53 protein-coding genes and 2 pseudogenes (1 of these 55 running past the window's edge) are annotated in these 56822 nt (G+C 69.0%); 34 read left to right on the top strand and 21 right to left on the bottom strand.

Going from position 1 to position 56822, the window contains the following annotated elements; translation table 11 throughout:
- Positions 1 to 233, top strand: partial view of an L-threonylcarbamoyladenylate synthase gene (locus ACFYNP_RS24715; protein ID WP_388788198.1) — the end only. The gene continues 784 nt to the left of window position 1, outside the view; 233 of the gene's 1017 nt are visible here — the last part of the coding sequence; its start codon lies beyond the left edge, outside the window; its stop codon occupies positions 231 to 233.
- Between the two features lie 205 nt (positions 234 to 438).
- On the opposite strand, the gene ACFYNP_RS24710 is transcribed toward ACFYNP_RS24715, so the two are convergent.
- Both ACFYNP_RS24710 and ACFYNP_RS24705 read right to left on the bottom strand, forming a co-directional pair.
- Complete coding sequence (locus ACFYNP_RS24710; protein ID WP_388788196.1) at positions 439 to 1629, bottom strand: VanZ family protein; 1191 nt, start codon at positions 1627 to 1629, stop codon at positions 439 to 441.
- Positions 1630 to 1992: 363 nt separating this feature from the next.
- Complete coding sequence (locus ACFYNP_RS24705; RefSeq protein WP_388788193.1) at positions 1993 to 2874, bottom strand: SDR family oxidoreductase; 882 nt, start codon at positions 2872 to 2874, stop codon at positions 1993 to 1995.
- 87 nt (positions 2875 to 2961) lie between these two features.
- Here ACFYNP_RS24705 and ACFYNP_RS24700 point away from each other — a divergent pair, with 87 nt between their 5' ends.
- Positions 2962 to 3540: a TetR/AcrR family transcriptional regulator gene (locus ACFYNP_RS24700; protein ID WP_388788190.1), complete on the top strand. Its 579-nt coding sequence runs from the start codon at positions 2962 to 2964 to the stop codon at positions 3538 to 3540.
- 95 nt (positions 3541 to 3635) lie between these two features.
- Here the strand turns inward: ACFYNP_RS24700 and ACFYNP_RS24695 are convergent, their stop codons facing one another.
- On the bottom strand, positions 3636 to 4076 hold the full coding sequence (locus ACFYNP_RS24695; protein ID WP_388408670.1) for a MarR family winged helix-turn-helix transcriptional regulator: 441 nt from the start codon (positions 4074 to 4076) through the stop codon (positions 3636 to 3638).
- A 69-nt stretch (positions 4077 to 4145) separates the two neighbouring features.
- On the opposite strand from ACFYNP_RS24695, the gene ACFYNP_RS24690 reads away from it, so the two are divergent.
- Complete coding sequence (locus ACFYNP_RS24690) at positions 4146 to 4520, top strand: cupin domain-containing protein (protein WP_388788188.1); 375 nt, start codon at positions 4146 to 4148, stop codon at positions 4518 to 4520.
- 125 nt (positions 4521 to 4645) lie between these two features.
- Here the strand turns inward: ACFYNP_RS24690 and ACFYNP_RS24685 are convergent, their stop codons facing one another.
- Positions 4646 to 5122: a hypothetical protein gene (locus ACFYNP_RS24685; protein WP_388408664.1), complete on the bottom strand. Its 477-nt coding sequence runs from the start codon at positions 5120 to 5122 to the stop codon at positions 4646 to 4648.
- Between the two features lie 514 nt (positions 5123 to 5636).
- Between ACFYNP_RS24685 and ACFYNP_RS24680 the strand changes: the two genes are divergently transcribed.
- The 5 genes from ACFYNP_RS24680 to ACFYNP_RS24660 all read left to right on the top strand — a co-directional run bounded on the left by ACFYNP_RS24680 (position 5637) and on the right by ACFYNP_RS24660 (position 9388).
- Positions 5637 to 6200, top strand: coding sequence for a YbaK/EbsC family protein (locus ACFYNP_RS24680; protein ID WP_388788185.1), 564 nt, complete (start codon positions 5637 to 5639; stop codon positions 6198 to 6200).
- Between the two features lie 220 nt (positions 6201 to 6420).
- Entirely contained in the window at positions 6421 to 6888 is a 468-nt protein-coding gene (locus ACFYNP_RS24675) for a PPOX class F420-dependent oxidoreductase (protein WP_388788182.1), read from the top strand.
- Positions 6889 to 7081: 193 nt separating this feature from the next.
- Positions 7082 to 8158 carry a glycoside hydrolase family 19 protein gene (locus ACFYNP_RS24670; RefSeq protein ID WP_388788179.1) on the top strand — a complete coding sequence of 359 codons (1077 nt, stop codon included), beginning with the start codon at positions 7082 to 7084 and terminating at the stop codon, positions 8156 to 8158.
- Between the two features lie 226 nt (positions 8159 to 8384).
- The gene (locus ACFYNP_RS24665; protein ID WP_388788176.1) at positions 8385 to 8969 is read left to right on the top strand and encodes a dihydrofolate reductase family protein; all 585 of its coding nucleotides are present in this window, start codon (positions 8385 to 8387) and stop codon (positions 8967 to 8969) included.
- Positions 8966 to 9388 carry a VOC family protein gene (locus ACFYNP_RS24660; protein WP_388408652.1) on the top strand — a complete coding sequence of 141 codons (423 nt, stop codon included), beginning with the start codon at positions 8966 to 8968 and terminating at the stop codon, positions 9386 to 9388. Before ACFYNP_RS24665 ends, ACFYNP_RS24660 begins: the two co-directional genes overlap by 4 nt.
- 143 nt (positions 9389 to 9531) lie before the next feature.
- Here the strand turns inward: ACFYNP_RS24660 and ACFYNP_RS24655 are convergent, their stop codons facing one another.
- From ACFYNP_RS24655 to ACFYNP_RS24645, 3 genes are all read right to left on the bottom strand, one after another.
- Positions 9532 to 12408, bottom strand: coding sequence for a M4 family metallopeptidase (locus tag ACFYNP_RS24655; protein WP_388788174.1), 2877 nt, complete (start codon positions 12406 to 12408; stop codon positions 9532 to 9534).
- Positions 12409 to 12791: 383 nt separating this feature from the next.
- Positions 12792 to 13778, bottom strand: a complete 987-nt coding sequence (locus ACFYNP_RS24650) for a deaminase domain-containing protein (protein WP_388788171.1) — start codon at positions 13776 to 13778, stop codon at positions 12792 to 12794.
- A gap of 304 nt (positions 13779 to 14082) precedes the next feature.
- Entirely contained in the window at positions 14083 to 14403 is a 321-nt protein-coding gene (locus ACFYNP_RS24645) for a hypothetical protein (protein WP_388788169.1), read from the bottom strand.
- A gap of 615 nt (positions 14404 to 15018) precedes the next feature.
- Here ACFYNP_RS24645 and ACFYNP_RS24640 point away from each other — a divergent pair.
- Together ACFYNP_RS24640 and ACFYNP_RS24635 are read left to right on the top strand one after the other, a co-directional pair.
- Entirely contained in the window at positions 15019 to 15966 is a 948-nt protein-coding gene (locus tag ACFYNP_RS24640) for an FG-GAP repeat domain-containing protein (protein WP_388788166.1), read from the top strand.
- Between the two features lie 447 nt (positions 15967 to 16413).
- Positions 16414 to 16863, top strand: coding sequence for a hypothetical protein (locus tag ACFYNP_RS24635; protein WP_388788164.1), 450 nt, complete (start codon positions 16414 to 16416; stop codon positions 16861 to 16863).
- A 235-nt stretch (positions 16864 to 17098) separates the two neighbouring features.
- On the opposite strand, the gene ACFYNP_RS24630 is transcribed toward ACFYNP_RS24635, so the two are convergent.
- Positions 17099 to 17755: an NAD(P)H-binding protein gene (locus ACFYNP_RS24630; RefSeq protein ID WP_388408638.1), complete on the bottom strand. Its 657-nt coding sequence runs from the start codon at positions 17753 to 17755 to the stop codon at positions 17099 to 17101.
- 222 nt (positions 17756 to 17977) lie between these two features.
- On the opposite strand from ACFYNP_RS24630, the gene ACFYNP_RS24625 reads away from it, so the two are divergent.
- Entirely contained in the window at positions 17978 to 18538 is a 561-nt protein-coding gene (locus ACFYNP_RS24625) for a cysteine hydrolase family protein (protein WP_388408636.1), read from the top strand.
- Positions 18539 to 18708: 170 nt separating this feature from the next.
- On the opposite strand, the gene ACFYNP_RS24620 is transcribed toward ACFYNP_RS24625, so the two are convergent.
- The 5 genes from ACFYNP_RS24620 to ACFYNP_RS24600 all read right to left on the bottom strand — a co-directional run bounded on the left by ACFYNP_RS24620 (position 18709) and on the right by ACFYNP_RS24600 (position 25994).
- Positions 18709 to 19584 carry an acyl-CoA thioester hydrolase/BAAT C-terminal domain-containing protein gene (locus ACFYNP_RS24620; protein WP_388788161.1) on the bottom strand — a complete coding sequence of 292 codons (876 nt, stop codon included), beginning with the start codon at positions 19582 to 19584 and terminating at the stop codon, positions 18709 to 18711.
- A 205-nt stretch (positions 19585 to 19789) separates the two neighbouring features.
- A complete protein-coding gene (locus tag ACFYNP_RS24615) occupies positions 19790 to 21004 on the bottom strand; it encodes an acyltransferase family protein (protein ID WP_388788158.1) in 1215 nt (404 codons plus the stop codon).
- 634 nt (positions 21005 to 21638) lie between these two features.
- Positions 21639 to 21884 (bottom strand): hypothetical protein, encoded by a 246-nt coding sequence (locus ACFYNP_RS24610; protein ID WP_388788156.1) that lies wholly within the window; start codon positions 21882 to 21884, stop codon positions 21639 to 21641.
- 1093 nt (positions 21885 to 22977) lie between these two features.
- On the bottom strand, positions 22978 to 23670 hold the full coding sequence (locus ACFYNP_RS24605; RefSeq protein WP_388408627.1) for an alpha/beta hydrolase: 693 nt from the start codon (positions 23668 to 23670) through the stop codon (positions 22978 to 22980).
- Positions 23671 to 24728: 1058 nt separating this feature from the next.
- Positions 24729 to 25994, bottom strand: a complete 1266-nt coding sequence (locus ACFYNP_RS24600; RefSeq protein WP_388788153.1) for a M14 family metallocarboxypeptidase — start codon at positions 25992 to 25994, stop codon at positions 24729 to 24731.
- An 885-nt stretch (positions 25995 to 26879) separates the two neighbouring features.
- Here ACFYNP_RS24600 and ACFYNP_RS24595 point away from each other — a divergent pair.
- From ACFYNP_RS24595 to ACFYNP_RS24555, 9 genes and pseudogenes are all read left to right on the top strand, one after another.
- The gene (locus ACFYNP_RS24595; protein WP_388788150.1) at positions 26880 to 27497 is read left to right on the top strand and encodes a dihydrofolate reductase family protein; all 618 of its coding nucleotides are present in this window, start codon (positions 26880 to 26882) and stop codon (positions 27495 to 27497) included.
- 4 nt (positions 27498 to 27501) lie between these two features.
- Complete coding sequence (locus ACFYNP_RS24590) at positions 27502 to 28389, top strand: alpha/beta fold hydrolase (protein ID WP_388788148.1); 888 nt, start codon at positions 27502 to 27504, stop codon at positions 28387 to 28389.
- Between the two features lie 15 nt (positions 28390 to 28404).
- A complete protein-coding gene (locus tag ACFYNP_RS24585; protein WP_388788145.1) occupies positions 28405 to 29088 on the top strand; it encodes an HAD-IA family hydrolase in 684 nt (227 codons plus the stop codon).
- Positions 29089 to 29114: 26 nt separating this feature from the next.
- Positions 29115 to 29362 (top strand): annotated as a pseudogene (locus ACFYNP_RS24580) (transposase); the annotation flags it as partial.
- A 227-nt stretch (positions 29363 to 29589) separates the two neighbouring features.
- Positions 29590 to 30072 (top strand): DedA family protein, encoded by a 483-nt coding sequence (locus tag ACFYNP_RS24575; RefSeq protein WP_388788143.1) that lies wholly within the window; start codon positions 29590 to 29592, stop codon positions 30070 to 30072.
- A 422-nt stretch (positions 30073 to 30494) separates the two neighbouring features.
- Entirely contained in the window at positions 30495 to 31109 is a 615-nt protein-coding gene (locus ACFYNP_RS24570; RefSeq protein ID WP_388788140.1) for a hypothetical protein, read from the top strand.
- A 904-nt stretch (positions 31110 to 32013) separates the two neighbouring features.
- A complete protein-coding gene (locus ACFYNP_RS24565) occupies positions 32014 to 32358 on the top strand; it encodes a hypothetical protein (protein WP_388788137.1) in 345 nt (114 codons plus the stop codon).
- On the top strand, positions 32355 to 32738 hold the full coding sequence (locus ACFYNP_RS24560; RefSeq protein WP_388788133.1) for a hypothetical protein: 384 nt from the start codon (positions 32355 to 32357) through the stop codon (positions 32736 to 32738). The genes ACFYNP_RS24565 and ACFYNP_RS24560 overlap by 4 nt, the downstream gene beginning before the upstream one ends.
- Positions 32735 to 33295 (top strand): hypothetical protein, encoded by a 561-nt coding sequence (locus tag ACFYNP_RS24555; RefSeq protein ID WP_388788130.1) that lies wholly within the window; start codon positions 32735 to 32737, stop codon positions 33293 to 33295. Before ACFYNP_RS24560 ends, ACFYNP_RS24555 begins: the two co-directional genes overlap by 4 nt.
- Positions 33296 to 33700: 405 nt before the next feature.
- Here the strand turns inward: ACFYNP_RS24555 and ACFYNP_RS24550 are convergent, their stop codons facing one another.
- Complete coding sequence (locus ACFYNP_RS24550; protein ID WP_388788127.1) at positions 33701 to 34465, bottom strand: M15 family metallopeptidase; 765 nt, start codon at positions 34463 to 34465, stop codon at positions 33701 to 33703.
- Positions 34466 to 34725: 260 nt separating this feature from the next.
- Between ACFYNP_RS24550 and ACFYNP_RS24545 the strand changes: the two genes are divergently transcribed.
- The gene (locus ACFYNP_RS24545; RefSeq protein WP_388788124.1) at positions 34726 to 35370 is read left to right on the top strand and encodes an RNA polymerase sigma factor; all 645 of its coding nucleotides are present in this window, start codon (positions 34726 to 34728) and stop codon (positions 35368 to 35370) included.
- 77 nt (positions 35371 to 35447) lie between these two features.
- Positions 35448 to 36296, top strand: a complete 849-nt coding sequence (locus ACFYNP_RS24540) for a hypothetical protein (protein WP_388788121.1) — start codon at positions 35448 to 35450, stop codon at positions 36294 to 36296.
- 1170 nt (positions 36297 to 37466) lie between these two features.
- Here the strand turns inward: ACFYNP_RS24540 and ACFYNP_RS24535 are convergent.
- Both ACFYNP_RS24535 and ACFYNP_RS24530 read right to left on the bottom strand, forming a co-directional pair.
- The gene (locus tag ACFYNP_RS24535) at positions 37467 to 37838 is read right to left on the bottom strand and encodes a hypothetical protein (RefSeq protein WP_388788118.1); all 372 of its coding nucleotides are present in this window, start codon (positions 37836 to 37838) and stop codon (positions 37467 to 37469) included.
- A gap of 4 nt (positions 37839 to 37842) precedes the next feature.
- Complete coding sequence (locus ACFYNP_RS24530) at positions 37843 to 38937, bottom strand: hypothetical protein (protein ID WP_388788115.1); 1095 nt, start codon at positions 38935 to 38937, stop codon at positions 37843 to 37845.
- A gap of 252 nt (positions 38938 to 39189) precedes the next feature.
- Between ACFYNP_RS24530 and ACFYNP_RS24525 the strand changes: the two genes are divergently transcribed.
- Complete coding sequence (locus ACFYNP_RS24525; protein ID WP_388788112.1) at positions 39190 to 40191, top strand: DUF3710 domain-containing protein; 1002 nt, start codon at positions 39190 to 39192, stop codon at positions 40189 to 40191.
- 337 nt (positions 40192 to 40528) lie between these two features.
- On the opposite strand, the gene ACFYNP_RS24520 is transcribed toward ACFYNP_RS24525, so the two are convergent.
- Positions 40529 to 41200, bottom strand: coding sequence for a hypothetical protein (locus ACFYNP_RS24520; RefSeq protein ID WP_388788109.1), 672 nt, complete (start codon positions 41198 to 41200; stop codon positions 40529 to 40531).
- Positions 41201 to 42828: 1628 nt separating this feature from the next.
- On the opposite strand from ACFYNP_RS24520, the gene ACFYNP_RS24515 reads away from it, so the two are divergent.
- Both ACFYNP_RS24515 and ACFYNP_RS24510 read left to right on the top strand, forming a co-directional pair.
- A complete protein-coding gene (locus tag ACFYNP_RS24515; protein WP_388408584.1) occupies positions 42829 to 43272 on the top strand; it encodes a transglycosylase SLT domain-containing protein in 444 nt (147 codons plus the stop codon).
- Positions 43273 to 43305: 33 nt separating this feature from the next.
- On the top strand, positions 43306 to 43764 hold the full coding sequence (locus tag ACFYNP_RS24510; protein WP_388788106.1) for a restriction endonuclease: 459 nt from the start codon (positions 43306 to 43308) through the stop codon (positions 43762 to 43764).
- 488 nt (positions 43765 to 44252) lie between these two features.
- Here ACFYNP_RS24510 and ACFYNP_RS24505 read toward each other — a convergent pair whose 3' ends face one another.
- Entirely contained in the window at positions 44253 to 44435 is a 183-nt protein-coding gene (locus ACFYNP_RS24505; protein WP_388408578.1) for a hypothetical protein, read from the bottom strand.
- Positions 44436 to 44483: 48 nt separating this feature from the next.
- Here ACFYNP_RS24505 and ACFYNP_RS24500 point away from each other — a divergent pair, with 48 nt between their 5' ends.
- Positions 44484 to 44627 carry a hypothetical protein gene (locus tag ACFYNP_RS24500; RefSeq protein WP_388788103.1) on the top strand — a complete coding sequence of 48 codons (144 nt, stop codon included), beginning with the start codon at positions 44484 to 44486 and terminating at the stop codon, positions 44625 to 44627.
- A gap of 491 nt (positions 44628 to 45118) precedes the next feature.
- Positions 45119 to 45703 (top strand): DinB family protein, encoded by a 585-nt coding sequence (locus ACFYNP_RS24495; RefSeq protein ID WP_388788099.1) that lies wholly within the window; start codon positions 45119 to 45121, stop codon positions 45701 to 45703.
- Between the two features lie 467 nt (positions 45704 to 46170).
- On the opposite strand, the gene ACFYNP_RS24490 is transcribed toward ACFYNP_RS24495, so the two are convergent.
- The 3 genes from ACFYNP_RS24490 to ACFYNP_RS24480 all read right to left on the bottom strand — a co-directional run bounded on the left by ACFYNP_RS24490 (position 46171) and on the right by ACFYNP_RS24480 (position 49017).
- Positions 46171 to 47214 (bottom strand): S66 peptidase family protein, encoded by a 1044-nt coding sequence (locus tag ACFYNP_RS24490; protein ID WP_388408573.1) that lies wholly within the window; start codon positions 47212 to 47214, stop codon positions 46171 to 46173.
- A 595-nt stretch (positions 47215 to 47809) separates the two neighbouring features.
- Positions 47810 to 48244, bottom strand: coding sequence for a nucleoside deaminase (locus ACFYNP_RS24485; RefSeq protein WP_388788096.1), 435 nt, complete (start codon positions 48242 to 48244; stop codon positions 47810 to 47812).
- 227 nt (positions 48245 to 48471) lie between these two features.
- On the bottom strand, positions 48472 to 49017 hold the full coding sequence (locus ACFYNP_RS24480; protein ID WP_388788094.1) for a hypothetical protein: 546 nt from the start codon (positions 49015 to 49017) through the stop codon (positions 48472 to 48474).
- Positions 49018 to 49242: 225 nt separating this feature from the next.
- On the opposite strand from ACFYNP_RS24480, the gene ACFYNP_RS24475 reads away from it, so the two are divergent.
- The 7 genes and pseudogenes from ACFYNP_RS24475 to ACFYNP_RS24445 all read left to right on the top strand — a co-directional run.
- Complete coding sequence (locus ACFYNP_RS24475; RefSeq protein ID WP_388788091.1) at positions 49243 to 49890, top strand: hypothetical protein; 648 nt, start codon at positions 49243 to 49245, stop codon at positions 49888 to 49890.
- Between the two features lie 254 nt (positions 49891 to 50144).
- Entirely contained in the window at positions 50145 to 50474 is a 330-nt protein-coding gene (locus ACFYNP_RS24470) for a WhiB family transcriptional regulator (RefSeq protein WP_388788088.1), read from the top strand.
- A 691-nt stretch (positions 50475 to 51165) separates the two neighbouring features.
- Positions 51166 to 51327: a hypothetical protein gene (locus ACFYNP_RS24465; RefSeq protein WP_388408562.1), complete on the top strand. Its 162-nt coding sequence runs from the start codon at positions 51166 to 51168 to the stop codon at positions 51325 to 51327.
- Between the two features lie 184 nt (positions 51328 to 51511).
- A complete protein-coding gene (locus ACFYNP_RS24460) occupies positions 51512 to 53833 on the top strand; it encodes a DUF4135 domain-containing protein (RefSeq protein WP_388788085.1) in 2322 nt (773 codons plus the stop codon).
- A 23-nt stretch (positions 53834 to 53856) separates the two neighbouring features.
- Positions 53857 to 55038: a hypothetical protein gene (locus tag ACFYNP_RS24455; RefSeq protein WP_388788082.1), complete on the top strand. Its 1182-nt coding sequence runs from the start codon at positions 53857 to 53859 to the stop codon at positions 55036 to 55038.
- A complete protein-coding gene (locus ACFYNP_RS24450; RefSeq protein ID WP_388788079.1) occupies positions 55035 to 56345 on the top strand; it encodes a JmjC domain-containing protein in 1311 nt (436 codons plus the stop codon). The genes ACFYNP_RS24455 and ACFYNP_RS24450 overlap by 4 nt, the downstream gene beginning before the upstream one ends.
- Positions 56346 to 56587: 242 nt before the next feature.
- A pseudogene (locus ACFYNP_RS24445) lies at positions 56588 to 56822 on the top strand (alpha/beta fold hydrolase); the annotation flags it as partial.

The raw sequence follows: 56822 nt of genomic DNA, 5'->3' as shown, positions 1-56822 counted from the left end.
CCAAGGTGCACGCGGTTGTCACCCTGCCAAGCTCCTTGGCTGCTTACGCGCGCGGCCTGTACGGGTTCCTACGTGAGCTCGACGAGCGGGGATGCGATCTCATCATCGCCTCCCTGCCGGTCGAGGAGGGGCTGGGGCTGGCGATCGCCAACCGGCTCCGCCGCGCCGCGGGGCCCCGGCCCGGTGCCGAACCACAGGGCCGGCAGGGCCAAGAGGGCGGGCAGGGGCGGTAACGCCAACAGGGCTGGCGGGGGCTGTAGTTGGGCAGCAGCAGAGCCATACCGCCCGGTCCAACAGCGCGACGCGGTCGAGAGCCGAGTCCAGGTCTGCCGCTGGCCGGGTGCTGATCGGATCGGGCCCGCTCGTCGGGCTACCTGTCGGGTGTGACCCGCCGGCCGGTGACGCCGTCCAGCCACACAGTGGCACCATGCGCGCTCATCAGCCAGACGGGGGCCGCCACTGGCCGCCCACTTGCCGGGCGAGGAGCTGGGCGCTCGTCGGCTCGGCGCCGGCCGTCTTTGCCGCCTGCCGGCGCGCGGTGGTCTCGGTGACCGTCGCCCGGGGCAGAACGGGGTCCTTCACCGCCTCGGAAGTGAAACCGATCATGCGGCCGGACCTGGTGATCGTGAAGTCGAGCCGCATGGGCATCAGGACGCCCTGACGGCGGCGACGGTACGTCACCAGGTAGGCCGCATCCGGTCCGTCGTCGAGGGTGCGGATCGCCTCGTCGCTTCCGGCCAGGCTCTCGGGGAAGTGAGTCCGGGCGAAGGCGCGGGCGACTGCGCCCGCCTGGGCGGCGCTCAGCTTGCCGGTGTCGTGGTGGCGGTCGGAGGCCCAGGCCTTCTCAAGCGTCCGGTCCGGCCACCAGCCTGAAATCGTCCCACGGTCCGTCGAAGCGATGATCTTCCATCGGCTCCCGTCCTTCTCCGCGCTCGTTCCCGTGGGGTGGGTACCGGTTCCGAACACCGCCTCGGCCTCGGCTGACAGCCAGGTGTCGGAGCCATCGGTGGCATCCACCATGGCTCGGCGGGAGTCGTCGATCGCGACGACGTTCACGCCCGCCACCTGGGAGTTGAAGCCACAGGCCAGTGCTGCCGAGCCGGCGAGTGCGATGCCCGCGGCCCACCCGAAATCGCGGAGCGGTCGACGGAGGGTGCGGCCCCTGATTCCGAGCCACACCGCGGCGCCGCCGACACCGGCGAGCGCGCCGATCGAGTTGGCGACGACATCGGTGACGGTGCAGGACCGGCCCAGTGACGTCACGGACTGGATGAATTCGATCAGTCCGCTGAAGACCATGAACACGGCCGCCACCGTTGCGGGCCGGCGGAACAGCAGAGTGCTCAGGGCGGCCGCGGGGACGAACAGGCCGATGTTGAGGAGGGAGCTGGACGACGTGAACACGTGCACCGGTAAGCCTGTGTCGCACTGGCCGACCGTCGCACCGGCGCCGCCCGGGAGCAAGGTCACCGCCAGGACGCCCGCCGTGCAGGTGGCCAGCAGCACAGGCAGGAGCAACGGTCTGTTGCGTGCCCTCGATATGAGTGCCGTGATGCCGGCGAGAACACCGGCGAGGACCAGGAACGACGAGATCAGCCCCGGGATCGCCCCGATGGAAGCTTTGATCACCCTGTGGCCTTTGTGTGGGGCGCCCCGGTGGGAGGGGAAGCGTCTCCCCGGCCGCGGCGACTTCCGGAACTAGCAATCCGATCAACCGACGCGCCCATCAAATCAAAAGGACACGGTGTTGGCCGACGCCGCTCTCCAGGAAGCTGTCCTTCCGGCCCGCCTGCCCAACCGCCCGAGCCGTATGGGGCGGTGAGAGCCTCCTGCCTCACGCTCAGCCGCCGGCCCGCATTCCGGGCCAGCCCCAAGTCCCTTACTGCGTAAGCTGGTTGACTCTCATCGGCCGCCGGATGGGGTTCGGTCGACTGCCGCCGTCGCCGATACAGGGGTAACCCACTGCGGCCCCGGCCATACGGGGCGCATCCGTCAGGGCTGGATGTTCTCCAGGTCCTCCAGGAGCCCGGGATGCTTCGGCTCCCAGCCGAGCGCATGCCTGGTGTGGCTGCTGGACGAGGGCTGGTCGGCCTCGAAGATCGTGCCGAGCGGACCGTACGTCTGCGACGGCTCCGATTCGACGGGGAGGCCGAGGCGCCGGCCGATGACCGCGGCGATGTCCCGCACCCTGTCCCCCTCGTCGGCCACGGCGTGCCAGACGGTGCCCGCTTCCGCCCTTTCCAGGGCGAGCCGGAAAAGGACTGCCGCGTCGAGTGCGTGGACGGCCGGCCAGCGTTGCGTGCCGTCGCCCGGGTAGCCGGAGACTCCGCTCCGGCGTGCGATGTCGGTCAACAGGCCGGCGAACCCGCCGGTGCCCTGGTGGTGAACCGTGCGCGGCAGGCGTACGGCCGTACTCCGGACCCCGCGCGAGGCAAGGCCCAGGACGGCGGTGACCGCGCGGCCCCGGCCGCCGACCGGTCCGTCGGTGGGGACCGGGTCTGCCTCGGTGGAGGCGCGGCCCGGTGTCTGGGGCGTACCCGAGACGGTCACGAAGGGGCGGTCGCTGCCCACGAGTGCCTCGCCGAGGGCCGCGAGGGCGGCGCTCTCCTCGGCGACGTTCTCCGCCAGGGCCTCGGGGCTGCTGAAGTCGTTGCCGAAGGCGAGGTGGACGACTCCGTCGGCCCGAGAGACGCCGGTCCGGAGTACGTCCAGATCGGCGAGTGCTCCCCGGAGCGGCTCGGCGCCGGCCGCCTCGGCGGCCAGCGCGGACGCGTCGGAACGGGCGAGTGCGAGAACGCTGTGGCCGTTGCCGATCAGTTCGGCGACGACCGTGGACCCGATCAGGCCGGTGGCACCGGTGACGAAGACGCGCATGGTGTTCCTCCATCAAGTGATGGGACTCTTGTCCCGTCGCACGCTACCAGGTGACGGGACAAGAGTCCCATCACCTATGCTGGCCTCATGGGTAGGTGGGAACCAGGCGCGCGCGAGCGCCTCGTCGTGGCCGCGGTCGACCTGTTCACCGAGCAGGGCTACGACGCGACGACGGTCGCGCAGATCACGGAGCGTGCCGGGGTCACCAAGAGCACCTTCTTCCGGCACTTCCCGGACAAGCGCGAGCTGCTGGTGGCCGGGCAGGAAACGCTCAGCCGGCTGCTGACCGAGGGGATCGCCGAGGCTCCCGGCCGCGCCACCCCGCTGGAGGCGGTCGCCGCCGGTCTCGAACGCGCGTCGAGTGCGATGGGTCCGGTGAACCGAGAGCTCGCTCCGCGCGTGCAGGCGGCCATCGCCGCGTGCACCGAGCTCCAAGAGCGTGATGCGCTGAAGACCGTCAGCCTCACCGCCGCGATGACGGCCGCCCTGGTCGCCCGCGGCCTCCCCGATCCCACCGCGGCCCTCGCGAGCGAGCTGGGCATCCTCGCGTTCAAGCGCGGATTCGCCGAATGGTCCGACGGTGACGCCGACGGCAAGGACGAGCTCGCCGGATACGTCCTGGCGGCCCTGGACGAGCTGCGCGCGGCGAGTGCGACGCTGGGCTGACCAGGTCTGTCCCACGCGGGTTCATGCGCTGGTGCGGTCGCCCGCGCGGCGGTCCGCTGACGGTGGGAGGGGGCCGGGCCGGTGGGGCGGCGGACTCACCAGGCGGGGCGGATCGGACCCCGCGGTGCCAGTCGTGCCAGGTCGGCGACGAGTTCGCCGAAGCGGGCCTCGCCCAGTACTTCGCGCCACGCGGTGACGGCATCCCGGGCCGCCTCGTCGGCGGCACGCGTGGCGGCCCGGCCGGTAGCGGTCAGTGCCAGGAGGCGGGCGCGGCCATCGTGCGGGTGCGGACGCCGTTCCACGTAGCCCTTGCGGACCAGCTCCTCGACCAGTTGGGCGGCGGCCTGTTTCGTCACGCCCAGGTGCTCGGCCAGGTCGGCCGTGGTGGCACCGCCCGCCGAGATGCGGGCGAAGGCGAAGCCGTGGGCGGGCCTCAGGTCCTCGAACCCCTGCTGGGAAACGGTGGTGTGGATTTCCTGCACCAGCTGTCCGGAAAGTGCCAGCACGAGTGCGGAGAAGACCAGGGCGTCGTCCATGGCTTGACTATAGCTCGTCAAGCAGCTTGTCTATCAGGACAAGAAACTTGTCTAGTTGAAGGTGGGGACATGCCGTTCATTCGCAGCGAAGAGGCCGTCGTACACGAGGTCCACGGTGGCCGTTTCGTTTCCTACGTCCGTCCGGACACCGGCAGCCGGGACCTCGCCGCCTGGCGCGTCGAGATCCCGGCCGCCATGGTGGCGCCGGTCCACACGATCAGCGAGGAGGAGGCGTTCTACGTCCTGAACGGCCACGTCCGGCTCACCATTGACGGTGAGAGTGCCGAACTCGGCCCGGGGGACGCGGCAGTCGCACCCGCAGGTTCCGAACTGGCAGTCAGCAACGCCACCGACCAGGCCGCCCACATGTGGGTCACCACGCGGGCCGGGCTCACCGCCCGACTGGCTGACGGCAGCAGCATGACACCGCCTTGGGCTCAATAGTGCTGTGAACGTCGAGCCCGGCCCCTTGACGGATCAAGGGGCCGGACCCGACTCCTCTGCGCGGTTGAAGGTGCCACGCCGCGAAACTTCGTGGTGCCGGTGCACTTGTCACCGGCCGGCCGTGGCTAGTGGTTGGTGCCGGTGGCCCAGATGGCCTGGCTGCCGTCGTAGATGACGACGTTGCCGTCGTCCTGCACGACCAGTCGCGAGCCCGGGTGGCGGTCGGTGTTGGAGGCCCAGACGGGCCTGTTGGAGGCGGTGTAGACGACGAAGTTGCCGTCCGTCTGGAATCGGGCCGTCCAGCCCTGGCCGACGGTGTTCGAGGCCCAGCGCGCCCGGTTGAACTCGTCATAGACGACGAGGTTGCCGTCCGACTGCATCACCAGCCGGGCCGTGTTGGAGCTTATGGACTGGTTGCGATTCAGGGTGAACGGCGCGTAGCGCGTCTGGTTGGCCTGGGGTCCCAGCGCGGTCGCCGAACCGTGGGCCGCCGAACCGTGGGTCGCCGGAGCGTGTTCGGCGGGTGCGGCGTTGGCCTGACCGGTGATGGCCAGGGCGCCGAGCGTGGCGGTTGCGAGAAGGGTGATGACTCTCTTCCTCACGAGCGAACTCCTTGAGTCAGGCAGTACATCCAGCGGCGCCCGACCGGGCCCCGCAGCCGCACTCTGGCACCACGGACACACCGGAAGGAGCCGCTCCGTACGGCAGTGGCGGGTTCATATGCCCCTCTTTGACCTGAAGAAGGAAGCCGGCATCAACGGACAGGTGCGCACCGGCGAAGGCCCGTGACGAGCCCACTTGTCGAGTCCCCGTGCTTCGGGGAGGGCGAGTGGAACAGTGGTCGGTTCCCCCTGAGGGCGGGTGGCCCCACCGGGCTGCCAAAGGCCGATTCCCCACCGCCACGCGCCGGTGACGTCCCACAGGGCGCGTGGGTGGGAGAGCTCCGATCCGGTACGGCCACAGTGGGACCAGTTCGTCATCCAATGCCGTTGACCCAGCCCCTGGCTGCCCCGACCGGCAAGGGGCGGCGGCTGGCCGACAAGGACGTGCGTGCGTCGTCACGTGCGTCGACAGGACCGCATCGCGCATGCTGCGAGCTGGACTAGAGTCCTGTTCATGGCGACCCTGGTTCCTGCTCCCTTCGGCGACTTCGCCGCCGCCTACCCCGCGCTTGAGGTCTCCGCGGACCTCGCCGCGCCGGTGGCCGGTGCTCTCACGAAGTGGGCCGCCTCTGACGCGGCCCGCGCGGTCCTCTACGTCGATACCGATCCGGCGAAGGCCGACACCGCTGTCTTCGCGGAGACATACGACGTCCCGCTCGATGCCTCCGCCAACTGCGTGGTGGTCGCCGCCAAGCGCGGCGGCGAGACCACACTCGCCGCCTGCCTCGCACTCGCCGGTACCCGGGTGGACGTGAACAGTGCCGTGCGCAAACACCTCGGCTCACGCAAGGCGTCCTTCGCGCCGATGGACGTCGCCGTGGCCGAGAGCGGGATGGAGTACGGGGGCATCACTCCCGTCGGCCTTCCCGCGCCCTGGCCGTTGCTCATCGACGCGGCGGTGGTCGAGACCCCGTTCGTCCTGGTCGGCAGCGGCCGACGTCGCGGCAAGCTGATCGTCCCGGGCTGGGCGCTGGCACAGCTTCCGGGGGCCGAGGTCCTCCAGGGTCTGGCTCGCTGAACTCCCCGTCCGAGGAATCCCTGCCCCGCACCGGGACCCGGTCGCCGGTCATGAGTCGGCTTCAAACCGGCGGCGAGGAAAGGTAGTTGGGCCTTCCTGGCCGACGTCGCCACCGCCCGGCGGCCGCTTGGCCGACTGGGGCGACGGCGCGCGTGCACAACGGTGGGTCGACGCGTGCCGTGGCCCTCCGGCCCCGGCCACCTGTCGTAGGGTGCGGTGCATGAGCCCGAGAATCGCTTCCAACACCCCTGTCGAACGTGAGCAGTTGCTGGAGTTCGTTCGTTCGCGGCACCGCGCGATCCTGCTGACCCGACGTGCTGATGGCGGACCGCAGGGTTCGCCGCTGACCTGCGGCGTCGACGCTTCGGGGCGCCTGGTGATGTCCACGTATCCCGACCGTGCGAAGACGCGCAACGCCCGTAGGGACGAGCGGGTCAGTGTGATCGTGCTGTCGGACGAGTGGGACGGGCCGTGGGTGCAGGTGGACGGCACGGCCGAGGTCATCGACGCGCCGGAGTCGGTCGAGCCGCTGGTGGACTACTTCCGCAGCATCAGCGGCGAGCACCCTGACTGGGCGGAGTACCGCGCGGCCATGGTGAAGCAGGGCAAGTCCTTGATCCGCGTCACGCCGGTGCGCTGGAGCCCGGTGGCGACGGGCGGGTTCCCGGCGCGGCTTGCTCAGGAGTAGCCGCCTGATTCCGCTCTGCCCCGAAGACTCGTCCGGTCGACGAACGAGCTCGTGTCCGTGCCATGCCGTGCCATGCCCGTGCCATCGGCACCTCGTTGCGCGGCGGACTCGGAATGGTCTGGACCTTGACAGGTGCAGGCCATTCCGCTTGAGTCTGCCCCGATCCCACTTGACTCCTTGAAGGAGTGGTCGCGTGTCGAGACAACGGCTCATAGCTCTTCTCACCGCGCTCGCGGTCGCGGTAGGACTCGCCCTCATCGTGCCGCTGGCATCCACCGCCTCCGCAGCCGCCACCTGCGCTGGCGCCTGGAATTCGTCCTCGGTCTACACCGGTGGTACGTCCGCTTCGTACAACAGCCACAACTGGCAGGCCAAGTGGTGGACCCAGGGCGAGACGCCCGGCGTTGCCGCGGTCTGGGCCGATCAGGGGGCCTGCGGCGGCAGTCCGGGCGGTACCGGTGGAAGCTGCGACTACCCGGCGTGGGCCGCAGGCCACGCCTACGTGGCCGGTGACATCGTCAGATACACCGACGGCAACTACTACATCGCCGAGCACGACAACCCGGGCTACGACCCGGTCATCAGCACTTGGTACTGGGATCCGTACAGCTGCGGCGGTGGTGGCGGGCCGACGACTCCGCCGTCCAGCGGTTCCTTCGTCGTCAGCGAGGCCCAGTTCAACCAGATGTTCCCGAACCGGAACTCGTTCTACACCTACAGCGGCCTGACCGCGGCGCTCAGCGCCTACCCGGGCTTCGCGAACACCGGCAGCGACACGGTCAAGAAGCAGGAGGCCGCGGCCTTCCTCGCCAACGTCAGCCACGAGACCGGCGGCCTCGTCTACATCGTCGAGCAGAACACCGCCAACTACTCGCACTACTGCGACGCGACCCAGCCCTACGGCTGCCCGGCCGGCCAGTCCGCCTACTACGGGCGCGGTCCGATCCAGCTGAGCTGGAACTTCAACTACAAGGCGGCGGGCGACGCGCTCGGCATCGACCTGCTCCACAACCCGAACCTCGTGCAGACCGATTCGGCCGTCGCCTGGAAGACCGGCCTGTGGTACTGGAACACGCAGAACGGTCCCGGCACCATGACCCCGCACAATGCCATGGTCAACGGAGCGGGCTTCGGCGAGACCATCCGGAGCATCAACGGCAGCATCGAGTGCAACGGCGGCAACCCGGCGCAGGTGCAGAGCCGGATCAACGCGTATCAGAGCTTCGTGTCGATCCTCGGAGTGCCGGCGGGCAACAACCTGAGCTGCTGAACGATCCACGAGCGCGGCCGACGTGCCCCCGCTGGGAGCGAGCGGGGGCGCCTCAACTTTCCTGCCGCGAAGCCAAGTTGAGTGAGATCGCGGCTTGCTCCAACAGGACCGGCGGGTCGGGCCGATGAATCCGCCGGTTCCCTGGAGTCTTCCTTCTGACATTCCCGTCCCATCGGAGGACCGGCAAACGCCGGTTCTCGGTCACGCAGGAGTCATGGAGGCCAGGATGGACAACCCGATTCGGCTGTACGTGTCGATGTCGCTCGACGGTTATATCGCGGGCCCGGACGACCGGCCCGGGCAGGAGCTCGGCCGCGACGGTGGCCGGCTCTTCAACTGGCTCGACGATCGGGAGTCCGACGGTCCGAGCGGCCAGGTCTACCGCGAAGCGCTGGCCACCGGCGCCCTGATCTCCGGCCGACGGACCTTCGAGCTCGCCGGGCGCTGGCGGGGCGACCACCACGACGGCGTCCCCATCTTCGTCCTCACCCACCGGGTGGATGACGGAGACGCGCCACCCGGCCACGCACGTTTCGTCACCGACGTCGAGGACTGCGCCCGGCAGGCTCGCGCAGCCGCGGGGGACCGGCCCGTCATGGTCCATGGGGCGGGTGCGGCCCAGGCGCTTCTCCGGTGTGGGCAAGTGGACGAGATGGAGATCCACTTGATTCCGGTACTCCTCGGAGCGGGACGACGGCTTTTCGACCACCTCGGTAGTGCTCACATCGAGCTCGACCTCGTGCGACGGCTTGAGGACCGTGACGTCACGCACCTCCGATACCGCGTACGCCGACCGGAGGAGACCCGGTGAAGACGCTCTTCGTCTCGTATCGCGTCACCGACCTTGACCGCTCACTCAGCTTCTACACCGCTTTGGGCTATGGAGAACTGGGCAGGGTCGACCCTGGCGACGGCGCACGCCTCGTGATCCTCAAGTTCCCCGAGGAACCGGCGGCCTCCCTCGAACTGGTCCACCGGCCGGACGACCCGCCGGTCGACGTGGGCAGCGGTTTCGACCACCTCGCGATCCAGGTGGAGGCGCTCGCCACCGCCCTGGAGACGCTGACCGAAGCAGGCTTGGAGCCCGGACCGATGCAGTACCCGGGCGGCCCGCATGGCCCGAAGACGTCATGGCTACGGGACCCGGACGGGTACCGGATCGAGTTGGTGGAGTGGCCGTCGGGGCACGCCGACGGCATCACCGAGGCGGACTTCGCCCGAGAGGGCTGAGCCTCCGTAGCGGTGAAGTTCCCCCAATCCTGTGTGACGCCCTGTGTGACGCGGAGCCGGACCACCGGTGGACTCGGGGCCGACGAAGGCGGCCCTGCGGGCCCGGTCCTGTGGAGGAGGGCCCGCAGGGCACATCCGACGCGTCAGGCGCAGCGTCCGGTGGGCCGGGTGCGGGTCACCACCTGACTGACGCCGGTGGTCGCGTCGATCCACACCACCTGGCCGCCGGCCGCCGCGGCGGCCGAGAGCTGGTCACCGCGGTTGCACGAGACCCGGCCCTTGCGCGCGCCGTCGTCCGACGGTGACGCGGTCGCCGAGAACTGCCACAGCTTGGCGAGCGACTCATTGCGGAACTCCGGGTCGTACGTCCGCGTGCCGACCGTCACCGCGTCCTCGGACACGGTGAGGTCGTACGCGTTCAGCGCGTCCGGGCCGCCCTCCGGGCTGAGGTCGACCACGCCCGACCCGTCGAACCCGGACCGGCGCAGTGCCGTGCTGCCGTCGCCGTCCTTCTCGTCGGTCAGCCAGTAGACGTGCGTGCCGTTGACGGCCGTCGGGCCGAGACTCGCGTTGGCGGCTGCCTCCTGGACCACGGTGTCCGTACCGGCCGACACGTCCACGACACGGGTCGTGTACTGGTAGGTGACGGGTCTGCCGGCGACCCGTTGCATGTCCTGGTAGACGACCTTGCCGTGGCTCACCGACGGGAAGTACGTCCGGTGGTAGGTGCCCCCGCCGAGCTGGACCACGTTCGCCGGGTCCTTCAGGCTCAGATAGGCGATGCCGGGCCGGCCGCCGTAGTTGTAATAGGGGAACGCCACGGTGTCACCGTCCACGGACGTCGAAGCGCCCACGCTCCTGCTGGTGTGCCACAGGGTGCGCACCGGTCCGCCCGTCAGCGGCCGGGCCAGGATGTCCACGCCCTTCGCCCCGTACGCCTGCCACACCACGGTCTTTCCGTCGGTGGCCGGATTCACGTGGTAACGCCCGTCGTTGGGGCTCATCAGCTTCAGCCGGCCCTTGCCGTCGGCCCGTCCGGCCCACACCGAGTACGGCTCCGATCCCGCCTCGTTGGATTGGGACGCCGTCCACCAGCCGCCGCCCGCGCCGACCCGCGAGTTGCTCGTGTTGACCCGGTCGAGGAGTCGGTCCGAGTCCACGCCGAGGGCGAGTTCCCAACCTGGCGCGATTCCATGGCCGTTGAAGGCCCGCTGCACGGCCTTGAGGCCGCTCGCCGGAACCTTGAGGTCCTTCGCCGCGGCGAGCACCGCGGCCCGGCCCTGCGTGAAGCCGTCGATCGGGGTGAGGTACTCGGTGAGGGCCTTGTAGACGACACGGTCGGCCACGGTCGCACCGAGGTCCTGCCGTATGTTCCACAACGCACCCGAGAAGATGGTCGAGTTGAGGTGCACGCCGCCGTTGTCGGTGCCGAAGCCCACGCCGAGGAAGGACTTGGCGGTGGTCCGCCCGTCCCCCATGTCGCGCAGGGCACAGTCGCGCGGGGCCTTGGTCCGGCAGAGCCGTTCGCCGAGGAGGCCCGAGTCCGGGCTGTCGGTCGGGGTGCCGTTGACGTTGTTCTCGATGGCGTTGCCGAAGTAGTCGGCGATGGCCTCGTTCATCGCCCCGGACTGGCCGGCGTAGACGAGACCCGCGGAGTGCTCGATGACTCCGTGGGTCATCTCGTGGCCGACCACGTCGAGCCCCGCGGACAGCGGACGGTACTCGGCGTCACCCGTGCCGTACACCATCTTCTGGCCGTCCCAGAAGGCGTTCACGTACGGCTGCCCGTAATCGGTCACGCCTACCAGGGAGTTGACGGTCATGCCGTGACCGTCAAGGCTGTCGCGGCCGAAGTTGTTCTTGAAGTAGTCGTGGACCTGACCCGCGGCCCAGTGGGCGTCCACCGCGCCGGAGTCGGTCGCCTCGGTGCCGAACGCCGGTGTCGGGGAGGCTACTTCGAGGATGTCCTCCGGCCAGGTGCCGACGAGGTCGCTGGCCCACTTGCCGCGTGCGTCCCAGGTGGCGAGGACGTTGTCGCCCTGGAGTCGCGAACGGTCGCGCAGCACATAGGCGTTGCGCGTCTCGTCACGGTCCACCTGGAGTTCGACAGGCTTTCCGTCGAGCCGGACGCCGGTGCCCGCGACTCCGGACGCGGGGGAGGAGGCGAGCCGGACCGCGGGTGCGGGCGCGGGTATGGAGGCAGCTCGTGCCGCCGGGCCTGTCCCCGCCGGCGTGACGGGCGCGCCGAACGTCTGGATCCCGCTGTACTGGAGGACCGGATATCCGGCCTGCGCGTCGATGTACACCTCGCGCGCCACCGGTTCGGCGCTCGCCGGGTCCTTGCCGCGCACGGTGATGTGCCGGGCGAGCACCCCGCCCCCGGCCGGCAGGACCACCAGTCCGCGGGCCGTGCCGGTGAGCTGCGGCTCGCTCTCCTCGCTGCCCGGGCGCGGGGTGAACTTGTTCGCGCGCAAGTCCGTAAGGACTGCGTCGACCGCGCGCTCGGCGGCCAGGTCGTCACTGATGGCGGCCGTCGTGCCGGTCCGCAGCCCCGTGAAGTACTGACCCGAGGTGCCGGTGACGACACGTCCTCCGTCCTTCTTCTCCATGCGAACGAGGTACTGGCCGCCGAGGACCGGCACGCCCTGGTGCTTCTGCTGGAAGCGCACGGTCTCCTGTCCGCCCCCGCCGACCATGGTGCCCACCGGGTCCAAGTCCCGCGCCGGGGCGGCGATCCCGTATCGGCTCTGCTTTCCCGCGAGGTAGGCGCGGGCAGCCTCGGCCGCGCTTCCCGCGCCCGGTGCCTCCTCACGGATGCCCTGCACCATGCCCGGCGTCGCGGTGTGCTGCCCCGGGACCACCTCCGCGGGGCCCGGCGGCGAAGCGCCCTGGGCCGCTGTGGCGGGCGCGACCGAGACGACGAGTGCGGCGGCGCTGATCAGCACCGCCGCACTCGCTCTGCGGGATCTTCCGTTGGTATGTGCTCTCGCTCTGGTCGAGCGCGTTCTTGAACGCGGCATCCTCTCCCCAACCCCCTGGCACGTCCTGTCGGCGGCACGGCGCCGCCGGGCTGTGCTCATGGAACCGGCGATGCGCCGAGTCATCAACGGGGCAGGCGCCGCACGGACGAGTTCCGGCCGTGCGGCCACCACGGCGCACGCGGTCGGCGCGCCGGGGTCAACACGGCCTGCTTCAGCGGCTGTTCGGGACCGGCCCGGGTGGGCCGCCGACCGGCTCCGTCCGGCGAGGACGGTGCCGGCACGGTGCCCGTCGTCCTCAGGGGCGCGGTGCGGCGGAAGGCGCTGCCGGTCGGACGTTCGGCAGCGCCGTCGCCCGCCCGTGTGCCCCTCCCCGCCGGGTGCGGTGGGGGAGAGGGGCAAGGGCGAGGGCCCCGAGGAGGCGGCTAGGAGGAGGCGGGGAAGGACTTCAGCCAGGTCCCGTCGTCCTGGGCGGTGGAGTCGGTGTAGCCGCAGCCGTCGGCCTGGGCCGCGGCACCGGGGTAGGCCACCTCGATGGTGACCTTGGGAAAGTCCTTGGCGAACGCCGCGACCGCGATCCGGCCGTCCCTGACGGGTCCGCGTTCGCAGTCCAGGCGGACAGTGCCCTGCTCGATGCCCGACAGCCACTGTCGGAAGGCCTGCGGGCGCATGACCGGCTCGGGCACCATCTGGGTGCTGAGGTCCAGGGCGATCCCGTCCAGGACGGCGGTCACTTCGTCGAGCGGAGCGGATGCCGGCCTCGGCGCCGGGTAGAGGTAGGAGGAGTGCGGCTGTTGGTCGATCGCGGTCGCGTTGCCGGTGTAGCGCTTGCCCGACTTCCCGCCGGCGAACTTCACGTCGAAGGTGCCGGTGGCCGCGGCCACCGGGCTGCCCGGGTAGGTCTTGGCCCACAGCTCGTCGCCGCCCTGCGCGGCGTCACCGATGCCGTAGGCCCCGTACAGGCCGCCACCCGCCTCGATCAGGGCCGCCGACCTGCCGCCGCGTACGGCGTTGCGGTAGCGCATCTGGAGGGTCAGGGTCGGGTAGTCCTTGCGGAAGTCCTTGATCACCGAGCGACAGGAGTGGCACGGCCCCATGTCGGAGTACAGGTCCAGCGTGCCCTTGCGGACCGCTGTGATGCGTGCCGTGTAGTCGGCGGTGCTGGTACAGCCCAGGTGGTGGTAGATCTCGTCGGCGAGAAGGTTCACCACTTGGCGTTCGGCGTCCTTGCTGTGCTGGCGGCCCTTGAGGGCGCCGGTCCAGTCGGCGGGCTCGGGGATGTCCTTGTAGTAGTTGTCCCCGCGCGGCGCCTGGTGCGAGACGCTCTGGAACTCCCCTTCGAGATCGGGATAGCCGATGAAGGCGATCGAATACGTCAGGGTCGCCTTGTTCGTGAATGCGGCGGTGGTCATGTGCTGAGCTCCCCCACTCCGTCACAGGATGTACCGGGCGCCCCCCGGCGCCCGAGCACGCGACGCACGGGACAACCCCGGCGGGCGGCCTCTGGTCCCTTCCCTTCCGCGGGGCCGGCCAACCCCGGCCAGGGCGGGGGAGCTTCGGGGATGAGGGCGCGCACGCGCATGCCCTCGGCGCGCAAGTCTCCGCCCGCGCCAGGGCCCCGTGCGCAGGAAGCCATGGGCCAAGGCCCCGTGCGCAGGAAGCCATGGGCCGAGGCCCCGTGCCCAGGAAGCCGTGGGCGGACGGGCTCGGCTGTCGTCAGTGGCCCCCCTTCGGCGGTTGGCAGGCGCTCCCGTCGGGATAGCCCGCGAAGGCGTCCGCCTTCGTGGCGTCGCGACTCATCGTGCCCTCCACGCACCAGGGAGAGGCCCCGAGGTCGATGAGGAACCCCACGCCCGTCGGCCCGTCCTCGTACGCCCGCACCTTGCCCGCGGAGTAGCCGAGCCCGGTGAGGGCCGCATGAGCGTGGTCCGGCACGAAGTCGCCTCGCCGGCGCAGCGGTTCGAGTGCTTTTGTCACGCGCGCCACGACGGCAAGGCCGTCGCAGCGACTCTGGCCGTGGAGCGGGATGGGCACCATGAATCCGTGGTTCTCGGCGTAGTGATCCGTTGGCGGCACGGTCGAGGAGGCCGAAGCGGTGGCCGAAGGAACGGACGGCTTGGCACTCTCACCGGGGCAGGGAGAGTCCACCGGCGCACTGGGCTGAGCCACCCTGGTCGGCGTGGCACGCGCGTCCGGGTCCGGGCCGGCGGCATCGCCTGCCCGCTGGGTGCCACACGCTGTCCCCAGCAGCAGTAGGGCGGCCGACAACGGCAGTATGCCGAGGCGAGCTCTCGTCTTCCCTCGTGTCGTCATGACTCGATTTTCACGCATGGCCTGGCGAGTTCGTCGGGTGCCCCTGCCGTGCATCGCACGGCTCGGACACAGGCCTGCATGAGTTGCAGCTTCGCCGCCCACCCACGGGAAACCGGCGAAGTCGAGCCGTTGCCGGGTCGGCCGGGCCGTGAGCCGCGCCGCACCGGCAGTGAGGGAACGTGGGAGCCGCCGGCCACCCCGCGGGTTCCTTGCCCGACTGCGTCCACCTGACGAGGTCCCCTGTGAGGGGGCTGTGAAGGATCCATGTATCGTTCGAACAGCTATGTCGCGGTCCATACCAATCGCGCCATCCTCTACGACCAGCCGGGGGGCTAGTTCATGAAGTTCACCAAGCGCCGCGCGTACCAGCGCGCGCTCGCCGCCACCGCCATCGCCGCGGTGATGGGCACCGTCGCAGGCACCGCCGTCGCCGCCGGGAACCCGACCGACGCCAAGGAGCAGCGCGCAGCGGCCGAGACCCAGCACCGTAGCCACGGCCCCGCACGGCTCGCCGCCCCGCGGGCCGCCGCGCCCGGCCAGGTCGCGACGCCCAGCTTCTCGATGACGGCCGTCGACAAGCAGACCGGGAACCTGTACCTGTACTTCCAGGACGGTCAGGGCGGCTTCAAGTCCCGCTACGACGTCGGCGTCAACTACGACTTCGCCGCGTTCGAGGCCGATGTCGACAACGACAAGGACGGCTACAGCGAGAGCACTTGGCACATCGACAAGAGCGGCGGGCTGAGTTACACCTACCACGTCTCGGAGTTCGAACTGGACACCAAGACCATCGGCGGGGGCTGGCAGATCTACGACAAGGTCCTCTCTCCCGGCAACCTGGCCGGCGCCGGTGAGGCCGACATGATCGCCCGCGACAAGGCCGGCGTGCTGTGGCTCTACCTCGGCTACCCCGACGGCCGAGTCGCTCCCCGCATCAAGATCGGTGGTGGCTGGGACGCGTACACCGAGATCGCCGGCCAGGGCGATCTGAACGGAGACGGCAAGTCCGACATCGTCGCCGCCGACAAGGCGGGTGTGCTCTGGCTCTACACCGGAACCGGAAACTACAACGCCCCGTTCAACTCGCGCACCAAGATCGGTGTCGGCTGGAACGCGTACGACCGCATCCTGTCGGTCGGCGACCTCAACGGTGACGGCCGCGCGGACCTCGTAGCCCGTGCCAAGAACGGCGATCTCTACCGCTACTTCGGCAATGGGCGCAGCAGTGACCCGTTCGACGCCCGTGTCAAGATCGGCTGGGGCTACAACATCTACAACCTGCTCTGACCGGTTGCTCTGACCGGTTGCTCTGACCGGTTGCTCCGACCGGCCAGTTGACTCCCCTTCGGCCCCCGCACCCGCCCCGGCAGTTACTGAGCCGCACCGCGCCCCACTCCAGGCGCACTTCCCTCAGCGGCTCGCCCGGGGCGGGCGCGAGGGCCACCACTGCATCAGGCCACCACCGCATCAGTGATCCACCGCACCGGACGGGGCTGTGGCACGACTCCCGGGGGGCTGGGACGGTGGCTGGAATCCGGTCGCTGGCCGCACACCCCCGGGCAGCGTGCGATGGCTGGGGTCTAGGTTCGGCCTCCGACGCCCGGATCGGATGACGGGTGGGTGGGCCGCCGCTGTCCAAGGACGGTGCCGGCTGGAGTCGACTGAGCGAACCGATAGGAGTGGTGTGCGGTGAAGGGCCAAGTCGGTCACAGAGGGGACCGTTCCCTAGCGGCGGTGTTACGCGGCAAGATGGCGGCGGTGGTGGGAGCAGTCGCGTTGCTCGCGGCGGTGTTCACGGGCGCGGGGGCCGGTACGGCCGGTGCCGTGGAGAGTGGCACGCGGACCGCCGCGGTGGGCGGATGGACCTGCCCCGGAGTGGCCGTTCCGCCTGGATACGTCATCACGATGTTCAACAGCAGCGGCTGCAACGGCGCGGGCGCGTGGTTGCAGCAGCCCGTCCGTGACGGAATATGGACCTGCTCGGGGTCACCGATCGTGTCGGGCTACGTCATCACCAACTACGACCGCAACGGCTGTAGCGGAGTGGGCGGTTGGTACCACCAGTTGGTGCGCAACGGCATCTGGACCTGCCCGTACTCGCCGATCCCGGCGGGGTACCGCAGCACCACGTATGACGCCCGTGGATGCAGTGGTCTCGGGGCGTGGCTCACCATTCGCTCCTGACGTCGGTCGCGATGTGCCACGTGCCCTGACGCGGTATGCGACCTGAGGTAGCCCGCGATCCGACGCAGCGGCCGGCTGGACGGTGCGCGCGATCGCGGGCAGTGCTCGCCGCAAAGCAGCGCGGGCGCCTCCCTATGAGGGGGCGCCTGCCCATCAGGGGCGGCCTTCGCCGCTGTCCCATACGGCTGTTCGCGGGCCGGTCCTCGCAGTGCACACCATGACGACGGTGTACGGGCTAACGTCGCCGCACGTTGGCCTTCACGGCGTCTGGGATGGGCGTGGATCCGGCGTTGAGTTCGAGAATCTGCCGACCGATGCGGGGTTCGTGCAGCAACTCGGCGAGAGTTCCGGCGACATCAGCGCGAGCCACCTGGCCGTGGAACTCGGCCGGGCCGAGTGACACCGTGCCCGTTCCGGGGTCGTCGACCAGCAGTGAGGGGCGAAGAATGAGCCAATCCAGATCGCTCCGGCTGAGCGCGATGTCCGCTTCTTTCTTCACGGCGAAGTAGTACTCGACCTCGCTGCCGAGGTCACGCTCCCGCCAGGACTCCGGGAGCACCGAAACCAGCGCAAGACGTTCGACCGCTGCACGGCGTGCCGCCTCGATCGTCTTCGTGACACCATCGCCGTCGATGGCCTTGGTGGTCTCCATGCTGCCGCCGTTGGATCCCGCGCTGAACACGATGGCGTCGACGTTGCCGAAGGCCGCCGCCAATGCTTCCACGGACAGGTCGGCGAGATCCCCCACCGTCGCCCCGACGCCGCGCGCGGCGAGGTCCACGCGCTGCTCGTCGCGGCGCACAAGTCCTTGAACGCCGTCTCCCCTGGAGAGGAGCTCCTGTGCAAGCAGGCCCCCGATTTTGCCGGTGATCCCCATGATGAACACATCCATCGTGAAAGCTCCATTCGTCTCGTGCGTCGAGGCGGGCGCAGTCATCCTCGGGCCGTAGGGGGCCAACAGCTCGATCAACAACGGCATTCCGCCGCAACTGGCGCTGTTACGTGACCAGTTGGCCTTTCGGCACCGCCGCCGGGCGTTCATCGACTCGCCCAACAGCTAGGTTGGTCCAGGCGACTCACTCCGTTGCCCCACACACAAAGAACGGCAGGCAAGGTGAACAGTGCGCTCCTGGTGATGGACGTCCAGCGGGACGTCGTGGCCATCGCCGATGACGGTTCCGGGTATCTGCCGCGTCTGCGCAGGGCGATCGACGGTGCCCGGGCCGCGGGCATCCCCGTGATCTACGTGGTGATGGGGTTACGGCCCGGAGACCCCGAAGTCAGCCCCCGTAGCAAGGTGATGGCCGACATCGTGCGGGCCGGTCTGTTCACCGAGGGTGCTCCTGGCACCGAGGTCCATCCTGACATCGCGCCCCAGCAGGGTGACGTCGTGGTGACCAAGAGAAGGGGGAGCGCGTTCTCGGGCAGCGACCTTGACTTGGTGCTCAGAACTCGTGGTATCGAAGGCCTCGTTCTCACGGGTATCGCGACCAGCGCCGTAGTGTTGTCCACCCTGTGGCGGGCCATTGATCTGGACTTCGGTCTGACCGTCCTGGCGGATGCGTGTCTCGACACCGATCCCGAGGTGCACCACATGCTCATCGAGAGGCTGTTCCCGCGGTGGGCAGATGTCCTCACTGTCGACGAGTGGCTCAAAGCCGTCGCACGGCGGTAGTGGAGGAGACCGTCGCGTCATGGAACTCCGGACGGCAGCGAGCGTCCTGTTGGTCCTGCACCGCGTCTTCGTCCTGCACCGCGGCTTGATCCTGCACCGCGTCTTGAGCCAGGCCGCGGCACCACATCGTCCCTGGCATGACTGCGTCCGGGCCAGCGAGTCGCCGGTCCTCACCCGGTACGCCCGAGAGGCCTCCCGCCGGCGATCGCGTCGAGGATGTGGGGCCATGCGGCCTCACCGAGGAGCGCGTCGGCTTCAGGCGTACCTCCGTACCGGAACCACGGGGACGCCGAGGCGGGGTTTTCGCCCGGCAGGCGGGGCCGGTGACCGGCATCGTGGCGTGCGATCAGGCGCGAACTGGCGCCGGTCGAGCGTCGGCGTCGCACCAGTTCTTCGGCGGAGGGCAGAGACGGCCACATCGCGTCGTCGCCACCCGCGACCAGGATGAGATCGGCCCTGGCGGCCTCCACCGGAATCTCCGCTGCCGGAAGGAGGCGGGAGAAGGTGCGTTCGCTGAGTTCGTACCAAGCCCGGACGGCAACCGGCGGTTCGGGGGAGGGCCACGAGTCATCCATCGGTACGAAAGGCAGCGGCCGCTCCTGCCACGTCCAGGAGGAGCGGTACGGGTATTGCTCCCCGTCACGTCCCGGACCTACGTTGCACCAGACGCGCGAAGCAGGTGACAACGCGACGACCACATCCACCCGCGGATCGTGCACCGCGGTGAGCAGGGCGGCCTCGGCTCCCTTGGATGCGCCCAGAATGATGATGCGCCGCGCTCCCTCCCGTTGAAGGGCGTCGACGGCGGCCGTGAAGGTCTCCAGCGGGACCTCGCAAATCCCCGGGGTCTGCCCGGGACCGCCGAACCATCTGATCGCAAGGGCGACAGCGCCCTGCCGGGCGAGGAGACGCGCGCGCTCACGTTCCACACGCCCGCTGGACCCGGCCAGTACCAGCACTCCCACCTCACTGCCTCGCGCAGGAGCGACGAGAAGGCCTTCCCACGGTTCGGTCAGCCGGTACTCGGCGATGTCCACGATGCCCATGCGCGCTCCTCGTCTCTCCACACCTCTCGTGATCCCGTCTCATCATCCCGGGCGGGTACTTGTTCCGAGTTCGGCGCCCGGCACGCTGCTGACGGGACCGGAGGCATGACGCGCGGGCGCCCGAACGGGCCATGCCGTATGCCGCATGCCGGTGCGCCGGCAGCGCCTGGCGATCAGCAGCGACGCCCTGTTCCGCGTGGGTGAACTAACGGGATGAACTGGGGGCGACGCGTCGCCACCGAGCGGGGATGTGCCGGACGAGCCACCGGTTGGCGGGCTCTTCGACGAGGCTGTGGAGGACCCAGGAGAGCGCGGTGACGAAGAGACCCATGCCAAGCAGGGTGAACAGGGCTGAGTTGTTGTCGGGGATGCGCCCCCACTCGTAGGTGGCCCAGCGGCTGATGGAGTGGTGGAGAAGATAGAAGCAGTAGGACCAGGTACCGAGCAGAATGAGGGGCTTGCTGTTCATCACGCCGCGGTGTCCGGCGACCTCGCGCTGGACGAAGGCGACGATGAGCAGCGCGGCGAGCACTGCGAGGGTGGGGCGCAGGGTGTATTCGAGTTGGGCGATGCCGGCCTTGGACAGGTAGAGGCGGGCGTGGAAGTAGCCGTAGACGTACAGCGCGAGCAAGCCGATGGGGATCGCCGGGTGGAGCCGGGGCCGCCAGCCGCGCTGAAGGGCGACGGCGAAGGTCATGCCGAGCAGGAACTGCGGCAGATAGACGACCGGGTGCCGCATGACCCATGCGGCCATCGCGGTGGAAGTGTGGGTGACTGCCCACCAGTTGACCGCATACATTCCCACCAGCCCGAGTGCGGACAGGGCCGCCAGGTGAACGGTGCGCAGCCGGACGACGATCCGCGCGAGCAGCGGGAACAGTGCGTAGAAGAGGATTTCCACGCTCAGCGTCCAGGTGACCGGGTTGCCGGGCAGCGACGGGTTGATGTGGGGGAACCAGTTCTGCACGAGGAAGAGCGAGGCGATCACACCGGGCCAGTCGATCGTCAGACGCGCCTCGACGTAGAAGACGTAGACGGCCAGGATCGCCGAGACCAGCACCGCGGGCCAGATCCGGGCGGCACGTCGCCAGTAGAAGGCGATGGGATGTTCGTGCGGCTTGAAGACCCAGGTCAGCAGGAAGCCGGAGAGGACGAAGAAGAACGTCACGCCGTGCGCGCCGAGCTGGGAGTACGGGAAGATCGCGGGTGCGCGTCCGAGTCCGGTCTTTCCGCCGAGGCCGGTGAAGTGGTGTGCGAAGACCGCGAACGCGGCGAAGAACCGCAGGCTGGTCAGCGAATCGAGGCGGCCCGGCAGACCGGAGGGGGCTATGGACGAGGCTCTGCCCGCGCGCCGGATGAGGATGCTGCGAGGGGAGGTGGCGGCGGCTCGCGGAGGCGCTATCGGAGGTGGCGTGGTCACGGTGCTTCCTGAGTTGGCTGGTCGCGGGACGCGTGTCGCACCGCGTGCCGGGCTCCGCTGTCGAACAGCAAGGGGCTCGGTGGAAGAGGAATGAGCAGACGGGTCGCTGTCTGCAAGAGGGGCGCTGCCTTCGAGACAGGCCATACGGATTGGGGTTGTTGGTCAGGTCGGGCGGCGGTCGGGCGGCCGGCAGGCTGAGCTGAGCCGTTGCTCCTGGCCGATCGGTGCTGAGGGGAGCGCGGACCACGTCCTTCTCGCCGTCGTGCCGAGGGGCCGAGGGAGTACGTGTCTGCCCACCGACTGTGAGGAGTTGCGCGCAGGGTCCGCGGTCCGCCGCCCCGTGAGCGCGGTGGCGGGAGCGTCGGTCAGGGGCCCGACTCCCACGACTGTGGCGAACACGGTCGTGGCCCACGCGATGCGTGAACTCTTCGCAGACATAGGGGTCCTCTGTGCTGTGGACGTCGAGATCTCTCCAGGCGCCTGGAACTGACTCCGGCGCACAGGGAAAGGGCTTGTGCCGCATCGCGGCATTGACGGTTCGGTGGCGCGCTCGGGCCGGTTGGGCCGAGCGCGAAGGGTGTGAGCGCGGTCCGTTTCCGAAGGCCGGGACGGACGGTGTGCGTGCCTCGGTGGCTCAGCCGGTGACCCGGACTCCGCCCAGAACGGACTCGGCGCTGCCCGAAATGCCCTCTTCGAGGAACTCGAAGTCGCCCCAGGAGACGTCGACAGTCGTAGTCGTACTGTCTGTGGTGAGGTTGGCGATAGCCGGGTGGTCCGGAGCCGTCGGGTGGAGGACGCATGGGACTGTCGGCGTGAGGTGTCCGCTCGTGTCCGTGGCCTGGAAGCATCTCTTCCGGGTGCCGAGGACGTGGTCGGTCACTTCAGTGACTTGATCCGCGGGGTGGCGCTGTCGCAGTCGGCAGACGTTGTCGTGTGGCCATCGGCCTTCATGAGCATGGTCTGCTTCTCGCTGAGGGTCTTCGCCGAGTTCCGACGGGCGGAGGACTCGGCCGCGGAGGGCGGAGTCTCGCGGGCGGCCGCCGCTGCGCAGTTGCCGCCGAAGCCGGGGCAGGTACCTCCATCACGGCACTCAGTGCCCCGACTGCCACAGGCCGGACTATTCGTCGCTTGAGCGAGGTCACTGATGTCCTTTCAGGCATGGGTGACCGCACATCAGCATTCCCCCCACACGCATGTAATGTTTGTGTAAATCCCCGCAAGAAAGTACCTCTTCTGTGAAGGTCACGTCATCACCGGAAGGCGTGAGCTGCCTCACAGCAGCTTCACAGCGTCTTCGCAGGGTTGCCTCTACCGGCGGCGGGCTTCCACAGGCCAGAGGGCCTTTGGGGGGTCGGGGCCAGGCGTCCTTCAGGGGTGGGATGCGGTTGCGATCCGGACGGGTCTCGCGGAACTTGTGAAGGACGCGTAATGTCACGAGATTGCGCGCCGGGGCGGATTTCTGCGATCTGCAACTCGCTTTGTCGACAAACAGGCTGAGCTCGACGCGATAAGCGGAATCCCGACCGGTGGGCCTTTGCCCCAAGCAATAGGGGCGCCCTTGGGCCGACGCTACGGGCTGCGAGATCCGGGGGCGGCGGTACGGCGGCTAGCCCCCGCAGTTGACGGTAGCGGCGGCTGCCCCTGGTTGGCGGTGCGGCGGCGAGCCCCGTGGCAGGGCTCCGCGCGGCAAATATCTGCGTGCTCGGACGGCGACTCATCGCGCGTGGGCGAGAGCTCGGGGACGGTCTCCGGCTTGTGGGAGGCCGGTCGTTGCCAGCGCCCTTTTCAGCCGTAGCCGGCATGCCGAAACCGCCCTCGCCCGCGCGAGAGCGTGCGGCTGCCGAGCCGGCGGGCCATCGCCCTGGGCGATGGCCGACTCGCCCGCCGGCTTGACCTGGCCGTGCCTGCACGGGTCGAATCCACCCCTCCGGCCCGAGATTTTCCTGGCCCGAGACTTCCGGCCCAAGCGCCAACTACACCTCGGGTCCGGCTTGATCGTCGTCGGCAGCTCGCTGACGCTGGATCAGGTCAGCCACGGCCGTCGTGCGGCTCAGGTAGGGCGAGTGACTGGTGTCCCACACTTCCGCGTGAGAGCAACGCCCGGCGAAACGGTCGGGAAGTGGAGTCACGATGGTGCGGTCCCGCTGTCCGCGGAGGTAGACCGACGGGGTGTCCCGCCAACTCACGTGCGTGGGTGTCGCGTCGAAAATCGACAGAGGTTCCGGACGCAGCAACTCCAGCGCACGCGTGGCCGCCGGCTCGCTGACGTCGCCGAAGAGTTTTGTCCGCGCATCGTCCAGGTCAAGGTGAAGGCGCCCGTCCGCGTCCGGCAGCGCGAGCAACCCCTCCCCGGGCTCGCCAGGAGTCGCCGCGAGGATTTTGGCGGGTGACTCATCGACGTCGAGGATCCAGCTGTTGAGGAAGACTAACGAGGCAGCGCCCCGTACCGTCCCGGCGGTGACACCCCCGAAGGAATGCCCCACCACCACCGGCGGCCGCGATGAGCTCGACACCATGGCCTCGACCTTCGCGGTGCTCCCGGCGAGCGACAGGCCGTAGAGATCGGGCACCTCCACGGACAAGCCCCGGGTGCGCAGCTGATCGGCAAGTTCGGCGTAGTGAGCGGGCTGGTGCCAGGCTCCGTGAAGAATGATCACATCAGTCATTTGGGCACGCTAACGTCAATTGCCCGGCCGACACCAGGGTCTCGCCTCGGCCCCGGACAGCGTGTGGCCCGCGTGCGAAACGCAGGCGACACGTGTCCAGACCCTCGCCTCAAGGCGCCTGTGCGTCCGCTCGCAGGCGGCTGAGCCCGTCGTCCGTGTCCGTCATCGGCCATCAATCGCCAGCCGCAAGCCACAGGTAACAGCGGCCGACGCACGGGGTGGGGCCGGATCGGTCACCGGACCGGGCGAAGGCCGAGACGCTGACGGTCGCGGTCATGAAGGTGGTGCACGAGCTGGCGTGGGGCGTACGCAGACCTGTCGGGTCGCAAGTGGCCTTCGGGAACAGGCGTGTTGGCGGCTGGACGGGAAAACGTCGAAGACCGTGCGGGGTTGGAAGCGCGAGAGCGGGCTGCCCGCCGGTTCCCCCGTACGGTCCCTACCGCGTTGCAGAGCCTGGTGGGCCGTCCTTGTGTAGAGGAGACACGAAAACCACAAGCCGTGTCGCACGAAAGGATTGTCATGCGTCTCCGAACAGGCATCGCCGCTCCGGTAGCCGGTCTGGCTGCTACAGCTGTACTTGTTCTCTCCATCAGCCCGGCTGCGGCCGCTACGGACCCTACGCCGCCGGTCGCCCCGCCGGCAGTGCCCGCTCTGCCAGTGACTCCGCCGTCGGTGCCTCCTCTGCCGGTGACTCCGCCGTCAGTGCCCCCTCTCCCGGTCACTCCGCCGTCAGTGCCCCCTCTCCCGGTCACTCCGCCGGCCCTCCCGGTCACCCCGCCCGCTAAGCCGTAGGGCGGAACCCCCGATGTCTCTGGGCCGCAGCTGTTCCAGCGGTCTGCCTCGGCCGTAGGTCGCCGCCTGTTGTTCGGCGTCACCGCTGGGGCGCCGCTGGACAGCCGGCCCGAGGCACCGGAAGCCATGAGGGCGGCGCAGACCGGTGCGGGCAGCCGTTCTGCGCCGCCAACTGCAGGGGCACCGTAGCCGTCGAGCCGCAGGGGCGCCGTAGCTGCCGAACGCATCTTGACTTCGCGAGGCTTCAGCGACCGTTTCGATGGGATTCAGCAACGGTTGATGGGCTCTGCCGCGGTCAGCCCGAAGTGGGCGCGGCCGTCGAGCAGGAGCGGCACCAATGAACGGAGCGGCTGACGCAGAGGAGCCACGGCCCCTCCATCCGGCATCCGATGCAACTGCAGTCCGTGCAGGGCGAGTTGGTCGCCGACCCGTTCGTACTGTGCTGCGGTGAGGCGATAGCCGCAGGGCGGGGGATCGAGGATTTCGGATGGCCGTGGGCGGGTGTTGTCCGCGCCGGCCAGATAGAGCGGCCCTTGGTCGCGGTGTCCGGCCAGGCGGGACCTGGCCGTGGCTGCCTCGATGGCTTCCCGGCGGTCCGTCACGAAGCCGAAAAGGCCGCCGAGCCCGGTCAACTGGGAGGTCACCCGGCGCCGTTTGTTGGTCTCCGGGCTCTTCCTCTCCGCCTCGGTCGCGGCGTCGACGCGACTCTCGATGAGCAGGGCAATCGCGTGCTTGACGGCCGCCGTGTTGCGCAGGATGCGTTCCTGGCCGTCTCCAGCCACCTGTTTGACGGGGGCGCCGGTGCTCGGGTCGCTCCAGATCCCATAGGTGCCAGTGCTGAAGCCGGCCCTCTGCGCTGCTCTTCGAACGTAGTCACCGGACAGGACCCGCGCCTCCTCGCGCAGCCCGGGGGAGGTGTTGAGGTTGCGCGGCCACAGGTCGAACAGGTCCTTGTCGTAGTACCCGGGGACAGGCCAGTACTCGTGCAGGTCATAGACGACATCGGGACGCCGGTCACGCAGGACCGACGCGATGGCGGCCGCCTCCGCGGTCCTCAGAGCCACGTGGTCGCGGTTGATGTCGATGCCTTCGGAGTTCTTGCGGGTGTTGGCGGCCAGGCCGTCCGGGTTGGCCGTCGGGACGACCAGGACCGCGGTGTGCTCCAGGAAACGGAGCGTCGTCTGATCCCTCGCCAGAGCGAGATCCCGGACCGTGGTGAGGCATGCTTCACGACCCGCCGGCTCGTTGCCGTGCTGGCTGCACACGAGGAGCACGGTGATGCTGGCGCGCCGGGCACCGATGCGTACCTCTTGCAGAGGACGGCCCTGACGGGTGGTGCCGATCCGTCGGACCGAGGTCCGCTCGCTGAGGCGGTCCACGGCGGTGAGGAACGACTGCTCCTGCTCCTGGCTGGTCCAGTGCGCCCCGTCACTGGTCTCGAAGCCGGTCCGCGGCATGGCTGTCGGCTCTCCGCCCGAGCCGCCGGCGACGGCGTTGGCGACGGCGAGACTACCGAAAGAGAGGCTGAGCATGGTGAGACCCATGACGATGCCAGTGGCGATTACGCGCCGATGCATAGCGACCCTCATCCCGTGCTACCGGATCGAAACCCCCTGGGGAATTCGACGCTAGACATCAGCCAACGGTTGTGCACTCCGTGAGAGCCGAAAGGCGCCTGCCTAGGGTGATGCCCTGTCGCGCCGTGCCTCAGCAGACGCTCGCAAAGCCATCTCGATTCCGCCTCTCGCCGGGTCCGCCTCTCGTCGGGCCTTCGTGCGGCCTGCCGTTTGCGCCGCCCGCCCCCAGTCGCGCCGCTGGCCCTTCAGGCCGCCGGCCATCGGCTCCCATGCCACACCGCCTACTGTCGCGGGCGACCAGAGTGCGCATGGAGGCCTCTGCGGGAAGACGTTCCACCGCTCATGACGAGCCCATGTCGAGCCCCTGACGAGCCCACGACGAGACCGCGACGAGGTGAGGAGCAAGAGCACGCCTTCCGCTTCCGCGGTGGTGGTCGTCCCGGGGTGCCTCGGCCGTCCCGCCCCCGATGACAGGGCGGGGGCGCTGCCCTGCCGGGGTCGCGGTCCGATGTTTCGCATCCGCTGTGGCCGGCATCGTCGGCCGGTTCCTTCAACGAGCGTGCCCTGCACGGCGGTTGATCGTCAGCAGGTACGTGTGTGCCGTGTCGGAGCGTTTCGCGGAGTGGAGGGAATCGGGAACTCCTACGCCCGCGACCGGTGGCGGCCACCTCTCCCGTCTCGCGGTGAACAACCTCGCCCTGAAGACGGCACGGGCCAAGAACTGGCAGGGCCGCCTGAACGCCCGGGGCTGCTGGGCCGGAACTGTCGACGAGTCGGTAGGGCGCTGCGCGTTTCACGGCCGACCGATGATTTCCGGCGGGGGACCGGGTCTACGCCGGTATGACTCGGATCATCGCTGACATCTCCATCTCACTCGACGGCTTCGTCACTGGGCCGGACCCCGGCCCGGGCCATGGTCTGGGCACCGGCGGCGATGCCCTCCACACCTGGGCGTTCTCAGACGATCCCCAGGACCGCCGCGTCCTGAACGAGAGGACGACCCGGTCCGGGGCCGTCATCCTCGGCCGACGGCTCTTCGACCTGGTCGACGGGCCGGGCGGCTGGGACGACAACGTCGGCTACGGCGCCGGAGAGGTCGGCAAACCCACGTTCGTCGTCGTGACGAGCGAGCCGCCGAGGTCCGTACGACTCGTCGACCTCGACTGGAGGTTCATCACTACCGGCCTGCTCGACGCCGTCATCACCGCACGCGCGTGTGCCGAGACCGCATCTACGGCCGGCGGCCAGGACCTGGACGTCGTTCTCATGGGAGGCGGGGCCCTCATCGGGTCGGCACTCGAAGCGGGCCTGGTCGACGTGTTGAGCCTGCACCTCGCGCCCGTCGTGCTCGGTACCGGGACCCCTTTGTTCGCCGGTGGTGCGCCCCACACGCTGACGCAGCGGAGTGTGACCCCGACATCCACGGCGACGCACCTGACCTACGACGTCGTGCGGTGATCCGATGACCACTGTCAACGTCAGTGACGTCAGCAGGATCGATTTGGGCATCGAGTCGTTCGGTGACAAGAACGCGCCACTCGTCCTGCTCGCGGGCGGGACGACGATGCTCTCCTGGCCGGACGCGCTGTGCGCGCGCCTCGCCGCCGGTGGGCGTCGCGTGGTGCGCTACGACCTGCGCGACAGCGGAGAATCGACGACCGCGGACGTGGAGGCGCCCGCCTACACGCTGCGCGACCTCGCCGCTGACGCGGCCGCCCTCGTGGACGTGCTCGGCGGGGGGCCCGTGCACCTCGCGGGCATCGGAGTGGGCGGGATGGTCGCTCAGGTGGCTGTGCTCGACCATCCGGGCGCGTTCTCGGCGCTGACTCTGGTCGGCACCCGCGCGGTCGCCCCTGGCCCGCCCGACGACGACCTCCCCGACCATGACCAGGCGACGATGAGCCGGCTGTTCGCACGTCCGATGCCCGACTGGGCCGACCGCGCGGCCGTTGCCGACTTCATCGCGGCCGGCGCTGAGATCCTCGGCGACGACCCCGTGGCCGCCCACGCTGTAGCCGCACGCATCTGGGACCGCACACCCGGCACCACACCCCCGGTCCACATGGCGAACCAGATGGGCATGGTGTTCTCCAGGCTCGACTGCACCCCGCGCTGGCGGGAGCGCCTGCCGGAGATCGGGGTGCCCACGCTCGTCGTCCACGGCCGTCGGGACCGGTTCTTCCCCGTCGGCAACGCGGAGGCGATCGCGCATGAGATCCCCGGAGCGGAGCTGCTCGTCCTCGACGGGGCGGCCAGCGCGATCCCGGAGACGTCGGTCGGCGAGGTCGCTCAGGGGATGCTCGCTCTTGGCTACAAGACTTGTCCCGCAAACTGCCCGCGCAGAGCCTGATGGCATGATCGAAGCGTGATCAGTGAACCCGGCCGGCCTGGTGCGAGGTATGTCCTGTTCGATGTCGATGGCACCTTGATCGATGCCGTGGACAATCAGCGCCTGATCTGGCGAACGTGGGCGGAGCGTTACGGGCTGGACCCTGACGAGGTCTACCGAGTGGCGCTACAGACGAGGCCGATGGAGACCTTCGCGCAGGTCGCTCCGGACCAGGACCCTCGCCAGTGCCTGACCGCACTGCACGAACTGGAGGACGAGGACGTCCGCACCGGCACCTATACGGCATTCGACGGTGCTTCGAAGCTGCTGAACACTCTGCCGCCCGGGGCCTGGGCGTTGGTGACGTCGAACTATGAGCACCGGGTACGTGAACGTTTCGCACGGACGGGCTTGCCGGTCCCGGAGGTCCTCGTGGACGCCGCCGCTGTAGCGGAAGGCAAGCCGTCGCCGGTGCCGTATCTCCAGGCAGCCGCGCGGCTCGGTGCCCGACCGGAGGACTGCCTGGTCGTCGAGGATGCCCCCTCCGGGGTGCAGTCCGGGCTGCGCGCCGGGATGACGGTGTGGGGCGTCAACACCCCCGCAGCGGTGGACGGTGTGCATCGCCACTTCGGTACGTTGCGCGAAGCGGTCCGCGACATCCTCGCCTTCGCCTCCGGACCCTCCCCTCACCGCCTGGAGGAGTCTTCCTCAGCGGAGTGATCTTGCTGTGGCTGGTGTGAGCACGGCGTCGCCGCTTCGCCAGAGACGCCGTGCTCATCGTGGATGGCACCCTGGTGCCCACCGCGACCACACGATCGCCGAGCAGTCCAAGCACTACAGGTACTCCACCAACCACCAGGTCGTCATCGACGCCGACACCCTCCAGGTCGTCGTGGTCGGCCGCCCCCTACCGGGCAACCGCCACGACTGCGAGGCGTGGGGGCAATCCGGTGCCGAAGCCGCCATCGGGAAGACGATGACAGCGGGACAAGGGACGCCGGAAGCCAGATGGCCCGTATGCGCATTCGGTTAGGCTGAACGTGGCTGACGTGCGGGTTTACATATAGAGGTTCCGGCACCGAAGGTGGGAACTGTCGGACGGAACGGGTGGAGGCGGGGCGCAGGTGAGAGACGGTGACCGGGCTTACGCCCACCGGGGGCACGACGCCATGCGGGCGAGACACGTGACGCGTCTCGGCTCGGAGCCTGGGACGGGGCGTCGTGGATAAGCTCGTGCTCACCGCGGGAGCCCTGTACGTCATCGTCCTGCTCCGCGCCGCGGGGACGTTCGCCGTTGGGTGGCTCACCGCTGCCGGTGCCCGGCGCAGCCGGTTCGCCGAGCGGTTCTCCTCGGCGAAGTTCCGTCGCGTCGAGGGGGCGATCCGGCGGTGGGGCGCGCCGGTGGTGGCTGTCTCCTTCCTGACCATCGGTTTCCAGACCGCCGCCAACTTCGTCGCGGGCAGCGTGCGCATGCCGCTGTCGCGCTACCTGCCCGCCCTGTTCGTGGGCGGAGCGGCCTGGGCACTGATCTACGCCACGGCGGGACTCGCCGTGTTCAAGATGCTGGGAAGGTTCTTCGCCGAACAGACGACCCTGGGAGTGTCCGCTGTGGCAGCCCTCTGCCTAGTGGCGTGCGGGGTGGTGGTGTACCGCCGAAGGCGGGCGGCCCTGTCTCCCGGCGACGTCGTGGCCGAGGAATCCTGAGCCGGTCTCGTGGAGACGGCAGCTCGCGGGCCCGATCCGCAGTCGGCCTGCGGATCGGGCGAGCCGGGATCAGGAACTCTCCATGGTGCCCCGAGGGGCCAGGGTCGTAGCGGCGGTGCCCCGGCCGCCAATACACGGGACCTTCGTCCGTCTGGCGGGTCCCGCTTTCCCCCAGCTCCCGGTTCCCCGCTCCCGGCTCCCGGCGTCCATGGTGGCCCTCATTCGTGGCTGGCCTGCGCGCGACACAGATTCCGGCGCCTGGGAATTCCATCGAACCGCTCAACTCCCCGTATCTCAGGGACTGTTGTGGGCAGATGGCGAGTGTCACAACGCTCCTCGCCGTGGGTTCCCGCAAGGGCTTGCCAGCGCCGTACTGCGGTACAGGACGGGCGGTTGGCGGCAGTATGAGGTATGCAGGCGGGATGGAAACCGAACGGCTTACCTTCGATGGATGGATCGCCGCCGTGGGGACGGGTTCGGGCACCCGTGTAGTGGTGGGCCACTGGCCGCGGTCTCCGTTCGGTGCGTTCAGTGACGTCATGCTGGAGCGTGCTGATGGGTGGCGGTTGCTGCTGGCCCCGAATGCGGCGACGGCTGAGTACGTCTCCGCGGTCTACCACTTCGACGAGGTCCGACGCGTTGAGGTGAAGGTGGGCGTGCAGAACGGCGTGTGGGATGTGACGGCGGGCTCGTTGGACCTGCGGTTCGCCGTCGGGCGTCGGGGAGTTCTGGGACTCGCGCTGCGGGCGGTCCCGCGCCCGTTGGCCAGCAGGCCGCTGTGGGCGGCGGTGGCGGACGGGCCCGCACGGCTGATGACCGGCGTTCGCACCCGGGGCAGCTCACGGCCGGGTTGTCGGCAGTGGTACGCGGCCGGTGACCTGCTGCCGATCGTCTCTGCCCGGGCCCGGTACGACGGCAGCGACCTCGGCCCGTTGGCCCCTGTCTCCCCGCCTGTGCGTTTCGGCTTCGGCTCGGCCCCTGCCGCTCCGGCCCTGGTACGGGTCGTCTCCACCGTTGAGCGCAAGCGCTCGGCCTGATCGACCACGATCGCCGAACTCGTCCCACCCTGATGACGCAGTAGGTGAGCAACCACGTCTTCCTCCCGCGTGCGCGTCTCGCGTGCGCGTCCAGGCACCCGGCCACGGGAGATCGCCTGATCAGGTTTGGCCGGGCCAGGGGGTTAGTCCGCGTTCCGTGAACAAGCTCGTGGGGGAATGTCGCAGACCGTGTTCCGCCCGCCCGCGCGCACTCGCTCAGGTCATGCGGAGGCTTGTGGATCTGTATGCGTCGGCAGGGCGGCGAGCGGGACGCCGCTTCGCGCTGCCGCGATTCGCCATGCTCGCAGCTGGGCTCGGCTGCGGGGCCGGAACTTGGGTTCTTTGCCGCAGCCACAGGGCTCACGACCCTCGTAGCGCAGCCCCTCGTTCAGTACGGCAGCCACGACGGACCATGCCTTGCTGTCACGGCGTCGTGGGGCCGCGAAATCGTGGCCGGCGCAGACCATCGGCTCCGAGCATCGGGGACATGTGTGCTCGCCAGACCCGGGGTGTCGCTTGAACGCCACTCGGCAGTGGAGGCACGCGTAGTGCAGCTTGTAGGGCTTCTCGCCGTAGTGGCACACATGGTGAACGTACACGGCGGTGCGGCAGCTGACGAGACGTTTTCGCCGCCCGGGTCATGAACAACTGAGAGTCCGGAGGAACTCGCATGAGGCTCGGCTGTGTATGGCTCGCTTCGGCCTGGGGACCCTTCTGCGGAATCCAAGCTGTCAAGTGGCACCGAGGAGGCCGCCGGTTCGAACAGCCGCTGGCCGGTTGAGGCGGAGCAATGCTCTGAGCTTGTGGATTGGTGTGGGAGGGACGCGGAGGGCGTGTCTTCCCGAATGATCCGTAAGGTTTCCGAATGGGCCCGCGTTGCAGCGCGGGTTGGGAAGGCATGCCCGTGCTCAGCGCAGTCACCGATCTCGGCTCGCCCCAGTCCGGCTCCTTGATCGACCAGATCGTCCACGAGGGAGACCGACGGATGCCGGCCGCCGCGCTGGAAGCGGAAGTCAACCAGTACAGAGCCGAGTTGGCAGCCGAGACCGACAAGGACGGGCGGCGCCTGGTGGTCCGCAACCGCCACCACCGGCCCCGGACCGTAGTGAACGCGGCCGGTCCAGGTCGCCGCTCCCCGCGTCAACGACCGCCGCGCGCGGTCACCGGGGCCCACCTCGTCGCCATTGTCCGCTCCGGCGCCCGCTTCGAGGTCGGCGTCCTGGTCGAGCGCGTAGAGGCGGTGGCATGACCGAGCACGCCAACCATGACAAGCACTCGGTCAAGGTGGAACTGCAACACGCGGCCAAGGTGGAACTGCAACACGCGGCCAAGGTGGAACTGCAAATCGACCAGGTCACCGTCGTGACCGCGACCGAGGCCACCGCCACCGTGCGGTGCACACTCGGGCCCGTTCATCGCGGAGCCCGCTTCGGCCACATCCGCGATGCCGTGGAGGCCATCGACCTGGAACTCACGCAGATCCTCGCCCATCACCGCTCCGTCGAGGAGCTCGACTCCGTCCACACCGCGCTCGTGACCCTCCAAGGCCAAGGCGTCCGACACCTCGCGTCAGCCGCCCCGGGGTCCCGCTGGCAGGTCATCCAGGGAACCAACCCACCTACATCATGAGCAACACATCCATAGGTATTGCCCATTGCGCGGTGAGGCGTAGGCGGGAAGACTCACCTGTTGTGTACATGGGGATCTCTGGTTACGAGCCGTCCTTCCTGACCGGGATCGCGGCGATTCGGCAGGCTCACGAATCACGTCTGGCGACGCTCGTTGGTCGGCGGCTGACCCGATGCGCTCTGGTGCGCTTCATCGAGGACGGAAACTGGTTCGCCGACTGCCCGGTGGTGCTGGATTTCGACGGCCTTCAGGTGGAGGTTTGCCACTCGAAGCTCGATGAGCTCTCGATCGGCTGGAACACGATCGACACAGCAGCAACCATCACCGGATGGGAGTGGTTGGAGCTCACGCCGCAGTGGTCTCACTACGATGAACGTCTCGAACGCTTTGTCGGCCGGGAACTGCGCGGGGTCGCGCTGCTTGAGTGGCGGCCAGTGGAAAGGGACCTGGCAGCTGGAATGGTGATGGTGGAGTGCGCATTCACCGAGGGCTGTCTGCGGATCATCAACGGCCTCGACGAGAACCGCATCGAGATCGGTGCGGCTCAGCCGGATTGACTTCAACTCCGGCTCGTCCGGGCCGTGCTGCGGCCACGACGGTCCTGTCACCCCAGATCGGCGGAAGGCGGGGCCAGCGGAGTCGGTCGGCCAGGCGCACTGGACGTCACGTGACCGCACCCCGGCCCGCGGCCGGCACATGAACCACGTTCCAGGTCGTACGGATGGCTACCGCGGGGCGACCGGTACGGCGATCAGAACTGAGGCGCCGCGCAGCCGACGCCGTCCGGACTGCGGACTGCGGGGACGGGAGCGGGCGCACGCGTTCAGTTCAAGGGCGTCGTCAGGATCCAGCGCTCCCAGCCTTCGGCGGAGACGTCATTCACGGGTTGGGTTCTCCGTCGCCCGCCCACCAAGCCGACGGACCGGTCCTCCCGCCCGTGCGGCACGGCCTCGCGGGGAGGGTCACGCGGAGCGGCCGTTGGCCGAGAAGTGCTGATAGTCCGGCGGGTTCCAGCGGCCGCCCCACTGCCAACCCGCCGCGCGCATCGCCTTGCTGATCACGTCCCCTGGACGGATCATGCCCTTCGCCTGCTGTGACCGGTCCAGGAAGGCGGCGCCGGCAGCGGGGTAGACCTTTTCGTTCACATCGACGTACGGGTTCTCCAAGGTGTTGATGTCCACCGCGTCCCCGTACGAGTGCTGGGAGACCTCGGACGGATCGCCGGTGACCTTGCGGCAGTTGAACGCGGAGGTGTTGTCGGCGGCCATCGCCGCTTCGTCGTTGCCGCCGAATTCTGCCATCACCCGCATTTGCCGAATGGGGAATTTCGCTTGCAGAGCCTGCCCGAACACCTTCAGCAGCGGCGTCACCGCCCGCTGTCGTACGACGAGTTCGCCCCGGTGAACCTGATCGTCGAAACCCCAATGGTTCATCTGCACCAGCCTCAGCTCGGACGCCGGGACCGGGCAGCCGGCGTGCCAGCTGAGGCCAAGCTTGGCCGGTGGCACGGCGGTCACGACGGCGTCGAGCGCGGGACCCGGGATGTCGTGAGGGGGGCCTTGCGGGTGGGCTGCGGCGACGGGGCAGGGAAGGACACAGAGGGGCAGGGTGCACACAGCGAGCGCGGCGACGACGGTACGGAGTCGGGTCTTGATCACCGGACAGGCATAGCCCGTTCCGGCAGTCCGATCACGTTTGAGATCGGCGATATGGAAGATTGTGCGCAAACTTCCCCCGAATGCATCGATGGCCTTCCCGTGGCTCGTGGTGGTCCATCCGCCCCCGGCGGCCGGGACCCCGGAGCTGGGACCTGGGACCGTGACCCGTGACCCGTGACCCGTGACCCGTGACCCGTGACCCGTGACCCATGACCCGGGATCCGGTACCTGGGCCGCGTCCGCGATGCTTTCTGGCAGGGAACGGGTGTCCCTCGGAAAAGAGTTGGACCAGTGGGAACCTTCGGCCCCGTGCCGGACATGGACGGAACATGGAACTGAACGACGCTGGTCTCGCCGTACCGGTCGGCGAGACAACTGACCGGGAGCTGTGGGCGAGGGCAGTCGACGGCGACCGCGAGGCGTTCGGCCGGATCTTCGACCGCCACGGCAAGACCGTCTACAACCATCTGTTCAGGCGGACGGCCGACTGGTCCGAGGCCGAGGACCTCACGTCGACCGTGTTCTTGCATGCCTGGCGACGGCGATCGGAGACGGTGCTCGACCGCGATTCGGCGCTGCCGTGGCTGCTGGGAATCGCCAACGGCCAGTTGTCCAACACCAGGCGGCGGCTGAGACGGGCCGAGGCCCTGCTCCAGCGGCTCGTCTCGCATGACGAGTCGGTGGGCGACCACGCGGACCGCGTCGCCGTCCGGATCGACGACGAGCGTCGCATGTCGGAGATCCATCGGGCGCTGGCCCGGCTACCGCGTCACGAACGCGAGGTCGTCGAGCTGTGTGTCTGGTCGGGCCTTGACCAGCAGGCGGCCGCGGCAGCGCTCAAGGTCGCGGTCGGAACCGTGAAGTCCCGACTGCACCGGGCCCGGCGGAGGCTGGGGGCCGATCTCGGCGAAGCCACGGCCCCGGCGCCGTTCAGTTCGAAGCATTCCGTCAACGCGAAGGAGGTCGCACGATGAATGGCGAGCAGGGCATTCCCGCGGCTCCTTCCGATCGTGATCTGCCGAACCAACGGCGGACCCGGGAGGAACTACTGATGATGATCGGTCCACAGGAGAACGAGACTTCGCTGCGACGCAGATGGGGGGTGCCGCTCGGTGTCGCCGCCGGTGTGGCGGCGGTGAGCGTGGCGGCCGTGTTCGCCCTCGGCGGGACAGGGGAGGCTGGGCCGAGCGCCGCCGATCCCGCACACGGCGGTGCGGGCCCGGCGAACCCCGCTTCGGCACTGGGTTCGAGCACACCGCACGGGGCCACGTCGAACGGTTCCGGTTCGGCGCCGTCCTCGCCGTCCTCGTCGCGTGCGGCGTCGTCCAAGGCTGCTGACTTCACCATCACCGACGGGACGACGACCCCGATCGAGGCCGGGGACATCGGCAGGATTCTGTCCTCCTGCCTGGGTCCGGACGCGTCCAAGTACCACGCCGTGGTCGCGGAACGTACGCCCCTCGCCTCACCGGACTCGGACGGCGTGGTCGTCGCCGTCAACTCGGCCAAGCAGTACGTGCAGTGCCAGACGAAGGGCGACAAGGGGCAGAGCCAGGACTCTCCGCCTACGTTCATCAACGATCGCCTGTGGGGCACCGGTCACACGGTCGAGTATTTCGACTCCGTGCTCCAGCCCGCCGGGAAGGGGAAGTACCTCATGCTGGGCGCCGGACACTACACGTCCGCCGTCGCCAAGATCACCATCAGCTACGGTGACGACCCGAAGCAGTACCCGGCGCGTATGGCGGGCGGTGCGTTCGTCTACGGGGCGGCTCTCGCCTCGGACGCGCCGGCCAGCCCGCACTTCATGGGCCCGAACCCCTATGTTCACGCCTACGACGCGTCGGGCAAGGAGATCTACAACCAGGCCAAGGATCCGAGGTTCACCGACGAGAATTAGGCCGACCGCTGTTGCTCGTGGGCCTTGTGACGAGCGACGCCTGCCGCCGGTGGAGCCGCCAGGCATCCAGCACATCCCCGGTGCCGGGCCAGATTCCGTCCAGGGCCGACCGGCCCTCACTCACCGGACCCCGCTTTGAGGAAGGCCTGCCCCGGCCGGTGAACTCCTGGCCCCGACGAGCGGGCGCCGGGAGGTTCACCGGCCGGCGTGGCGGGCGGCTCCTGGACATCCGTCTCATCGGTGTCCAGGAGCGGGCTGGACGATCGGCTCGTCCAGCAGTCCGTCGCCCCGCTGCTGACGACGACGCGTGCTGAACTCGCCCAGGCATGGTCGGCAGCCACGTTCGGCCCAGCACCACCGCTGACCTGGTTCGAAGTCGTCGGCCCTCGGCCCGAATGGCGGGCATGTGCCTCAGGCGCCGCAGTGTGGGCCCACCCCGAGAAACGCTTTTCGCCACCGCACAAGTAGCACCTTCGACCCATTTCGAGATTCCGGCCAAGCTCCGAATGGCTCATTAACGCCGCCGCGGCGCTCGCGGGCGAGTTCGGCGAAGTTGACTGGCAGGCGACGCGAGCCGCCTGGCGCGGCCCCACCCCGGTGTCCCTCGCGCTCGTGACCCACTGGAAGTCCAGCCCTCTCGTGGCCTTCGCGTTCACCACCCCGCACATACCTCAAGGGGCCCCGCGAGGTTCCTCCTCACCCACAGTGCGACGGCACTCCGAGCTGCCGGCGCATCCGGACTCACCCTGGTGGTCACCAACGGCAACCCGCCGCTCGCCTCTACACCCACCTGGGCTTCGCCCCGGTCGGCTGAGCCGCGGACGGTGCTCAAGGCCTGTTCCATAGAACGGAGATGGGCCGCACGGTTCATGATGTGGTTGGCGGCGAGGTCGGGACTGTGCAGGTGGGCCACGACTTACAGCAGGGTGACTCCATCGCCTCTTGTTACGAGGGCTGGGCGCGGTGCCGTCCGCCGGGCCGCCAATCCGGAACCCGTCGTCCGGTCTCCGGTCACACTGCCACCAACCCCACCACGGCCGCCGCCGCAATGACGAGAACGCCCACGACGTTGACGACCATGTCGGGCTTCCAGGAGCGGCGTTCGGCGTCGGTGTCCGGGACGAAGGTGGCCGGGTCGTCAGGGGCGTAGTCGATCGTGACGTTCCGGCCCTAGAAGCCGAGCAGAGCCCACGGCCAGCCCCAGTCGAGCGCGGCGGTGACGAGCAGACCGGCGTAGGCGAGGAAGGCCGCGAAGGTCGGCCAGCCGAGTCCGCGACCGCCCTCGGAGGGATCGTCGGTGAACCGGAAGGCGTGCGGCCTGCCGCGCGGGTAATGGATGCCGACCTCCCGGCCCGTCCAGGCCACGGTGATCCGCTCGCCCCGCTCGCCGTCGTTGGTGACGGTGAACTCCCGCCCGGTGGAGGGGTCTTGGAAGGTGACGACGACGGCTATCCCCTCGCGCGGAGATCCTCCGTGCCGGGGCTCTCCCACCCGGTCGATCCGCCCCGTCGTCCGTACCGTCCGCTGCGGGGTCCGGACCACCACTTCACCGTGCGGGTAAGCGGCGCACGACGTTGCCTTGGCCATCCGCGTCCAGTGAGGCCGTGCCCCCGGGGCCGTTCACGACGACTCTGATGACAAGGGAACCGGTGAGACGGTCGGTGATGATCTGCCAGTTCGTGGGGGAGTGGACGCCGAGGGTGGTCCTGGCCTCTTCGACCAGGGCGGCGAACCGGTCGTAGGGCAGCGCACGGGGGTCGAACTCCGGGGAGCGTGCGCCTGTTGGCGCGAACACGATCGACAGCAGACGCTCCTGGACGACGACGGTGAGCGCCTGGCGTGTGTCCTCACCTCTGGTCAGCGAGCCGACAGCCCGGTCCAGCTCCCCCTTGCCGAGAAACGACTGCCCCGGCCCCAGGGTGACCGTTCCGGAGGCTGACGACACCACCGTGGTTGCTGACGTGGAGGAGACGGTGGGCCGCGCGGCTGAGGGCGGCTTCGTGGCGTCGTCCCGGTTCAGGAGGTCGCCACGGAACAGCACGGTCACTGCGGCCGCACCGAGCAGGAGGCCGAGGACCAGGATGAACGCGAAGGCACAGCCCTCCGGGGGAGCGGCCACCTTTGCGGCCTCGGGTACCGAGTCGAGGCGGGCGGAGGCCGCTCGGTCCTCCCACTCCGGTGTCGGCCGCTTGACGATCCGCACCCGCCACGGCCGGTCGGACGGGTACTGGACCACGACGACACCGCGCGGCCGGTAGTCGGACAGGTCCACGAGGTTGACGTCCTGCGTGGTCTCCACGCGGTACGCCGGCTCGTCGTCCGGCACGACGGAGAGCTCGAACCGCACAGGTATGTCGCCTGACTCGCCCCCGATGGCCTTCAGGGTCTCGATCACCGCGAGCGCGGTGCGAGGCACGGCGTCGGCCTCCCGAGCACGCCTCGGCGCACCGGCAAGGAAGAACAGCAGTCCGTAGACCATGGGCAGAAGCAACCCCGCCACGAACAGAGGCACGTTCGCGATGATCCCGCCCACGACGAGCGCGGCCAGCGAAGTCCCGGCCACGCCGCCGGTCAGGAAACCCCGTGCAAGCGCGAGGGGCGTGTGGTGCGTGGGTGGGGGCGCACCGGGGGTGATCGTCATAGGGGCGATTGTGCTGGGCTCAGGTGACGGCCGGTAGACCTCGGCATGAGCTTCTGGCGGCCCGCGACGCGGTTCGGGCTGCCGCCGGCGAAGGACTCCAGGAGTACTCCACGAAGCAATGTCGGATCGGCACTGATCCGTACCCGGTACAGCGGGCGGGCAGGATGGTGGACGGCTCGCAGACCCCTGCGGCCCATGGTCCGGCAGCAGTCGGCGGCATGGCGGGAATCGTCACAGTGAGGGGCTGGCAGCGTGCCAGAAGACGGCTCCACTGAAGTGCACATCGCGACGAAGAGGATTGTTGATGAGTTCCGTCAGCGAGGTGCACTGACTCCGGAGAGCGTGGTGTCCGCCGGATTCGGACAGTGGGACCGGGTGGTACCCAGCTGGCTCATCCTCAGCGCTCTCATGTCGGTGGTCAGGGCCAGAGGGGAGAAGGGGAGATCCGCCGCGGCCCAAGTCCCCGTGGATCTCACGAAGACAGGCCTGAGTCACGATGAGGCGGCTCTGGTTGTCGCTTCACTTCTCGGTGACGTTGCCGGTGCTTGGGACGTGCAAGCGCGCGGTCTGCTCACGTTGCAGAGCATGCTGGGCCTGTTCTGCGCCATGGCCGACGAGGATTCGCTGTCTCCACAGCAGCTCGATGATCTCTACGAGATAGGGGAGGAGATCTGCCGGGAGACAGTGCGGAGCGGAGACCGGATCCGGCCGCCCGTGCGTGGTGTGGAGATGGGACCTTGGGATGCCAGTGAAGAAGCAGCACCCCGGCTCGACCGCGTCGACCTGGGAGGACTGAGAGTCCCCTCGTCAGACGGCTTTGAACTCCAGCCGATGTATGCCGGTGAGAGCATTCTTGCGGTCACCGTGATCCAGGGGCCGACGGCGATTCAGCTCCAGGCCTTCAGATCGGAGCGGGCCGGATCCTGGGAGGGAATTCGGCAGGAACTGCTCAACCGGATTCGCCTGCTGGGCGGTTCCGCGAGCGAGTGGTTTGGCCCCGTCGGTGTCGAGATCAGAGCCGAGGTTCCCGTGACCGACCCGGCAGGGAGGCCGGCCAGACGACGCATCAAGATACTTGGCTGCGATGGCCCACGTTGGACACTGCGCGGCTTCGTGTCGGGACTGGGAGGGGAACCCGACAGTACCGACGACTGGGCCTACGAGACGTTCACGGAAACCGTGGTGGTCCCAGACGTCTGGGACGGCCGCGACACAACCATCGCCCTGCGATGGCCCCAAGCTGAACGCCAATGAAGCCGTCCCTGTCCGATTCATGGAAAGCTCTCGCAATGGGAGCAACGGCGCGCTGTACCGCTCGGTGCGCGACAACGGCGGCTGACGGAACGGGAGCTGTCGCAGTCGGTGTCGCCGACTCCCGCCGGAGCCCAACCGTCCGCGTCGCAGAAGCGTCTGCTGCCCCTGCGCGATCAACTACCGGGTAGCTCCCCACTACCGGGCAGCTACCCGAATGCCATGGCCGTCGGGCCGGAAGCCGATCCGCCGGCCCATCCCGCAGTTGTTGACCCGCCGAGCCGGGATGCCGCCCCGTGCATGAGGTGCGGATCGCCGACGGCAAGGCGGGTGCCTTTCGTCATTCGTGCTCACGACCGACCCGCCCGAGCCGTAGATCTTGGTAGAGGAACCACGCCGTACCTCCTGCGATCACTCCGCAGACCGTCGGCACGACCGCCCACGGGAGTCCCGCCCACGCAGTGACGAGGCCTACTCCGGCACAACTGGCCCCCGTGACGATGAGCAGCCACTTGCCGTACGCACGCCAGGTGAAGTGCCCGGTATTGCGTGGCCTGGTCAGATACACCGCGCCGAACATCAGGCACAACGCCGCGCTCAGGCCCGCGAAGGTGCCGACAGCGACTGCGATCTGGGGTTCGTCGCGAGGCGCATCGACGGAGGTCTGTCGCTCGTCCCCCACGGCGACCGCTACGACGATCCCACGCCACACGGTGCCGGTGAGCTTGTCACCATCCTCCAGCCCTCCTAGCACGGGGTTACGGTTGCCGAACAGCACATCCGTCCTGGCGAAGGGAGGCGGGCCGAGGAGGGTGAGCCGGAGATCCCTGACGGTCTTGTGCGTGCCCTCAACGGTGAACGCGATGTCCCGGAGGCAGTCCTGCGCCCTCAGTATCTCCGTGTGGGCGGGGCACGGCTTGGCCTCCTTGTACTCCCGGTACGAGGCCAGGTCCGTCGGCAGCCAGCTGGTGAAACTGGTGTAGCAGGTCAGGGCCGCGAGCACGGACAGCATGATCAGCGCTGTGCCCACCAGCCGGTTGCGGCCCGCACTGTGCCGAGACGGCACCGGTCCGTCCACTGCCTGGACTGCACTGCCGTCTGTCGTCGTCATTTTCACGTGTCTCTCTGCCGTTCCCACCCCTGTGAAGCCAGTGTGCTCCACTCGCGATCATGCAGGCAAGGAAGGAGAGCCAGTGGCATCGGGAGTCATATCCATGGCAGTTGGCCGCGGCCATACGTTCCGGAGTGGCGCCTGGCCGGTGGGTTTGCCCCTGCACCCGGCAATGCGGGGCCGCCGAGGCGTGCAACATGCCGATGTACGCCATGCACTCAACCCTGCCGGTTCCCTGGCCGAACCCATCCCTCTCAAGCGCAGAGCTGCCTTGGTGCAATGGACTCGGGACATCGAGGAATCCCCCGGCGTCTACCGCTCACCCATCCCGCGTGATCCAGGTCCAGGGTGTCGCGGGATCGTCGCCGTGCCGCCGGCGTCGCCAGGCAGCCACGAGTGCGGTGGTGGTGATCCGAAGGAAGCGGCCCAGCCGCAAGTGTGGGGGCGGTGTTGGGCTACCGAGGCGTTGCATAGCTGGGGCTCCTCCGCGTCCTCGAAGACGAAGATTACGCCCGAGGCGGGGACACGAATCGCGCACTGACCCTCAAGAGTCAGCGGCTCGTACTCCTCCCACCGGCACCCGGCTCGCCCCAGCGTTCTCAGGACATCTCCGTATGCCGGATACCCAGGAAACGTCTCCACCCGGCCCGGCTCCCGCGTCGGCCATTGCATCGTGGGCAGGTCCGTCTGGATGGCGATCGACTCGATTACCTGGCAATGGGCCTGGCAGGTGGCGACCTCCAGGCTGCCGTACGCGTACAGATACGGCAGTCCGTCGGCCCCGATGGATGAGCCATGGGCCCACGGTTCTCCCAACGCGGCTGTAACGGTCTTGAGTTGGGCGCCGACGCGTGCCGCGCCGATGCGGCCGGTTTGAGCGAAGGGGATGAGGACGTCCAGAACGGTCATGTGGTGCAGGCTTTCACGGTGCCGTCCGCCGCTCCATTGCCGTGGCAGTGCGGTGGAGCGGAAGCCCTCGAACCGGACAGCCACTCTCAGGAGCAACCAGGGCCACTGAATCTCGCGGAACGCCCACGGGCAGACGCTCGCCGATGCAACCCCTATGCACCCTGATGCACCTTGGTCGCGGCGCTGCCGCGCGGCGCCCGCCGCACCGGTGGCGCCTTCGATCTCGGTGCCCGGTTCGCTCATCCCCCTTCGATCAAGGGTCTGTTTTGGATGCGACCCACACCATCAAGGCGTACGAATCGTAGCAATCCGTAATATTCGGGCATATTTCTCGTGAGGCGGCCCACAGGACCTTGGTCACATACGAGCAGGCCTAGTGGCCCACGGACGCGGCCCCGGCAGTACTCGTTCACCCCCCACGCCCGGCGCGTATCGGGTCGGCCGCCCGACTCGGCAGGGGTAGTGGTTCGGCCTCGCTGCGAAGCCGGTTAGTAACAGCGGGGCATTGCCAGGCCATCGGGACATCGGTAGAACTGGATGAGTCGCCAGGCGGCACGGGTGCTTCACCCGCCGCAGACGAAGCCCTCCCCGTCGTGTGAGTGGCTCACGCATGCCCCGGCATGCCGCGACCGCCCTTGTCCCCTTCGGAAGGCATCTTCGTGTCCAACGCAGTCATCCGCCGCATCGCCGCTTCCAAGAAGACCCTCGCGGGCACCGTCGTCGCCGTCGGTGTCGCCGGTTCCCTGTTCGCCACGGTTCCCGCCCAGGCGGCCCCGACGAACGCCAAGGCGATCGCCCAGCAGATGATCAAGGACCCGGCGCAGTTCGCCGCCTTCAGCAAGATCGTTTCCCACGAGAGCGGCTGGAACCACACCGCCACGAACTCCTCCTCCGGTGCTTACGGCCTGGTCCAGGCCCTTCCTGCGTCGAAGATGGCGTCCGCCGGTGCGGACTGGAAGACCAACCCGGCCACGCAGATCAAGTGGGGTCTCGACTACATGAACTCCCGCTACGGCAGCCCCGTCGGCGCCTGGAACTTCTGGCAGGCCCACCACTGGTACTGAGTCACCAGCTGACTCAAGTCAGTTCCCTCCGAAATGCCCGTCGCTGAAGCGGCGGGCGTTTTTGGTTGCGGCGGCGCGGCGTGGCAGGAGTTCGAGACGTACGTCGCGGAACTGTCCCGGCGGGATGGTTGTACCAAGGTCGTCGTCAGCGGCGGCAGCGGTGACCTGGGCGCCGACGTCATCGGCTATTTCGCTGACGGTCGCAAACTCGTCATCCAGTGCAAGAAGTACGCGCCGCACCGCAGCGTGCCGTCCCAGGACATGCAGAAGTTCGTCGGCACCGCACGTCTCGAACACGGCGCGGACGTCGCTCTCTTCGTCACCACCTGCCGCGCGTTCACCAAGGCAGCCATGGGGCTGGCGCTGCGCCAGGACATCGTGGCGGTACACCGTGACTTGCTGGGAGCCTGGGTCAAAGGTGCGCACCTGGACAGCCTGATCCTGCTGAACGGCAGTGGTGGCAGCGGCCCACGGCAGCGACCCTCTGCCTGATCGCAGCCCCGGGTGCCCCGTGCTGGGCCGGCAGATCGCGGCGGTCCCGGCACGGCCAGCTCGCCGTTCAGATACACGCCGGCTCGTCTCGGTCCACCTGGGGGCCGGGCCCTATCCGCCGTTCCGAAGAAACCCTGCCGCAGTGGTATCGGAGACCCACTGCACAGGGAGACCAGAGTGGGGCGGCCCGCTCCCCGCCGCCCGAGGCCCGCTGCTGGTGGCAGCTGCGGCTGGCGGCTGACGATGCTTGTGTATCGAGTACCAAAAGCACGGCCTGCGTGATGCATGGCCCGCCCGTTGGCGGGCACAAGGTCAACACCTCACGGTCGGATGCCCCCCATCTGGCCGCGTGCTGCGGCCCCGCCTCCTCAACCCCCGAGACGAGTGGCGGGGCCGCAGCGGGGCTTCGTCGGGGCGAGATGACGCGCTCTCCGCCCTGAGGACAGGGTTCGCGATGAGTGTGCCAGGCTACGGGGTGGTGAGGCTGGTCAGCGGAGACGGTCCCGGGAGGGGAATTGCGTGATCTGCTCGTCGAGCCAGGTGTAGGTCTCCAGATAGGACAGGTAGCCGGCATGTGCGAAGACCAGCACCCCGCCGATGGGCTGCCCATGGGCATCGACGACTTCGGCCTCGGCGACAACTGGATCACCGGCGATGAGGGCGGCAGGCACGAGAGCCTCGTCCAGGCTGAGGTCAACGCTGGCGCAGGAGCACGGGCAGTGCCCGGTCACCCGCAGGTGCGGTATCTGCGCTCGCAGGGCACCATGCACAAGGTCGTCGTTCTTGAGCAGTGCCTCAAGGAGTTCTACCGCTTCTGCGGGTACTCGATCATCGGTCGTGCTGGCTTCCATGTCCTGACCTGAACATCCGACCAGGTTGAACGTCAAACCGGATTTCCAGTACGTCTTGGCACCCGGGGCTGTTCACGGGGAGCCGGGGCCGGAGCCGAAGCCGGATTCCGCCTCAGTACCCCTTCCTGTGCGCTGCCCGGAACCCCATCCCGTTGGTCACTCTGCGATGGCTCCCAACCACCCCCGTATTAACCGGACTTCGGCAGGTGCGACTTCTGCCGGGTCCGCTCCTCGCTTGTGTGGTTTCCTCGCCCCATGGGCGTTCCAACGAGCCGGGACCGGGACCGGTGGGTGTGTCATCAGCGGCAGTCGTCCGAGACAATGACTTCTCGCCAGCATGCTTGCCCTGCTTCGAAGTTGTCCCACGTGGCAAGTTCCGCGAGCTTCTTGAGTAGCTCAGGGGCAGTAGGCAGTGGGCACGGTCTGGCTTCGGCTCTGCTGGTTAGTGCGGTGCAGATCAGGGATCTTGAGGTCACGAGCAGCCCGTGGCAGGCTCATGCCGCATGATCGATGAGTTCGCGAAGGACAACCTGCACGGGAGACTGCGGCGGGACCGCGAGGCGCTGCTCTGGAAGCTCGACGGCCTGTCCGAATACGACGCGCGCCGACCTTTGACAGCGAGCGGAACCAACCTGCTTGGCCTGGTCAAACACGTGGCCGGCGTGGAGGCCAGGTATTTCGGCGAGGTCTTCGACCGGCCGTCCCCGGAACCGCTGCCGCCGTGGCAAAACCACGATGGCAGTGACCTGTGGGCGGCTGAGGACGAGGCGCGCGATGAGCTCATCGAGTCCTACCGCCGCACGTGGGAACACTCGGACGCGACGATCAATGAGCTTGCCCTCGATGCCCCCGGCCGTGTGCCGTGGTGGCCGGAGCCCTACACCAGCACGAACCTGTTCGCCATCCTGGTCCACGTCCTCGGTGAGACCAACCGGCATGCCGGGCATGCCGACATCCTGCGCGAAAGCGTGGACGGGCGGACTGGAATGCGCCCCGAACACGAGATGCAGATCGATGAGAACGCCCGTACCGCCTACTGCGCGAAGATCGAGCAGGCCGCCAGATCGGCCGCATCAGGTAAGGCATAGAGGGCTGTCCCCTGTCCCTACGTGACCTGATGTTCGAGCGGCATGATGCCGACCATGGTTACTCAACTGTCGAAGCGTGTGGTTCCTGGCAGCAAGCTCCACGTGATGTCCGAGGCCCGGGGCTTCCCGCTTGCCGTCGCCGTGTCGAGTGCGGACGTGCATCCAGGCTCGCCCGCACCCGCCCGTCCTCGGCATCCCGGCCGTCCCCGCCCCCCGGTCCTTCGGTCTAGCCAGTGTGACGGAAGGCGACGTCACTTGGACGACCCCGGGAAGGGAATCGAGGGCGAACGATGCGTCCGCGCGGGGTATGGGGAGCTGTAGCAGGGCACGGGCGGATGGTGTCCTCGACGAGAGTGCCGGAGGACGAGAATGCGGGAGGTCCTGTTGGCCGCTCTGGCGTGGTGGTCCGGTTGCCCAGAGGGCGGGGCGACGCGAGGTTGCCACTGCTCGCATCCCTGGGCGCCGGCTCAGTAGGTGACGGTGATCCGGCGGGCCGGGCCGTCCACTCGAATTCGTCCTCCGAGGGGGATCACAAGTTGCGGGTCGGTGTGGCCCAGGTCGACGTCGAACACGACCATGGTGTCGGAGGCGTACTGCTGGAGTGCTCGTAGGACGGCCTCTCGCTGTTGCCGACGGTAGTGCGCCCTTTCCGCAACGCTGAACTGGTTCTCGAATGACCAGCTCTTCGCCCTGCCCATCAGCAGTGCGGGGAACTGCTGGAGCAGCCCGCGTTCGCCCATATTCCGCAGGATCCGGTACACCTCGTCTGCGCGCGGCATCTCCTCGGAGGTTTCCAGGAAGAGCACGTTGCCGGCGTAGGCGTCGACCGGCAGCACCTCGCGGTCGGCCATCAGGAGCCAAGAGATGATCTCCAGATTGCCACCCCAGCCGAGCCCTTCGACGGCCCGATCCGCGTTGTGCCAGGACCAGCCGTCAGTGGGTGCCATGTCCGGCTCGGACTCGAAGGTGCGCGGGTCCTCCCAGGGGCGGTCGATGTCGCCAGAAGTGCTCGACGGCGTGAGGACGTAGTCGCCAGAGGTGAACAGTGCGGCCCGCAGGGAGTCCGCGGTCAACGGGTGCATCGCTCCGGGCCGTCCGAACTGCACCATGACTGAGCTTCCGTGGTAGCTGACGATGCCCAGGTTCCGCAGGAACAGCAGCAGATTGGTGTTGTCGCTGTAGCCGAAGAACGGCTTGGGATGGGAGCGGAGGAGATCGCGGTCGAGGTAGGGCAGGACAGTGAGTTGGTCGTCGCCGCCGATGCTGGCGATCACTGCCTTGATGTCGGGGTCCGCGAAGGCGGCGTGGATGTCCGCAGCCCGTTCGCGCGGTGTCGCACCCATCTTCCGGGTCGTCGGATATTCCACCGTCTTGAGTCCGAAGTCGTCCTGGAGTCTGCGAAGTCCCAATTCGTGGGGCAGAGGGAGGAGGCCGGGCAGGCCAGACGCAGGCGACAGTACCGCGACCCGATCTCCCGGGCGGGGCTTGGCAGGGTAAAGAGGAATCGTCATCTGAAGATCGTAGGCGGCGGCAGGTCTTGAGCCGCACGATTTTCTCTCCCGCAAGGTCCTCTCCGTCGGCCGCCTGGTATCCATGCGGAGCAGCAGGTTTCGGGTTCGCGGTTGGCGGGAGTACGAGCGATGGTGTCCGTGTGTGAGGCGTCGTGCGGTGCCGGCCGCGCCGCGGGCCGTCCTCGCACTCGGGTCACGGCTCTCCCCGTCCTCGTCGACGCACCGTCAAATCTGCGGGCACCTCGACTGCAAGAGGCCGCGATCTGGGCGGAGTTGGTCAGGCCGACGTCGGGCAGGGCAGCAAGCGCCATAGCCGGCCCGAATCGAGCGCTTCACGCAAGGCCTGTCGGCGCTCGGTGTGCGTGGTGCCGGCGTGCGGCGTCCGAAGAGTCCCCTTCAGGGATTTCGCCCGAGGTGCATCACTTCATGAGCAAGCATCCACGCATGCAACATGCCCCGGGAGCGGGCAGGCACGACCGGGACCACTGGCGGAGGGCCGCCGACCGCGTGCATCCTTCGGAGTGACTGATGTGCGTCGGAGCGCTGCTCTGCGTACTCCGGCGGAGTGCGTGATGGCCTTGGACTGAGCCAAGGGTCAGGCTCCGATGTCCTCGTGCCAGAGTTCAGGCCGGTTCTCGATGAAGGTGCTGAGGAGTTGCCGGCACTCGGGGTCCTGGATCACCACGATCTCCACACCGTGTTGAGCCAGCCAGTCGTGACCACCGGAGAAGTTCATCGTGTCACCGACTACCACGCGTGAAATGCCGAACTGGCGGACCAGGCCACTGCAGTACCAACACGGCGAGAGGGTCGTCGCCAGGGTCGTGCCGCGGTAGCCGCGCCGGCGTCCGGCAGCGCGAAACGCGACTGTCTCGGCATGCAGGGTGGGGTCGTCGTCCTGCACCCGGCGATTGTGCCCTCGGCCGAGCAGCGTGGAACGGTCCGGCGCGTACAGCGCCGCGCCGATAGGGACACCGCCCTCGGCGTAACCGAGGCGAGCCTCTGACACGGCGCTTCGCAGCATCTCCATGTCTTGTTCCGACGGCACCTGGGCCCTCCCTCGATCCGTTCGTTGTGCGGATGGTCCGATCGGGCCGGTACGTAAGTCTGGTCGCTGCCCGGATCCAGTGCAAGCCAGGAGTGGCCCCGCGGCCACCGCGGCGTGATCGGGGCCGCCAGCCGTCAAGCGAGACGCGGGCGCGAGGGGTCGGATCTCCAAGGGATCGAGGGGGGACGGCCCTTTGCCGGAACAGCCCTTTACCCGTGCCAGTCCGAGTTGCGCAGGCACTCGGTGGTCAGGCTGGCTGTCACGCTGTTGAAGGGCAGGGCCTCGGTGGGGCGTTCATGGCGTGAGGTGATGGTGGCACTGCCCGAACCGGGCATCTTCAGAGTTGCGGAGACCTCGCCGTTCACTGATGCGATGCGGTCGGGGTGCGGCCCTTTCCACCCTTTGGCCTCCATCCGTGTGACGACTTCGCGCACGAGCTGCGTGGGCGAGCGCTTGTCCGAAGGGGACACGTAGAGATTGATGTAGGCGGACCCGATGACTTCGCTCTCATCCGTGGAGTCGCCGATGAAGTCCGTGGGGTGGCACCCGTTGTGTCCGCCGGGGGATTCATCCGGTTTGTTGCGAGGGTCAACGGCCTTCACAGCATCCAGAGTGGGCTGGTACATCACATCCCACGCCTGTCGGTCAGACCGTGCGGAAGGGTCGACGCGGCCGGCGCAGCCAGTGGTGGTGCCCGCGACGGCGAGCAGGGCGGCGGCGCGCAGTGTCCAGGTGAGCGGCAGGGAGCGAGACATGTCTTCACCTCACCTCAATGTGGCAGCTCTGTCTTGAGTACGGGTACTCAGGGGTCCTCGTTCACCGTGGCCGTGGCCGTGGCCGTGGCCGTGACCGTGACCGTGACCGCACCGCTCGGTCTTCTCGCCCGAACCTTGCAGTTGCGCGGGGCAGGGGGGCGATGGGGGTGTCTGCCGTGCGGATGCTCGAAGCTCGTCGTGGGTGGTGACGTCTATGCTGCCCTGATGGCTGGAGCAGTGGATATGAAGAAGTCGCAGGACAAGGGTGTCGACAAGGGGCTGTACTTCCTGTTCACCCTCGCGGTGGTGGGGCTCGGATGGGTCATCGCGGCGGTCAACACCGGTATCGCGTATGTCGCGTTGGGCACGGAGGTCATCCCGATCGTTACCGGGTTCATCGGATGCCTGGTCTTCGTGATCGCCTTGCGTTTTCTGCACCATGCGTGGTGGCTCGCGTTCCTCTCCGTAGTACCGGCGGTCTTCGTGCTCGTAGGTTCGGTCGAGTACGCCCCCGGAGCCGCGCTTGAGAGTCGGGGCGTTCACGAGAAGGTGCGCATTTCCGCCGACAGTGCCGCTGCTGACGGTGGCTCAAGCCACCGGTTCACCCTCATAGGTCCGTCAGGTGAGCTCAAGGAGACCCTGGACTATGACGGCGGGCACCCGAAGTGGAGCGTGGGGGACCGCATCGAGATCGTGAGGGACCCGGAAGGAGTCGTCCCGATGGAGGCCTCGTCCGACGTCGATGCCAGCGGCCAACTCGGGGCTCTCGTCATGGGCGTGGCCGGATGGACGGGCATCGCCCTGCTGGCGGGACGCCGCGGATTCGTGCGTCGCCGGGCCGGTAGGCACCCCGCGTTCGAGGACATCGACTGACGCCTGCCCCTGGTGATCGATCCGCCCACGTCTCTTTTTTGCGCATCGTGCGGCCGCCAGGAGTCCCTCACGTGTGTCTGGCTGCAACAAGCGGCGACACACACGGCGTCGTGGGAGCCGTCAAGCTCCCTTCACCCGAAGGGATTGCTTACGCGTGAGGAGACCTCCATGCCTGGCGCATTTGCCGTAGCGTTCTCGGACTGCGCCTGCCCAGGGGAGTGCGGCAGGCCGGACCGGGAGAGGACGGCGTTGAGGTGGCGCGAGACGAACATGACACCTGGGCGGAACGAGGGCTGTGCCGAAAAGTCGACCCGGACATACTGTTCGTCGAAGGAGCAGCTCAGAACCATGCCAAAGCCCTGTGCACCGGCTGCCCGGTGCGCACCGAGTGTCTTGCTCACGCCCTCGACAACCGCATCGACCACGGTGTGTGGGGCGGTACCACGGAACGGGACAGGCGCGCGCTCCTGCGACGTCGGCCCACGGTGACCTCTTGGCGCAACCTGCTGGAGGCGGCCCGCGCTGAATACGGTCGGCAGAGCACGCCTCAGGATCCGGACGCAGGGTGGACCCAAGCGGTTTGATCACCCTCTGGGGGTGGACGACTGGGGGTGGACGACCGCCGGATCGACCGCCAGATCGATCACAGGAGATGGGCTCGGTCGATGTCGGCGGTCATGTCAAGGGGGCCGCCCGTCGCAAGTACCCCAGCAGTGATGGTCCTTCCGGCAGCAGCACCATCGCCCTTTGCAGGGAGAACGAGGTGAGACGTTCCGGTGTGGTGGCTGCCCGATGCCCCGCTTCCCGAAACCGGTGGCGGGCCCGTGACCGCCCATTCCCACAGACTGCTGATGCCCCCGTCGCCTTCCGCGCCGCTCACGACCACGGACGCCGGCCAGATCGGAACCAGAAGACCTTCTCACGCAGGATCGTGCCGAACATGACCCTCTGGCCGTCCGGGCTGTTTCCGTCGGCCCTCCGACGCAGGGAGTGGCGCCATGGCGGCTGGTCCCAGGGGCGGTTGACGGGTTCGGCCGATGAGGTAGGAGCCTCACGTTCCGTATGTGCCCGGCCGAGCGGGGCGCCCACCGGGGCGTGTGCCGCCGCAGGTGACGTGAGCGTACGAACTCTTGACAGGTGCATGGGCCATTGCGAGGCTGTCAAGCGGCCAACGGCCTTGTGATCTCCAGCAAGTCTTGCGTACGACCCAGCTCTCCGGCCGGGACATCCGGTCGGTTGTGGTTCCGTGTGTCCTTGATATGTCAGGAGGAAGCGATGAACGCTGTTGCGGTGCAGGACCCCCAGAATGCGGCGCCGGTCGGCGACGATGAGTTCGACCTGGTGATCGGCGATCTTGAGCAGGAGCTCGTGCCGAGCCCGGCGGCCGGTGCCCCGCAGGCCAGCACCTGTATACGCGTCTACTGCATCATGGACTGACCAACGCGCGACTGCACGGGCGGTGCCCTCGGCAACGACGGCCCCGCCCGTAGCTTTGGGCCAGGGCCGGGCACGGACGGGTGGGGATGCGGTGCCGGACGTCTTGTGGGAGCTGCCCGAACTCGGCGCGGCGAGAGCGCCGGAGGTGGAGCGGAGCCGTCAACTCCCTGACGGAGCACGGAAAGTGGTGGACTCTCTGGCCGCCGGAGGTGCCCAGGGGATGTTCCCGCCCGTCGTGACGGACGGGCCGGAGGGAACCGTTCTCGTCCTGCGCCACTTGGGTGGCGCGGCAGAGGCCGAGGCGCTCGCGTGCGCGCTGACCGATGCCCGCTTCGCGCCCCTCACCGCGGCCCTGGAACGGCTCGACGACTGGTGCCTGCGGGCCGCGCCCCGATGGGCGGGGCTGATCGCACCCCAGGTGCTCGACGTGACCCGTGGCGAGCTGTTCGGCCCCCTGAGCACGGAGATCTTCGAAGCGTGCCTGACCTGGGACCGGCGGCGGGTCGCCGACTTCGCGGCCCTGCGTGTCGCTCAGTTCGAGCGCTTCCTCGACCTCTTTCTGACCCGCCTCGATCGCGATCGGGCGGCGGGGCTGCCCGATGTGCCGGGGCTCGACGGCCCGGTGAGTGGGATATGGGCTCATGGCGATGAGACGCACAACGGCGGCGGGCGGGTCCTGCGTGTGGAGTTCGCCGGAGGCGGACGCCTTGCCTACAAGCCCCGGCCCGCCTCCGGTGAGGTGCTGTTCCTGGCCGAAGGCTCCGACGGGGCCCCCGCCGGTTCGGTGTTCGCACTGCTCAACAGCCTGCCGACGGTTTCCGGACCGGTCCGGCTCCCGGTGCTGCGCTGCCGGATGGGCCAGGGCCCCGGCGGGGCGGACTACAGCTGGCACGAGTGGATCGAACCGCCCCGGACCATCGGCGTCCTGCGCACCGACCAGGAACTCGCCCTGCGGGGAACGGTGTTGGAGCCGACGGCGGCCCGGCGCTTCTGGCACCGGGCCGGCGCGCTCGCGGCGACCGGCTTCGCGTTCGGGATGGCCGACCTCATCGGACCCAATCTGCCGGCCGGGACGCGGCCGGGGGACGACGAGCCGCTGCTGTACCCGGTGGACCTTGAGGTGTACTTCACCGACTCGGACCGGCTGTCCGCCACCGGCCTGGTTCAGGATCCGGCCGGTGGCCCGCACCATGTGGGCCTGGAGAACGTGCCCCGCTGGTGCGATCTGGACGGGCCGCCGACCTGCTGGACCGCGGGAAGCGACGGAGTGCTGCGCCTGGTACGCAGAACTCGCCCGCTGGCGCGCACCTGGACGCGGTCGGTGGTCGCGGACACCGAAGGACGCGTCGGCTACGGGCCCTACCTGGGCGCGATGCTGCGCGGCATGTTCGACGCCTGGACCCTGATGTGCCGCAACCGCGAGCGCATCGCCACATTCGTCGCGGAGCGCGCACCGGAACATGTCGTACGCGTCCTCGCCCGGCCCACCCGAGAGTACGCCGATGCCCTCACTGCGGACCGCGACGGTGTCACCTCTGCCTTCGCCCCGGATGAACGGGCGCAGTTGGCGCGGGGGGACGTGCCGTACTTCTTCCGCACGGCCGCCGGAGGACGGCTGAAGACGCTCCCGGGGCCGGGTGGACCTGCCGTCGAGGCCGAGCTGCCAGAACCCGCCGGCTGGACGCCGACGGCCGTCGTACGCGAGGGGCGCAGGCTCGACCTGGCCCGGCTCGGCCTCGCGCTGCGCGGCGCAGTCGAGCACGTCTTCACCGACCTGGCCGGGCCGGACGTCCGCCTGCACGGGGACGGCGTAAGGATCGCCCTGCACGGTCCGCACCACGGCGAGGTGTCCTTCGACTGGGCCGAAACGGGGCGACGGATCACCTACGCCTGGGACGAGACCAAGCTCCGCCTGCGGATCGACGGCATGGGTGAGGCGGAGGGGCCGGGTGGGTCGCGCGCGGATGCCGCGCGAACGGCCGACGGCATCAGGGAGCGGCTGCTGCGCCTCGGCCGGGTGGACGCGGCTCTGCGTACACCGTGGGCCGCCGGGGGTTTCGCGGACGCCCAACTGGAGGCGAAGCTGAGGCGGTTGACCGACACCGCTGCCAACTGGCTCGACGGCGTGATCGCGGAACACGGCTGGCCGGGGCAGCGGCTCGTGGGCCCCGAAGCGTCGGCCGTCGCGAGCGGGCTGGTTCAGCACGTGGTGGAGCGGACCGACTTCCAGCGGCGCTGCCTGCGGCTCGTGGAACTGGCTGCGGCGGACGGCGATGTTCCGTTGCGTGACGTGGCGTATCTGACCGACGCACTGCGCTGGGAGGAGGGGCGGGAGCAGGTGTACGGGACGAAGTTCCGCAAGGTGGCGGGGGAACTGGTGCCCTGCCCCATCGAAGACGCGTCCCGCGTGGACGCACGCCGGGCCGGTGTGGGCCTGGGGCCGCTGGGGGAGTACGCCGCGCGGCTGCGCGAGCGCTTCGCGAACGCCGACGGGGTGTCGGCTTGAGGGAGACGGAAGGACAGCGCCACGTGACCTGGGACGGATTCGCCGCACAGTACTGGGGGCGACGGCCGACCCGGCTGACGGCTCCCTCGCCTCTGGACGCCGCGCGGGCCCACGAGTTGGTCGTCGAGTCGGCCGAGCCGTTCCGCGCGGGAACCGTCTACCGAGCACTGCCGAAGGTCCGCCTGCACACCTCGCGCGGGTGGCTGGGCGCGCCCGGACGGCTGCTGCCCGATGCCGAAGACAAGAGCGCACAGCAGTACCTGGCGCGCGCGGGTGGGGAGTTGGACGTTCCGGGGCTCCTGTTGAGCGTGCGCCAGCCACTGCACCTGGATCACGGTGTGTGGGCGGCGGTGCGGGACGAGCTGGCCGGACTGTGGCGCGCGGTCGGCTGGCCGTCCCTGCCCGTGGAGTCCGAGCTGACCGAGGCGGAACAATTCACCTGGGACCGGGGCATGGGTGCCCCCGGTGAGCACGCGGTCCTGATCTGGGTCCTCGACGGGGCCATGGAGGTGGAACTGCGGCCGGAGGCGGGACACGCTCCCATCGAACTGGCCGCGTCCACAGGTGAGTTGCTGTACTGGCCGGAGGGGTACCGCAGCCGGGAACGGTACCCGCAGCGGTGCGTGACCCTGCGCGTCCAAGTGCCCCGGGCTCGGCATCTGGTCACGGCGGCGGTCAGAACCCTGCTCGCGGACGCCGTGCACGAGCGCCTGGGCCACGACGGATCGGTGCCTCTCCTGCCGTTCCCCGCGCCCACCACACCCGACGGCCCGACAGCTGTCGCGCCCGAACTCGCGCGGGTCGGCGAGGCTGCCGGAGCGGCCCTGGCCGAGGGAGGCCCGGCCCGCGCGCTCCGAGCGCGCTGGGCCGCTCTGCGTTCGGCGGCCGGGCTCGACCCGGCGCCGCCACCACGCCCGAGTGCACCACCGGCTGCCGGCCGACGCTTCAAGGTGGTGGAGGAGATCGTACGGATACCCGACGGGCCGGGCCGGTGGATCTGGGCCGCCGGCGGACACTCCTTTCCCGTGGGCGGCGCTGCGGGAAAGCGGATCGCCGAACAACTCACCGTGGGAAGGGAGTTGACCGTCGCCGAACTCTGCCACGCGGTCGGCGCGGACGAGCACAACACCGCCGTGCCCGCCCTCCTCGGCAAACTGGCGGGGCTGCGGGCGGTCGAGATGCTGGACGAGCGGGGGCAGGAATGACGCGCACGGAGCTGCACCAGGGGCACGGGGTGAGCGTGGAAGAGCGCTTCGACTGGGCCGAGTTCGTCGAGCGGTACTGGGACCGGCGGCCCGTGCTGTACAAGTGCGTCCGGCGGGCCCCCTTCCAGGAGGACGAGGTCTTTGAGGCCGCTTTGCGGGCTACCCGTACGCTCGACCCGCATCTCATCCCGTCCCACACTCAGTTCGCGGTCGGCCGATTCCAGCAGACGACCCCCGGACAGTGGCTGCCGCGCGCCGCGGACGGCACGTTCACGGGCTACGGGGAGCGTCTGGCCACTTCGGCCGAGGAGGTCCGTGCGGAGGGGTACGCGCTGATCGTGCACGCCTTCCACGGCTTCCACGCCGCGCAATGGGAACGCGAGCGGGCGTTCTTCGCGGGGCTGTGGGAGCAGGTGGGCCTGCCCACCACGGGGGCGATCACTACCCTCTTCCACGGCACGTACGAGCACACACCGGTCGGCGTGCACAAGGACCGCTTCGCCACCTTCCTCTTCGCGCTGCAGGGCCGCAAGCGGATGCGGTTCTGGACGCACCGCCCCTGGACACATGCGGCGACCACGGTCCTGGACTACGAGCCCTACCTCGCCGAGTCGTTCACCGCCGAGGTGGAGCCCGGTGACCTCCTGTACTGGCCCGCCAGCCACTACCACGTCGGCGAGAGCGTGGGGAAGTCGATGGCGACCAGCGTCAACGTGGGGGTCCCCAGGGAGAACCACCGTGCCGTGTACGACCTCGACGACCTGCTCGTCGAGCATGACGCCCGCTCCCTGATGGATCCTGACGCCGGACTCGCGCGGCTGTCCGCCGCCGCGGCACCCCTGTCGGTCCCCGACCCTGCGACCGCCGGACTGCCGCCCGTCTTCGAACAGGCCCTCGTGGAATTCGGCACGTACACCGAGGCGTCGCGCATGCGGGACCGGGCCGTGGTGCAGTCCCTGCGGACCTGGACAGCCGGGGGCCTGCGCCCCGCCCCGCCGCCCGACGAACCGCACCCTCTGCGCGACGAGGTCGTCGTACGAGCCCCCGCGCGCGTGCTGTGGGGCGAGAGCGAGGGCGTGCGGGTGTGCGCGGTCAATGGCCATGCGGTGGCCACTGCCCTGGACGCGGAGTATGTGTGCCGCATGCTGCGCCTCCTGGACAGTCCCGGCGTCGCGGTGCGGGACCTGCTCGCCGCTCTCCCGGACGACGACTTCGCGCCCACCGACGAGACATTGCCCGCGAGCAGGTCGGGCGCCCGCCGCCTCCTGGAGACGCTGGAGAGCTTCCGGGGGCTCACCCGGCTGTGACCCCAGGACCTCGTCCATGCTTGGTCTTCGTCGCCCCTGACCAGGTGCGGGCGGCGAAGCGACGTGCGGAGAACGTCGGAGCGCCGGGGCTGGGGGCGCCGTCGGGGGGACTCTGACCGCCGGAAGCGCTGCCGCTCCGCAATCAACTCAGCCCTCCCAGGATGGAGGTGGCAGGTGACGCTACGGTTCGCGCGTGCGTCCCCTCATCGGGGCCGGTTTCCGCGCACTCACCACGGCACTCGGCCGTCGACCTGCCGGGACACGGCTTCGACGCGCCCTTGCCCAGCGGATACCTCCAGCCGGGCCAGCCGGGCCTGCTGACCGAGAAGTCCGCGCTCGCCGGCGTGACGATGGACGACTGCGCCGCGGCCGTCCTGGACATACTGCGCCAGGCCCGCCACCACCGTCGTGTGGTGCTCGTCGCGCACAGCGCGGGCGGCGGCCCCGCGTCACTGGCCGCCGAGCGCGCACCCGAAC

It is taken from the genome of Streptomyces sp. NPDC006691 (assembly GCF_042869955.1).
GTDB lineage: Bacteria > Actinomycetota > Actinomycetes > Streptomycetales > Streptomycetaceae > Streptomyces.
Note: the sequence above shows the minus strand (reverse complement) of the source record. Positions and strands in the feature narration are given on the sequence as shown.

Coding starts and splice junctions, on each gene's coding strand:
- ACFYNP_RS24540 (WP_388788121.1), top strand. CDS start 35,448: ATGATGATCGGTCCACAGGAGAACGAGACTTCGCTGCGACGCAGATGG.
- ACFYNP_RS24560 (WP_388788133.1), top strand. CDS start 32,355: ATGACCGAGCACGCCAACCATGACAAGCACTCGGTCAAGGTGGAACTG.
- ACFYNP_RS24520 (WP_388788109.1), bottom strand. CDS start 41,200: ATGCTGTCCGTGCTCGCGGCCCTGACCTGCTACACCAGTTTCACCAGC.
- ACFYNP_RS24655 (WP_388788174.1), bottom strand. CDS start 12,408: ATGCCGCGTTCAAGAACGCGCTCGACCAGAGCGAGAGCACATACCAAC.
- ACFYNP_RS24590 (WP_388788148.1), top strand. CDS start 27,502: ATGACCACTGTCAACGTCAGTGACGTCAGCAGGATCGATTTGGGCATC.
- ACFYNP_RS24465 (WP_388408562.1), top strand. CDS start 51,166: ATGAACGCTGTTGCGGTGCAGGACCCCCAGAATGCGGCGCCGGTCGGC.
- ACFYNP_RS24650 (WP_388788171.1), bottom strand. CDS start 13,778: ATGACCACCGCCGCATTCACGAACAAGGCGACCCTGACGTATTCGATC.
- ACFYNP_RS24665 (WP_388788176.1), top strand. CDS start 8,385: ATGGACAACCCGATTCGGCTGTACGTGTCGATGTCGCTCGACGGTTAT.
- ACFYNP_RS24605 (WP_388408627.1), bottom strand. CDS start 23,670: ATGACTGATGTGATCATTCTTCACGGAGCCTGGCACCAGCCCGCTCAC.
- ACFYNP_RS24485 (WP_388788096.1), bottom strand. CDS start 48,244: ATGGAGATGCTGCGAAGCGCCGTGTCAGAGGCTCGCCTCGGTTACGCC.
- ACFYNP_RS24510 (WP_388788106.1), top strand. CDS start 43,306: ATGCCCGTCGCTGAAGCGGCGGGCGTTTTTGGTTGCGGCGGCGCGGCG.
- ACFYNP_RS24680 (WP_388788185.1), top strand. CDS start 5,637: ATGGCGACCCTGGTTCCTGCTCCCTTCGGCGACTTCGCCGCCGCCTAC.
- ACFYNP_RS24515 (WP_388408584.1), top strand. CDS start 42,829: ATGCCGCGACCGCCCTTGTCCCCTTCGGAAGGCATCTTCGTGTCCAAC.
- ACFYNP_RS24620 (WP_388788161.1), bottom strand. CDS start 19,584: ATGGGCATCGTGGACATCGCCGAGTACCGGCTGACCGAACCGTGGGAA.
- ACFYNP_RS24480 (WP_388788094.1), bottom strand. CDS start 49,017: ATGTCTCGCTCCCTGCCGCTCACCTGGACACTGCGCGCCGCCGCCCTG.
- ACFYNP_RS24595 (WP_388788150.1), top strand. CDS start 26,880: ATGACTCGGATCATCGCTGACATCTCCATCTCACTCGACGGCTTCGTC.
- ACFYNP_RS24450 (WP_388788079.1), top strand. CDS start 55,035: ATGACGCGCACGGAGCTGCACCAGGGGCACGGGGTGAGCGTGGAAGAG.
- ACFYNP_RS24700 (WP_388788190.1), top strand. CDS start 2,962: ATGGGTAGGTGGGAACCAGGCGCGCGCGAGCGCCTCGTCGTGGCCGCG.
- ACFYNP_RS24695 (WP_388408670.1), bottom strand. CDS start 4,076: ATGGACGACGCCCTGGTCTTCTCCGCACTCGTGCTGGCACTTTCCGGA.
- ACFYNP_RS24570 (WP_388788140.1), top strand. CDS start 30,495: ATGGAAACCGAACGGCTTACCTTCGATGGATGGATCGCCGCCGTGGGG.
- ACFYNP_RS24490 (WP_388408573.1), bottom strand. CDS start 47,214: ATGACGATTCCTCTTTACCCTGCCAAGCCCCGCCCGGGAGATCGGGTC.
- ACFYNP_RS24475 (WP_388788091.1), top strand. CDS start 49,243: ATGGCTGGAGCAGTGGATATGAAGAAGTCGCAGGACAAGGGTGTCGAC.
- ACFYNP_RS24705 (WP_388788193.1), bottom strand. CDS start 2,874: ATGCGCGTCTTCGTCACCGGTGCCACCGGCCTGATCGGGTCCACGGTC.
- ACFYNP_RS24600 (WP_388788153.1), bottom strand. CDS start 25,994: ATGCTCAGCCTCTCTTTCGGTAGTCTCGCCGTCGCCAACGCCGTCGCC.
- ACFYNP_RS24640 (WP_388788166.1), top strand. CDS start 15,019: ATGAAGTTCACCAAGCGCCGCGCGTACCAGCGCGCGCTCGCCGCCACC.
- ACFYNP_RS24545 (WP_388788124.1), top strand. CDS start 34,726: ATGGAACTGAACGACGCTGGTCTCGCCGTACCGGTCGGCGAGACAACT.
- ACFYNP_RS24555 (WP_388788130.1), top strand. CDS start 32,735: ATGAGCAACACATCCATAGGTATTGCCCATTGCGCGGTGAGGCGTAGG.
- ACFYNP_RS24645 (WP_388788169.1), bottom strand. CDS start 14,403: ATGGTGCCCATCCCGCTCCACGGCCAGAGTCGCTGCGACGGCCTTGCC.
- ACFYNP_RS24675 (WP_388788182.1), top strand. CDS start 6,421: ATGAGCCCGAGAATCGCTTCCAACACCCCTGTCGAACGTGAGCAGTTG.
- ACFYNP_RS24690 (WP_388788188.1), top strand. CDS start 4,146: ATGCCGTTCATTCGCAGCGAAGAGGCCGTCGTACACGAGGTCCACGGT.
- ACFYNP_RS24630 (WP_388408638.1), bottom strand. CDS start 17,755: ATGGATGTGTTCATCATGGGGATCACCGGCAAAATCGGGGGCCTGCTT.
- ACFYNP_RS24495 (WP_388788099.1), top strand. CDS start 45,119: ATGATCGATGAGTTCGCGAAGGACAACCTGCACGGGAGACTGCGGCGG.
- ACFYNP_RS24530 (WP_388788115.1), bottom strand. CDS start 38,937: ATGACGATCACCCCCGGTGCGCCCCCACCCACGCACCACACGCCCCTC.